General features: G+C 67.2%; 49 protein-coding genes and 1 pseudogene (1 of these 50 only partly in view). 31 read left to right on the forward strand and 19 right to left on the reverse strand.

All coding sequences use genetic code 11. The annotated features are described in order from the left end of the window. From KVT39_RS10095 to pdeR, 3 genes are all read left to right on the forward strand, one after another. Positions 1–436, forward strand: partial view of an MFS transporter gene (locus KVT39_RS10095; RefSeq protein WP_131947784.1) — the 3' end only. It extends 863 nt beyond the left edge of the window; the window shows 436 of its 1,299 coding nt (coding positions 864–1,299); the start codon falls outside the window, past its left edge; its stop codon occupies positions 434–436. A gap of 121 nt (positions 437–557) precedes the next feature. Next, positions 558–4,196, forward strand: a complete 3,639-nt coding sequence (locus KVT39_RS10100; RefSeq protein WP_217588858.1) for a hydantoinase B/oxoprolinase family protein — start codon at positions 558–560, stop codon at positions 4,194–4,196. Positions 4,197–4,882: 686 nt separating this feature from the next. Continuing rightward, the gene (pdeR, locus tag KVT39_RS10105; protein WP_034182037.1) at positions 4,883–6,886 is read left to right on the forward strand and encodes a cyclic di-GMP phosphodiesterase; all 2,004 of its coding nucleotides are present in this window, start codon (positions 4,883–4,885) and stop codon (positions 6,884–6,886) included. A 52-nt stretch (positions 6,887–6,938) separates the two neighbouring features. On the opposite strand, the gene KVT39_RS10110 is transcribed toward pdeR, so the two are convergent. Continuing rightward, positions 6,939–7,802 (reverse strand): crotonase/enoyl-CoA hydratase family protein, encoded by an 864-nt coding sequence (locus KVT39_RS10110; protein ID WP_034182038.1) that lies wholly within the window; start codon positions 7,800–7,802, stop codon positions 6,939–6,941. Between the two features lie 457 nt (positions 7,803–8,259). On the opposite strand from KVT39_RS10110, the gene KVT39_RS10115 reads away from it, so the two are divergent. Both KVT39_RS10115 and KVT39_RS38425 read left to right on the forward strand, forming a co-directional pair. Further along, positions 8,260–10,230: an APC family permease gene (locus KVT39_RS10115; protein ID WP_217588860.1), complete on the forward strand. Its 1,971-nt coding sequence runs from the start codon at positions 8,260–8,262 to the stop codon at positions 10,228–10,230. Positions 10,231–10,251: 21 nt separating this feature from the next. Continuing rightward, positions 10,252–10,377, forward strand: a complete 126-nt coding sequence (locus tag KVT39_RS38425) for a hypothetical protein (protein WP_279608083.1) — start codon at positions 10,252–10,254, stop codon at positions 10,375–10,377. A gap of 6 nt (positions 10,378–10,383) precedes the next feature. Here the strand turns inward: KVT39_RS38425 and KVT39_RS10120 are convergent, their stop codons facing one another. Continuing rightward, positions 10,384–10,542: a hypothetical protein gene (locus tag KVT39_RS10120; protein ID WP_161785064.1), complete on the reverse strand. Its 159-nt coding sequence runs from the start codon at positions 10,540–10,542 to the stop codon at positions 10,384–10,386. A gap of 253 nt (positions 10,543–10,795) precedes the next feature. Here KVT39_RS10120 and KVT39_RS10125 point away from each other — a divergent pair, with 253 nt between their 5' ends. Together KVT39_RS10125 and KVT39_RS10130 are read left to right on the forward strand one after the other, a co-directional pair. After that, positions 10,796–12,688, forward strand: a complete 1,893-nt coding sequence (locus tag KVT39_RS10125; RefSeq protein ID WP_217588996.1) for a DUF3857 domain-containing transglutaminase family protein — start codon at positions 10,796–10,798, stop codon at positions 12,686–12,688. 56 nt (positions 12,689–12,744) lie between these two features. Beyond that, on the forward strand, positions 12,745–12,912 hold the full coding sequence (locus KVT39_RS10130) for a hypothetical protein (RefSeq protein WP_217588862.1): 168 nt from the start codon (positions 12,745–12,747) through the stop codon (positions 12,910–12,912). A gap of 238 nt (positions 12,913–13,150) precedes the next feature. Here the strand turns inward: KVT39_RS10130 and KVT39_RS10135 are convergent, their stop codons facing one another. Continuing rightward, entirely contained in the window at positions 13,151–14,200 is a 1,050-nt protein-coding gene (locus KVT39_RS10135; protein WP_034182041.1) for an AraC family transcriptional regulator, read from the reverse strand. A gap of 70 nt (positions 14,201–14,270) precedes the next feature. Here KVT39_RS10135 and KVT39_RS10140 point away from each other — a divergent pair, with 70 nt between their 5' ends. Beyond that, entirely contained in the window at positions 14,271–15,473 is a 1,203-nt protein-coding gene (locus KVT39_RS10140; protein ID WP_217588864.1) for an MFS transporter, read from the forward strand. A 49-nt stretch (positions 15,474–15,522) separates the two neighbouring features. Here the strand turns inward: KVT39_RS10140 and KVT39_RS10145 are convergent, their stop codons facing one another. After that, positions 15,523–16,401 carry an aldo/keto reductase family oxidoreductase gene (locus KVT39_RS10145; RefSeq protein WP_131946330.1) on the reverse strand — a complete coding sequence of 293 codons (879 nt, stop codon included), beginning with the start codon at positions 16,399–16,401 and terminating at the stop codon, positions 15,523–15,525. 104 nt (positions 16,402–16,505) lie between these two features. On the opposite strand from KVT39_RS10145, the gene KVT39_RS10150 reads away from it, so the two are divergent. After that, a complete protein-coding gene (locus KVT39_RS10150) occupies positions 16,506–17,405 on the forward strand; it encodes a LysR family transcriptional regulator (RefSeq protein WP_217588866.1) in 900 nt (299 codons plus the stop codon). Positions 17,406–17,546: 141 nt separating this feature from the next. Here the strand turns inward: KVT39_RS10150 and KVT39_RS10155 are convergent, their stop codons facing one another. Continuing rightward, positions 17,547–18,308 carry an isocitrate lyase/phosphoenolpyruvate mutase family protein gene (locus KVT39_RS10155; protein ID WP_034182045.1) on the reverse strand — a complete coding sequence of 254 codons (762 nt, stop codon included), beginning with the start codon at positions 18,306–18,308 and terminating at the stop codon, positions 17,547–17,549. After that, complete coding sequence (locus KVT39_RS10160; RefSeq protein WP_217588869.1) at positions 18,295–19,353, reverse strand: trans-acting enoyl reductase family protein; 1,059 nt, start codon at positions 19,351–19,353, stop codon at positions 18,295–18,297. The genes KVT39_RS10155 and KVT39_RS10160 overlap by 14 nt, the downstream gene beginning before the upstream one ends. A gap of 118 nt (positions 19,354–19,471) precedes the next feature. Between KVT39_RS10160 and KVT39_RS10165 the strand changes: the two genes are divergently transcribed. After that, entirely contained in the window at positions 19,472–20,065 is a 594-nt protein-coding gene (locus KVT39_RS10165) for a TetR/AcrR family transcriptional regulator (RefSeq protein ID WP_105389734.1), read from the forward strand. Positions 20,066–20,095: 30 nt separating this feature from the next. Here the strand turns inward: KVT39_RS10165 and KVT39_RS10170 are convergent, their stop codons facing one another. Further along, complete coding sequence (locus KVT39_RS10170) at positions 20,096–20,563, reverse strand: MarR family winged helix-turn-helix transcriptional regulator (RefSeq protein ID WP_105389733.1); 468 nt, start codon at positions 20,561–20,563, stop codon at positions 20,096–20,098. An 81-nt stretch (positions 20,564–20,644) separates the two neighbouring features. Between KVT39_RS10170 and KVT39_RS10175 the strand changes: the two genes are divergently transcribed. The 5 genes from KVT39_RS10175 (at position 20,645) to KVT39_RS10195 (ending at position 29,733) form a co-directional block, all read left to right on the forward strand. After that, a complete protein-coding gene (locus tag KVT39_RS10175; protein WP_217588871.1) occupies positions 20,645–21,013 on the forward strand; it encodes a YciI family protein in 369 nt (122 codons plus the stop codon). A 96-nt stretch (positions 21,014–21,109) separates the two neighbouring features. Then, entirely contained in the window at positions 21,110–21,727 is a 618-nt protein-coding gene (locus KVT39_RS10180) for a glutathione S-transferase family protein (RefSeq protein WP_217588872.1), read from the forward strand. 136 nt (positions 21,728–21,863) lie between these two features. After that, entirely contained in the window at positions 21,864–24,677 is a 2,814-nt protein-coding gene (locus KVT39_RS10185) for a type VI secretion system Vgr family protein (RefSeq protein WP_368858910.1), read from the forward strand. 44 nt (positions 24,678–24,721) lie between these two features. After that, entirely contained in the window at positions 24,722–29,476 is a 4,755-nt protein-coding gene (locus KVT39_RS10190; RefSeq protein WP_306795571.1) for an RHS repeat-associated core domain-containing protein, read from the forward strand. Further along, positions 29,473–29,733 carry a hypothetical protein gene (locus KVT39_RS10195; RefSeq protein WP_217588874.1) on the forward strand — a complete coding sequence of 87 codons (261 nt, stop codon included), beginning with the start codon at positions 29,473–29,475 and terminating at the stop codon, positions 29,731–29,733. Before KVT39_RS10190 ends, KVT39_RS10195 begins: the two co-directional genes overlap by 4 nt. Before the next feature lie 40 nt (positions 29,734–29,773). Here the strand turns inward: KVT39_RS10195 and KVT39_RS10200 are convergent, their stop codons facing one another. Continuing rightward, on the reverse strand, positions 29,774–29,986 hold the full coding sequence (locus KVT39_RS10200) for a SymE family type I addiction module toxin (RefSeq protein ID WP_254640410.1): 213 nt from the start codon (positions 29,984–29,986) through the stop codon (positions 29,774–29,776). Positions 29,987–30,072: 86 nt separating this feature from the next. Between KVT39_RS10200 and KVT39_RS38430 the strand changes: the two genes are divergently transcribed. The 6 genes and pseudogenes from KVT39_RS38430 to KVT39_RS38440 form a co-directional block, all read left to right on the forward strand. Further along, on the forward strand, positions 30,073–31,104 hold the full coding sequence (locus tag KVT39_RS38430) for an RHS repeat-associated core domain-containing protein (RefSeq protein ID WP_306795572.1): 1,032 nt from the start codon (positions 30,073–30,075) through the stop codon (positions 31,102–31,104). Then, positions 31,073–31,573, forward strand: coding sequence for a hypothetical protein (locus tag KVT39_RS10210; RefSeq protein ID WP_217588875.1), 501 nt, complete (start codon positions 31,073–31,075; stop codon positions 31,571–31,573). The genes KVT39_RS38430 and KVT39_RS10210 overlap by 32 nt, the downstream gene beginning before the upstream one ends. Before the next feature lie 288 nt (positions 31,574–31,861). After that, the gene (locus tag KVT39_RS38435; RefSeq protein ID WP_306795577.1) at positions 31,862–32,380 is read left to right on the forward strand and encodes an RHS repeat-associated core domain-containing protein; all 519 of its coding nucleotides are present in this window, start codon (positions 31,862–31,864) and stop codon (positions 32,378–32,380) included. A gap of 136 nt (positions 32,381–32,516) precedes the next feature. Continuing rightward, a complete protein-coding gene (locus KVT39_RS10220; protein ID WP_047901670.1) occupies positions 32,517–32,840 on the forward strand; it encodes a hypothetical protein in 324 nt (107 codons plus the stop codon). Positions 32,841–33,083: 243 nt separating this feature from the next. Beyond that, positions 33,084–33,344, forward strand: coding sequence for a hypothetical protein (locus tag KVT39_RS10225; protein WP_082146161.1), 261 nt, complete (start codon positions 33,084–33,086; stop codon positions 33,342–33,344). Between the two features lie 35 nt (positions 33,345–33,379). Further along, positions 33,380–33,505, forward strand: a pseudogene (locus KVT39_RS38440) (RHS repeat-associated core domain-containing protein); the annotation flags it as partial. 89 nt (positions 33,506–33,594) lie between these two features. Here KVT39_RS38440 and KVT39_RS10235 read toward each other — a convergent pair. The 4 genes from KVT39_RS10235 to KVT39_RS10250 form a co-directional block, all read right to left on the reverse strand. Continuing rightward, positions 33,595–34,317: an HAD family hydrolase gene (locus tag KVT39_RS10235; protein ID WP_217588876.1), complete on the reverse strand. Its 723-nt coding sequence runs from the start codon at positions 34,315–34,317 to the stop codon at positions 33,595–33,597. A gap of 24 nt (positions 34,318–34,341) precedes the next feature. Then, positions 34,342–35,313 (reverse strand): ornithine cyclodeaminase family protein, encoded by a 972-nt coding sequence (locus KVT39_RS10240; RefSeq protein ID WP_217588877.1) that lies wholly within the window; start codon positions 35,311–35,313, stop codon positions 34,342–34,344. Between the two features lie 108 nt (positions 35,314–35,421). After that, a complete protein-coding gene (locus KVT39_RS10245; protein ID WP_217588878.1) occupies positions 35,422–36,552 on the reverse strand; it encodes a DSD1 family PLP-dependent enzyme in 1,131 nt (376 codons plus the stop codon). Positions 36,553–36,682: 130 nt separating this feature from the next. Next, positions 36,683–37,642 carry a LysR substrate-binding domain-containing protein gene (locus KVT39_RS10250; protein WP_111019603.1) on the reverse strand — a complete coding sequence of 320 codons (960 nt, stop codon included), beginning with the start codon at positions 37,640–37,642 and terminating at the stop codon, positions 36,683–36,685. Between the two features lie 40 nt (positions 37,643–37,682). On the opposite strand from KVT39_RS10250, the gene KVT39_RS10255 reads away from it, so the two are divergent. Next, a complete protein-coding gene (locus KVT39_RS10255) occupies positions 37,683–37,928 on the forward strand; it encodes a hypothetical protein (protein ID WP_217588879.1) in 246 nt (81 codons plus the stop codon). Positions 37,929–37,947: 19 nt separating this feature from the next. On the opposite strand, the gene KVT39_RS10260 is transcribed toward KVT39_RS10255, so the two are convergent. Continuing rightward, on the reverse strand, positions 37,948–38,862 hold the full coding sequence (locus KVT39_RS10260; RefSeq protein WP_217588881.1) for an NAD(P)/FAD-dependent oxidoreductase: 915 nt from the start codon (positions 38,860–38,862) through the stop codon (positions 37,948–37,950). Between the two features lie 141 nt (positions 38,863–39,003). On the opposite strand from KVT39_RS10260, the gene KVT39_RS10265 reads away from it, so the two are divergent. The 4 genes from KVT39_RS10265 to KVT39_RS10280 all read left to right on the forward strand — a co-directional run bounded on the left by KVT39_RS10265 (position 39,004) and on the right by KVT39_RS10280 (position 44,937). Beyond that, positions 39,004–39,444 carry an Rrf2 family transcriptional regulator gene (locus KVT39_RS10265; protein ID WP_034182055.1) on the forward strand — a complete coding sequence of 147 codons (441 nt, stop codon included), beginning with the start codon at positions 39,004–39,006 and terminating at the stop codon, positions 39,442–39,444. 260 nt (positions 39,445–39,704) lie between these two features. Further along, positions 39,705–40,292, forward strand: coding sequence for a DUF2760 domain-containing protein (locus KVT39_RS10270; RefSeq protein WP_034182056.1), 588 nt, complete (start codon positions 39,705–39,707; stop codon positions 40,290–40,292). Then, a complete protein-coding gene (locus KVT39_RS10275) occupies positions 40,289–42,130 on the forward strand; it encodes an Hsp70 family protein (RefSeq protein ID WP_217588883.1) in 1,842 nt (613 codons plus the stop codon). Before KVT39_RS10270 ends, KVT39_RS10275 begins: the two co-directional genes overlap by 4 nt. A gap of 5 nt (positions 42,131–42,135) precedes the next feature. Next, on the forward strand, positions 42,136–44,937 hold the full coding sequence (locus tag KVT39_RS10280; protein ID WP_217588886.1) for an Hsp70 family protein: 2,802 nt from the start codon (positions 42,136–42,138) through the stop codon (positions 44,935–44,937). A gap of 153 nt (positions 44,938–45,090) precedes the next feature. Here the strand turns inward: KVT39_RS10280 and ctlX are convergent, their stop codons facing one another. After that, positions 45,091–46,092, reverse strand: a complete 1,002-nt coding sequence (gene ctlX / locus KVT39_RS10285; RefSeq protein ID WP_217588888.1) for a citrulline utilization hydrolase CtlX — start codon at positions 46,090–46,092, stop codon at positions 45,091–45,093. Between the two features lie 59 nt (positions 46,093–46,151). Next, complete coding sequence (locus KVT39_RS10290; protein ID WP_217588889.1) at positions 46,152–47,231, reverse strand: ornithine cyclodeaminase; 1,080 nt, start codon at positions 47,229–47,231, stop codon at positions 46,152–46,154. A gap of 295 nt (positions 47,232–47,526) precedes the next feature. On the opposite strand from KVT39_RS10290, the gene KVT39_RS10295 reads away from it, so the two are divergent. Beyond that, positions 47,527–47,958 (forward strand): Lrp/AsnC family transcriptional regulator, encoded by a 432-nt coding sequence (locus KVT39_RS10295; RefSeq protein WP_006479718.1) that lies wholly within the window; start codon positions 47,527–47,529, stop codon positions 47,956–47,958. Between the two features lie 39 nt (positions 47,959–47,997). On the opposite strand, the gene KVT39_RS10300 is transcribed toward KVT39_RS10295, so the two are convergent. Genes KVT39_RS10300 through KVT39_RS10315 form a run of 4 tightly spaced genes read right to left on the reverse strand, consistent with a single transcriptional unit; the run spans position 47,998 to position 51,589 of the window. Continuing rightward, complete coding sequence (locus KVT39_RS10300) at positions 47,998–48,591, reverse strand: peroxidase-related enzyme (protein ID WP_217588890.1); 594 nt, start codon at positions 48,589–48,591, stop codon at positions 47,998–48,000. Continuing rightward, a complete protein-coding gene (locus KVT39_RS10305; protein WP_217588891.1) occupies positions 48,588–49,118 on the reverse strand; it encodes a CMD domain-containing protein in 531 nt (176 codons plus the stop codon). Before KVT39_RS10305 ends, KVT39_RS10300 begins: the two co-directional genes overlap by 4 nt. 45 nt (positions 49,119–49,163) lie before the next feature. Further along, positions 49,164–50,588 carry an NAD(P)-binding domain-containing protein gene (locus KVT39_RS10310; RefSeq protein ID WP_217588892.1) on the reverse strand — a complete coding sequence of 475 codons (1,425 nt, stop codon included), beginning with the start codon at positions 50,586–50,588 and terminating at the stop codon, positions 49,164–49,166. Then, a complete protein-coding gene (locus KVT39_RS10315) occupies positions 50,585–51,589 on the reverse strand; it encodes a LysR family transcriptional regulator (protein WP_217588893.1) in 1,005 nt (334 codons plus the stop codon). Before KVT39_RS10315 ends, KVT39_RS10310 begins: the two co-directional genes overlap by 4 nt. Positions 51,590–51,944: 355 nt before the next feature. On the opposite strand from KVT39_RS10315, the gene KVT39_RS10320 reads away from it, so the two are divergent. From KVT39_RS10320 to KVT39_RS10335, 4 genes are read left to right on the forward strand one after another with little or no spacing between them, the layout of a single operon-like run. Next, positions 51,945–53,138 (forward strand): ABC transporter substrate-binding protein, encoded by a 1,194-nt coding sequence (locus KVT39_RS10320; protein ID WP_034182063.1) that lies wholly within the window; start codon positions 51,945–51,947, stop codon positions 53,136–53,138. Between the two features lie 38 nt (positions 53,139–53,176). Continuing rightward, a complete protein-coding gene (locus tag KVT39_RS10325) occupies positions 53,177–54,988 on the forward strand; it encodes an ABC transporter permease (RefSeq protein ID WP_217588998.1) in 1,812 nt (603 codons plus the stop codon). Between the two features lie 11 nt (positions 54,989–54,999). After that, the gene (locus tag KVT39_RS10330) at positions 55,000–55,857 is read left to right on the forward strand and encodes an ABC transporter ATP-binding protein (RefSeq protein ID WP_105389720.1); all 858 of its coding nucleotides are present in this window, start codon (positions 55,000–55,002) and stop codon (positions 55,855–55,857) included. Continuing rightward, positions 55,854–56,618: an ABC transporter ATP-binding protein gene (locus KVT39_RS10335; protein WP_034182066.1), complete on the forward strand. Its 765-nt coding sequence runs from the start codon at positions 55,854–55,856 to the stop codon at positions 56,616–56,618. The genes KVT39_RS10330 and KVT39_RS10335 overlap by 4 nt, the downstream gene beginning before the upstream one ends. Positions 56,619–56,722 lie beyond the last annotated feature (104 nt).

The following is a 56,722-nucleotide window of genomic DNA, read 5'->3' on the forward strand; positions in this document are numbered from 1 at the left end:
GATCATCTTCGGCTCGTGGGTCGGCTACCTGACGAGCGCATACCTGACCGACCGCCTCGGCCGCAAGCCGAACTTCATCCTGTTCGCGATCGGCTCGATGGTGATCGCGTTCGCGTACACGTCGCTGAACCTGACCAACGCGTCGATGCTGTGGCTCGGCTTCCCGCTCGGCTTCTTCGCATCGGGCATCTTCTCGGGGATGGGCGCGTTCCTCACCGAACTCTTCCCGACCCGCGTGCGCGGCTCGGGCCAGGGCTTCTGCTACAACGTGGGCCGCGCGATCGGCGCACTGTTCCCGTTCCTGATCGGCGCGCTGTCGAAGCAATACGGGCTCGGCACGAGCATCGGGATCTTCGCGGTCGCCGCATACGGCGTGGTGATCGTCGCCGCGCTGACGCTGCCCGAGACGCGCGGCCGCGAACTCGACGCCGCGTAAGCGGCAGCGGCCCGCGCGGCGCTTTCTCCCTTTTTCCCCTTTTTACCGGCACCACCACGCGGCGCGCGACGCGCGCCGTGCGGCGGCGCTCGTCCCGAGATTTCACGACGCATCGACCATCATGACCGACCGACACCTTTCTCCCGTTCCCTCCGACGCCGCACGCTGGCAATTCTGGATCGACCGCGGCGGCACGTTCACCGACATCGTCGCGCGCCGGCCCGACGGCACGCTCGTCACGCACAAGCTGCTGTCGGAGAACCCCGAGCAATACCACGACGCGGCCGTGGCCGGCATCCGCCACCTGCTCGGCCTCGCCGACGGCGAGCCGATCACGCCCGAGCGCGTCGACATGGTGAAGATGGGCACGACGGTCGCGACCAACGCGCTGCTCGAACGCAAGGGCGAACGCACTGCGCTCGCGACGACGCGCGGCTTTCGCGACGTGCTGCGCATCGCGTACCAGAACCGGCCTCGGCTGTTCGACCTCGACATCGTGCTGCCCGATGCGCTGTACGAGACCGTCGTCGAGATCGACGAGCGCATCGGTGCGCATGGCGACGTCGTCGTGCCGCTCGATGCACAGGATGCCGAAGCGTCGCTGCGCCGCGTGTTCGACTCGGGCGTGCGCGCGCTCGCGATCGTGCTGATCCACGGCTACCGCTACACCGCGCATGAACGCGCGCTCGCGGAACTCGCACGTCGCATCGGCTTCACGCAGGTTTCGGTGTCGCACGAGGTGTCGCCGCTGATGAAGATGGTGTCGCGCGGCGATACGACCGTCGTCGACGCATACCTGTCGCCGATCCTGCGTCGCTACGTCGAGCAGGTCGCGCACGAGATGCCGGGCGTGAACCTGCAGTTCATGCAGAGCAGCGGCGGGCTGACGCGCGCCGATGCGTTCCAGGGCAAGGACGCGATCCTGTCGGGTCCGGCCGGCGGCATCGTCGGGATGGTGCGCGCCGCGCGCGCGGCCGGCTTCGGCCAGGTGATCGGCTTCGACATGGGCGGCACGTCGACCGACGTGTCGCATTACAACGGCGAATTCGAGCGCGTGTTCGAGACGCAGGTGGCCGGCGTGCGGATGCGTGCGCCGATGATGAGCATCCACACGGTCGCCGCGGGCGGCGGCTCGGTGCTCGGCTTCGACGGCGCGCGGCTGCGCGTCGGACCCGAATCGGCCGGCGCGAACCCGGGGCCGGCCGCGTACCGGCGCGGCGGCCCGCTGACGGTGACCGACTGCAACGTGATGCTCGGCAAGATCCAGCCCGATCATTTCCCGCGCGTGTTCGGCCCGCATGCAAACGAGCCGCTCGACCGCGACGGCGTGGCCGCGAAGTTCGCGGCGCTCGCCGATGAAATCCATGCGGCGACGGGGCGGCGCGAGACGCCGGAGGCGCTCGCCGAAGGTTTCCTGGAAATCGCGATCGGCAGCATGGCGAACGCGATCAAGAAGATCTCCGTGCAGCGCGGCCACGACGTGTCGCGCTACGTACTGACGACGTTCGGCGGCGCGGGCGGCCAGCACGCGTGCGGCGTGGCCGATGCGCTCGGGATGACGCAGGTGTTCGCGCATCCGCTCGCGGGCGTGCTGTCCGCATACGGGATGGGCTTGGCCGACCAGACCGCGATGCGCGAGCGCGCGGTCGAGGCCGTGCTGTCCGATGCGTCGCTGCCGGCCTTGAACGCGGCGCTCGACCGGCTGGCCGACGAGGCCGTCGGCGCGCTGCTCGAACAGGGCGTGCCGCCGGAGCGGATCGCGACCGAGCGGCGCGTGCACCTGCGCTACCAGGGCACCGATTCGGCGCTCGACGTGCCGGCCGGCAGCGTCGACGCGATGCAGCAGGCGTTCGAGGCCGCGTACCGGCAGCGCTACGCGTTCCTGATGCCCGGCACGCCGCTCGTCGCCGAACTGGCGTCGGTCGAGGCGATCGGCCGCTCCGACGCGCCAGTGGATATCGCGCCGCTGGCCTCGCGCGGGGAAGGCGCTGCGCCGCGTGCCGATTCCGCCGTGCGCTTTTATTCCGGCGGCCAGTGGCACGACGCGTCGCTGTACGTGCGCGACACGCTGCTGGCTGGCGACGCGATCGACGGCCCGGCGATCGTCGCGGAAAAGAACGGCACGACCGTCGTCGAGCCCGGCTGGCGCGCGCGGATGACCGCGCAGGGCAACCTCGTGCTGACGCGCACGACGCCGCTGCCGACGCGCCGCTCGCTCGGCACCGATGCCGATCCGGTGCGGCTCGAGATCTTCAACAACCTGTTCATGTCGATCGCCGAGCAGATGGGGCTGCGGCTGCAGAACACCGCGTACTCGGTGAACATCAAGGAGCGGCTCGACTTCTCGTGCGCGATCTTCGACGGCGACGGCAACCTGATCGCGAACGCGCCGCACATGCCCGTGCACCTCGGCTCGATGGGCGAGAGCATCCGCACGGTGATCGAGCGCAACCGCGGCCGCATGCGCGACGGCGACGTGTTCATGCTGAACGACCCGTATCACGGCGGCACGCACCTGCCGGACGTAACGGTCATCACGCCGGTGTTCGCGGACGGCTCGGACGCGCCGCTGTTCTACGTCGGCTCGCGCGGCCACCACGCGGACATCGGCGGCACGACGCCGGGCTCGATGCCGCCCGATTCGACGCATATCGACGAGGAAGGCGTGCTGATCGACAACTGGCAGCTCGTGTCGGCCGGCGTGCTGCGCGACGCCGACACGCGCGCGCTGCTCGCATCGGGCCGCTACCCGGCGCGCAACGTCGAGCAGAACATGGCCGACCTGCGCGCGCAGGTCGCCGCGAACCAGAAGGGCGTCGACGAGTTGCGCCGGATGGTCGCGCAGTTCGGCCGCGACGTCGTGCTCGCGTTCATGGGGCACGTGCAGGACAACGCGGAAGAGGCGGTGCGGCGCGTGATCGGCGCGCTGCAGGACGGCGCGTACCGCTATCCGCTCGACAACGGCGCGGAGATTCGCGTCGCGATCCGCGTCGACCGCGCGGCGCGGTGCGCGGAGATCGATTTCACCGGCACGTCCGCGCAGCTCGACAACAACTTCAACGCGCCGAAGGCCGTCTGCATGGCCGCCGTGCTGTACGTGTTCCGCACGCTGGTCGGCGACGACATCCCGCTGAACGCCGGCTGCCTGAAGCCGCTCACGGTGATCGTGCCCGCGCGCTCGATGCTGAACCCCGAGTATCCGGCCGCGGTCGTGTCGGGCAACGTCGAGACGTCGTCGGCGATCACCAACGCGCTGTACGGTGCGCTCGGCTGCGTCGCGTCGAGCCAGGGGACGATGAATAACTTCACATTCGGTAACGATCGCTACCAGTACTACGAGACGATCGCGGGCGGCAGCGGCGCGGGCGACGGCTTCGCGGGCGTCGGCGCGGTGCAGACGCACATGACGAACTCGCGGCTCACCGATCCGGAGGTGCTCGAATGGCGCTACCCGGTGCGGCTCGATTCGCACCGGATCCGCGCCGGCTCGGGCGGCGGCGGGCGCTGGCGCGGCGGCGACGGCGCGGTGCGGCGGATCCGCTTCCTCGAGCCGATGACCGCGTCGATCCTGTCGAACAACCGGATCCACGCGCCGTTCGGCGCGGCGGGCGGCGCGGCCGGCGCGCTCGGCCGCAACACGATCGAGCGCGCGGACGGCACGGTCGAGGCGCTCGAGCATATCGGCCGCGCGCAGATGGCGCCGGGCGACGTGTTCGTCGTCGAAACGCCGGGCGGCGGCGGGTACGGCGCCGCGGGCTGAGCCGCGACCACGCGCGGCAGCGGCGACGGCGGGCGTTCGTGCGGAACTGCGGACGCTCGCCGTGTGTCTCGCGCACCGGTTGCGACGGCGGCCGTACCGGTTCCACCCGCGTTGTCGGCCCGCTGCCGAGATCCGATAAAACACGTCGTTTCTGCAGGCGTCGCGATATTGCAACCGACTGTGGAATAAAGCGGCGCATTCACACTCGAACGGAAACAAAATTGGCCGGATTTCGCGTTGCCGGAACACGATCCGACCCTGCTGCGGTGGTTCTGAAGGTTATCCGTCCCCATATTCTGATATTTCCCGGAAACCCTTACGGATAAAGGATCTCCGCCCATCCGGCCAGCCCCGTTTCGCACTCCCTTGCCTGCTCTCGAACATGCCGCCAATCATGAAAAGTCCGGCTTGCCAATCGAGTCCCAATTCCTTGACACTCTGCTCTAAATGTGAGTGCCAATCCTCATCGTCATTTGATAAGATGGCTCTCATCATTCGTTAGGCAGAACCTGCGCGCTTTACGCGCGAACGCCGGTCGCATTAGCTGGAAACAAGTACGAGACGAGGGCCGTTGTCACGGCAATCACGGCTGCCCTGCCGGGACGCGCGCTGCGCGGCCCGGGAAGGCGGGCGGCCAGCTCGCCTCCGTCTACACTATGCGTTTTTTTCTGGATCGGGGCGTGTCCATGGATGACGAAAACGATAGCGCGGTGCTCGAGGCGCATGTCGGTACGCGCAGCCCCTGCTGGCGGCTCGGCAGCGACAGCAATGCGCTCGAACTGGCCGCCGTCCGCGGCCTGACCAACGTCGCCGTCGCGCTGACGGTCGAGCAGGCCGCGCGCATTCGCGCGCTGACGGGCGTCACGTCGCACCTCGTGCTCGACATCGCCCTGTTCGGCGAGCCGGTCAGCCTCCATCTCGTCGGCAGGAAGGTCAACACGACCGACTGGGCCGGCACGGCCTCCGCGTATTCCGATGCCGTGTCCGTCGCGGAAGATCTGTCGCACGGGCTCGCGTTCGCCGAGCAGGTCGTGTCCGAAGTGAATTCGCTGGTCGTGATCCTCGACCGCAACGGGATGGTGCAGCGTTTCAACCACCTGTGCGAGGAAGTGACGGGCAAGCGCGAGGTCGACGTGATCGGCCGCAGCGCGTTCGAACTGTTCATGAGCCCCGAGCAGGGCGCGCAGTCGCGCAGCAACATCACGGGCTTTTTCGCGAGCAACCGCTCGTTCGCGGTCGAGCGCTACATCAACACGGTCAACGGGCCGCGCCTGTTCCAGTTCCGCAACAAGTTCGTGCAGAGCGGCAGCGGCGTCGAAGAGCAGTTCCTGATCTGCTCGGGCATCGACATCACCGAGGAACGCAACGCGCAGCAGCGGCTCACCGAACTCGCGAACACCGACGTGCTGACCGGGCTGCCGAACCGCCATGCAATCAGCGAGCGCATCCATGCGGCGATCGCCGCGGAGAGCGCCGCGTCGCGCGGCCAGGTCGGCATCCTGTTCCTCGATCTCGACAACTTCAAGCGCGTCAACGATCACTACGGCCACATCACCGGCGACCGCCTGCTGCAGGACGTGTCGAAGATCATCAGCGGCTGCCTGCCGTCCGGCGCGACGCTCGCGCGGCTCGGCGGCGACGAATTCCTCGTGCTGTTCGAGCACGGCACGCGGCCGCTGCTCGAAGCGACCGCGCAGATCATCCTCGAACGGATGCGCACGCCGATCCACCTCGGGCTGATGGAGGTCTATACGAGCTGCTCGATCGGCATCGCGATGCACCCGCAGCACGGCGATTCGCTCGAGACGCTGATCCGCAGCGCGGACACCGCGATGTACGTCGCGAAGGAAGAAGGCAAGCACACGTACCGCGTGTTCTCGCTGGAGATGAACCAGAAGGTCGCGAAGTACATGTGGCTCGACACGAACCTGCGCAAGGCGCTCGAGGAAGAGCAGTTCGTGCTGCACTACCAGCCGGTCGTCGATATCGCGACCGGCGACGTGCGCGGCGTCGAGGCGCTGATCCGCTGGCAGTCGCCCGATCGCGGGCTCGTCGCGCCGATCGAGTTCATCCGCTTCGCGGAGGAGTCGGGGCTGATCGCGCCGCTCGGGCGCTGGGTGATGCGCACCGCGGCCGCGCAGGCCGCCGCGTGGAAGGCGAAGGGGCTCGGCATCCGGATCGCGGTGAACGTGTCCGCGCGGCAGTTGCAGGACACGAACATCGTGCATCAGTTCGCATCGATTCTCGACGGCGCGGGGCTCAAGCCCGGCCTGCTCGACATCGAACTGACCGAGAGCTGCTTCATCGAGGACGAGGATTCCGCCAACGGGCTGATGCGGCAGTTCCGCCAGATCGGCGCGGAGATCCATCTCGACGATTTCGGCACCGGCTATTCGTCGCTGTCGCAGTTGTCGCGCCTGCCGCTCGACGCGATCAAGCTCGACCGCACCTTCATCACGGGCATCGACCGCAATCCGCGCTCGCAGGCGCTGGTGCGCTCGGTCGTGTCGCTCGCGAGGGCGCTGAACTTCGCGGTGATCGCCGAAGGCGTCGAGACGCACGCGGAAGCCGATTTCCTCAAGCAGCTCGACGTCGATCACGCGCAGGGCTACTACTACGCACGGCCGATGCCGGCGCAGGCCTTCGAGGCGTGGCTCGCCGAGACGAGAAAGCTCAGGCTGATCGCCTGAGCTTCGTTCCGGGGAGCGGGGCGCCGCCGGCAACCGGCGGCGCCCCGCCGCATTACACCGTGCGCAGCTTCGACACGCGCCGGTTCTGCAGCATCACCAGGCGTTCCATGTACGCGAGGTCCTTCGGCTCGATCGTGAACGCCGCATGCACCCACGCTTCCGTGATGTCCATCAGCTCCGAGCGCGACAACTGGAACACGCGCTCGCGTGCGCGCAGCATCGCGCGCACGCCGTTCAGCTTCGGCTTCGTCACGTCGATGAAGGTGCGTGTCGCGAGATACGCGTCACCGGCGTCGAACGTCTCGTCGACCAGCCCGCGATCCTCGTACCACTCGGCCGCATGCGTTTCGCCGGTCGAGATCAGCGATTCCGCGATTCCGCGGTCCGCCTTGCGCGTAACGAGCGAATAGCCGCCCATGCCCGGGAACAGGTTGAACGCGATCTCGGGGAACCCGAGCTTCACGCCCTTCTGCGCGAGCACGTAGTGATGCGCGAGCGCCGCTTCGAAGCCGCCGCCGAGCGCGCTGCCCTCGACCATCGCGATCGAGATCGACCCGGTGCCGAAGCCCGTGTAGATCTCGTACACGCCGTCGATGCACGAGCGCGCATAGGCCATCAGCTGGTCGCGCCGGCCGCTGCGGATCGCGTCGACGAAGAAACTCAGGTCGCCGCCGACGTTGAACAGCTCGGGGACGAGCGAGCCCGTCACCCAGAAGTCGAACGGCAGGCCCGAGTCGCGTGCGACGCGCGCGAGATGGATGATTTCGGTGACGAGTTGCTGGTTGAAGCACGGCCGCGGCTCCGATCGCAGCATCATCCACATGACGTTGCGTCCTTCTTCGTAAAAGGCAGTCAGTTGCGTGAGTTCGCCGGCTTCATAAAACGGGCGGCACGCCGGATGGGATTGGAGTTGCATGGTATGTCCTCGTGAGTTGTGGTTTTCGAAGACCATCGCGCCCGGTGCCATGCGGGAATCGGGTTGCCCGCCTGGCGCCGGGCGCGAGGCATCGCCATTGTTGCGCGCGCACAAATGCCGAATTGCGGGGAACAACGCACGACCGGGACGCGGGCGCGGATGCAGCGCGTGGCGACGGGCGAGGAGAGGGGGAGCGGGTGCGGAAACCTGCGCGCCGGGCGTGGCCGATGCGGGCGGGAAGGTGGGTCGCGACGCGGCCGGAGCAAGGTCGCCGCGTCGCGCAATCGCGCGCAGGCGGCCGCTCCTGCGCACGGGCGCCGGCGTCGGTCGCTTACGCGTTGAAAGCGGCGCCGGGCCGGCGGGCGGCCCCTATGGAATATGCGGACTGGCGCCGCGAGCGCGCGTCGATTAGCTTTAGGGGATCGCGCCGCCGTGCCGGGCGTGCCGGGAGGGGACCATGACCGCATTCCGGAAGGTGTGGCAGTTGCTGGTCGGAAAACCGCTGGACCCGCTCGATCCGCGCACGCGCCATGCGATCGCCGTGACGCCGTTGCTGGCCTGGGTCGGGCTCGGCGCCGACGGGTTGTCGTCGTCGTGCTACGGCCCGGAAGAGGCGTTCCTCGCGCTGGCGCACCATACGCCGCTCGCGCTGTTTCTCGCGCTCGCGACCGCGGCCACGGTCTTCATCATCGCGCTCGGCTACAACCAGGTGATCGAGCTGTTCCCGACGGGCGGCGGCGGCTACCGCGTCGCGACCGCGCTGCTCGGCGCGAAGCCGGGGCTCGTGTCGGGCGCGGCGCTGCTGGTCGACTACGTGCTGACCGTCGCGACCTCGCTCGCGAGCGGCGTCGACGCGTTCTTCAGCCTGCTGCCGGTCAGCGCGCAGGCGTTCAAGCTCACGACCGAGATCGTGCTGATCCTGCTGATGACCGGGCTCAACTTCCGCGGGATGCGCGAATCGATCATGGTGCTGCTGCCGATCTTCATCGGCTTCGTCGTGCTGCGCTTCGGGCTGATCGTGTATGGCGTCGCCGTACACGGCAGCAACCTCGCGATGATCGTGCCCGACGCCGTGCACGAGGCGCACGGGATGTCGCAGTCGCTCGGCGTGTTCGTGATGCTCGCGTTGCTGATGCGCGCGTTCTCGCTCGGCGGCGGCACCTATACGGGCCTCGAGGCGGTGTCGAACAACGTGAACATGCTCGCCGATCCGCGCGTGCCGAACGGCAAGGTGACGATGTGGTACATGTCGACGTCGCTCGCGTTCACGGCCGGCGGCATCATCCTGCTGTACATGCTGTGGCACGCGCATCCCGTCGAAGGCGAGACGCTCAACGCGGTGGTGTTCGGCAGCGTGATCGACCATCTCGGGCTCGGCTCGGCGTTCGCGCGGCATGCGCTGCTCGCGGCCGTGCTCGCGTTCGAGGCCGGGCTGCTGATGGTCGGCGCGCAGACGGGGTTTCTCGACGGCCCGGCGGTGCTGTCGAACATGGCGTCGGATTCGTGGGTGCCGCGCCATTTCCGCGACCTGTCGACACGCCTCGTGCGGCAGAACGGCATCATCGTCGTCGGCCTGTCGAGCCTGCTGATCCTGCTGTGGACGCACGGTAGCGTCGACGTGCTCGTCGTGCTGTACAGCATCAACGTGTTCCTCACGTTCAGCATGTCGCTGCTCGGGCTGTGCACGTACTGGTGGCGCCATCGCAGCGAGCGCGGCTGGTTCAAGCACTTCTTCCTGTCGGCGCTCGGGCTGAGCGTGACGGCGACCGTGCTCGTCATCACGCTGGTCGAGAAGTTCACGGCAGGCGGCTGGCTCACGGTGCTCGTGACGAGCGCGGTGATCGCGCTGTGCTTCATGATCAACCGCCACTACGCGTACACACGCGCGCAGCTCGCGAAAGAGGACGCGCTGTTCTCGGGGAAGCCGCCCGAAGTCGACGAGGCTACCGCACCGGGCAAGCCCGATCCGCTGGCACCGACGGCCGTGCTGCTGGTCGGCAAGCATCGCGGCGCGAGCATGCACGCGCTGCTGTGGGTCAACCGGCTGTTTCCCGGGCACTTCCGCAACGTGATCTTCCTCGCGGTCGGCGAGGTCGATGCGAAGGCGTACGACGGGCACGAACATCTCGAACGGCTGCGTCACTCGATCACCGAAGCGCTCGACTACTATGTCGCGCACTGCCGCCGCAACGGCATCGCGGCCGACTACCGGATCGCGTTCGGCACGAATCCCGTCGTGGAATTCATGAACCTCGCGTCGTCGACGCTCGACGCGTATCCGAACGCCGTGTGCTTCGCGAGCAAGCTGATTTTCCGGCGCGTGAATTTCCTGACCGCGTGGCTGCACAACCAGACGCCCGTCGAACTGCAGGCGCGCCTGCATGTCGAGGGCAAGCAGATGGTGCTGCTGCCGATGAACGTCGGCTAGCGGTGGCGTTGCAACGGTACCGTGCCGGGCGCCGTCACGCCGACGCGTTACGACCTGAAGGGGCAATTGCGCGGGCAGCATGCGCAGGCCGGCGCGTACACGCTCGCGTGGACGCGGCGCGGCAAGCGCGTGGGCGACTGCCGGTAGCAGCCGTCACGGCTGATGGTGCCGGTGCGGGCGGTTGGGCCGCCGCAGCGGCGGATGATGGAATTTGGCCCTCAGCCGGTCGCGCCCCGGGCGCTTGACGAAGAACAGCACGACGAGCGCGACAAACGCCAGCAGCACGACGACTTCCACGATTCCGTTTTCCATGGTGCCTCCCGGTCGCGGGCGGACGATCCTTCGCCGGCGTCAGGCGTTCGAGCGTATGCCGGCGGCCGCACGCGACGATGCTTCCATGTTTCATTGTAGGCCGGCGTGCACCGGCTTGACGCTTGCGTATGCGTCGCCCACACTGGCCGACACGGGAGCCGCGCGGTTGACCCTGTCCGCTGCGCGGCCGCGCTTTCCGTGAACCGCGACGAGGTGCGATGTGGTGCGCTTTTCTGTCGGCCTGGCCGGCTGGATGCTGGCATGCGCTGCCGCGTTCGGCGCATCGAGCGCCGTCGGTGCGGCGCCGGGAACGGGCATGGGCCCGGCGGCGGACGGCGCGAACGGTGTCGCCGACGAAGCACCCGTCACGCTGGTCAGCGATGTCCACGAATTCGTGATCCGGCACGACGGTTCGCTCGACGAGCACGACGATTCGACGCTGCGTGCGAACAACGCGAACGGCATCGACGCGGTTGCGCAGCGCTACGTATGGTTCGACAAGAATCTCGAGCAGGTCGACCTGCTCGCGGCCGAGACGATCGACCGCGACGGCGTCGCGCATCCGGTCGGCGCGGACGGCATCCGCGACGTGCAGGAGCCGCGCTCGGCCGGCGCGCCGACGTTCCAGGACGGGCTGTTGCGCACTGTCGTGTTTCCCGGCGTCGAAGCCGGGTCGAGCACGCGCGTGGCGTTCCGCAAGACGCGCACGAAGCCCGTCAATCGCGGCTACTTCGGCTACACCGTCGAGCCGTCGCGCGAGCCCGTCGACAATCAGCGGCTGATCTTCGACGTGCCGGCCGACATGCCGCTGTATGCGGACGCGCGCGGCTACGTCGCGCTGCCGCCGGTCACGGCGAACGGCCGCACGCGCTACGAATTCGACTACCGGCACGGCCCGTACGACCGCATCGAGAACGGCGCGGTCGGCTACCCGACCTACGGCGACCGGCTCGTCGTGTCGACGCTGCCCGACTACGCGGCGTTCGCCGCGCGCTACCGCAACGCGGCCGTCGACCCGAGCGTGGACGATCCGGCCGTCGTGCAACTGGCGCGCGCGCTCACCGCGGGTGCTGCCGCGCCGCGCGACAAGGCGCGCATCCTGTACGACTGGGTGCAGGCGAACGTGCGCTACGTCGGGCTGTTTCTGGGCGAAACGGCCGCCGCGCCGCATCGCGCGACCGACATCCTGCGCAACCGCTACGGCGACTGCAAGGACCATGTCGCGCTGTTCGGCGCGCTGCTCGCGGCGGTCGGCATCCGCAGCGAACCGGTGCTGATCAATCTCGGTTCGGTGTACACGCTGCCGTCCGTGCCCGGTTACGGCGGCGGCGCGATCAATCATGCGATCACGTGGCTGCCCGATCTCGCGCTTTACGCCGATACGACGACGGCCGGCATCGCATTCGGCTACCTGCCGCCGATCGTGATGGATCGCCCCGCGCTGCTGGTCGATACGGGCGTGCTGTCGCGCACGCCGGCCACGCAGCCGCGCCGCCGCATCGCGCGGCTCGCGATCGATGCCGCGCAGCCCGGCGCCGCCCGGTTTCATGCGTACATCGAGGACGACGGCTGGACGGCCGAACTCGAACGCAACCTGTTTCGCCGCGCGACGCACGACCGCATCGAGCAGCTCGCGACCGAACGCCTGCGGCAAAGCGGCTTGCGCGGCCGCGCGCAACTGTCGACCAGCGACCGGCGCGTGACCGACGGGCCGTTCGACGTGACGGTGTCGGGCACGCTCGATCATTTCGTGTGGCCCGACGGCACGACTGCGTTGCCCGCGCTGTCGAGCCTCACGGGCGGCATCGCGACGCAGGTCGAGAACTGGCTGGCCGAGCCCGTGCGCACGCAGCCGTGGGGCTGCATCGGCGGCGCGTTCGACGAGACCGGCCAGATCGCGCTGCCGGCCGACGTCGTCGTGACCGACCTGCCGGCCGATGCGGCCGTGCACGACCGCTTCGTCGACTTCACGTCGCATTACGTGTTCGACGCGGCCGCGCGCGTGGTGCAGGTCACGCGGCGGATGAAGGCGGAGTTCGGCCGGCAGGTGTGCACGCCCGACGAATTCACGGCGCTGCGCGCGTCGCTCGAACGCATCGAGCGCGACACGCAGGCGCAGATCGTCGTGCGCGCGAAAGGGCGTTGAACGGGCAGGGGCAATGAGCGTGTCGCCGTCGTCGGCCGACGCGCAGGAGCGACATCATGACGGAACGGGACTACGAGATCGCCGATCTCTCGAAGGATTTGCTGGGCCGGATCGTGCAGGGCACCATCTCGAACGGTGCGGCCGTGGATGCGGAGCACTGCGCGGCGCTCGCCGTGCAGTGCGCGACGGCGCTGGTCGACAAGCTCGAAGCGCTCAGCGGCTGAACGCGGAAAGGCATCACGCGCGGCGGCGGTGGCGTGAGCGAAGCCGGCGACCGTGTGACGTCGGAGTGGCGCGTAGCGGCTTCCGGTCAGCGTCGCACGTCAAGCGTCAGGCATTACGCTTCGACGCGCACCCTCGCGCGCGGCGGTGGTGGCGTGAGCGACGCCGGTGAGTGTGCGACTTCGACGTGAAGCGGCGCGTAGCGGCTTCCGGTCAGCGTCGCACGTCAAGCGTCAGGCATTACGCTTCGACACGCACGTCGCCGTCCGCACGCACCGCGCCCGGCGGCTTTCCGACCACGCGCTTGAACGCGCGGCTGAACGCCGCCAGCGAACCGTAGCCGAGCCGGTACGCGACGGCTTCGATCGCCTCGTGGTCGCGCGCGATCCACTGCGCGGCGAGCCGCATCCGCAGCTCGGTCAGGTAGCGCACGGGCGTCATCCCGGTCGCCGCGAGAAAGCGTTCGGCGAACACCGAGCGCGACACGCCCGCTTCGGCGGCCAGCTCCGCGACGCTCCAGTTGCGGCCCGGGTCGCGATGCAGCGCGACGATCGCGCGGCCGAGCTTCGGCTCGCGCAGCGCCTGCACCCAGCCCGCCGCGTCGCCGCATCCGCACTCGACCCAGCCGCGCACGATGAATGCCGCGACCACGTCCGCGAGCCGCGCGAGGATGCCCGCGAAGCCCGCGCGCGCCGAGCAGGACTCGCGCTCCATCGCGTCGAGCATCGGGCGGATTTCCGGGTAGCGCGCGAGCAGCGTGCCGACGTGCATGAACTCGGGCATCGTGCCGACCAGCGGCTGCATGCCGCCGAGATCGAGCTCCATGCATGCGCTGAAGATCAGCGCATCGCCGGCGCCCGGCTCCGTCGTCGCGCAGGCCGCGGGCGACGTGCCGGCCGACGCCACCGATGCGACCGTATCGCAGATCTTCGCGACTTCGAAGCCGTTGATCTCGCGGCACGGCGCATCCGGATCGGACACCAGCGCATGCATGCGCCCGTGCGGCAGCAGGATCGCGTCGCCGGCCTCGAGCCGCATCGTTGCGCCGGACGCATCGCGCAGCAGCACGGGCCCGCGTCCGACGAAATGGAATTGCGCGCGGCCCGGCGCCTGGCCGAAATTCAGCCCGAACGGCCGCGCGACCTGGATGCGGCGGTACTGCACGCCGCTCAGGCGCATCCCCAGCAGCAGCTCGCTGACGAGGTCGTGCACGTCGGGGACGGGGGGAAGCAGCGGCTCGGACATGGCGAGATTCGGACGATCGATCAACAAGAACGGATTGTATGTCATAGACCGTCCTGCTGCCGGTCCTTACGATACGCCGTCATCAGTACTTTCCCTAGACGAAAACGGAACGCACATGAATCCCGGAATTTCCCCGGCCGCCTCGACGGCGGCCACCCGCGAACCGGCCTGGGGCGCGGTATTCGCGATGACGCTCGGCGTCTTCGGGCTCGTCACGGCCGAATTTCTTCCCGCCAGCCTGCTCACGCCGATGGCCGACAGCCTCGGCGTGACCGAAGGCGTGGCCGGGCAGGCCGTGACGGCCACCGCGACGGTCGCGCTCGTCACGAGCCTGCTGATCTCCGCGCTGACGCGCACGATCGACCGGCGGCGCGTGCTGCTCGCGTTCTCGGTGCTGCTCGTCGCATCGAATCTGGCGGTCGCGTTCGCGCCCAACCTGACGACGCTGCTGATCGGCCGCGTCGTGCTCGGCGTCGCGCTCGGCGGCTTCTGGACGATGGCGACGGCCACCGCGATGCGGCTCGTGCCGACGGCGATGGTGCCGCGCGCGCTGTCGATCATCTTCAGCGGCGTGGCGGTCGCGACGATCGCGTCCGCACCGATGGGCAGCTACTTCGGTCACCTGATCGGCTGGCGCAACGTGTTCCTGATCGCGGCCGGGCTCGGCGGCGTCGCGTTCGTGTCGCAGGTGATGACGCTGCCGTCGATGCCGCCGAGCGGCACGACGCGGCTGCGCACGCTGATCGACGTGCTGCGCCGGCCGACCGTCGGGCTCGGGATGTTCGCGACGATCCTCGTGTTCACCGGGCATTTCGCGTTCTTCACGTATCTGCGGCCGTTCCTCGAGCAGGTTGCGGGCGTCGGCGTGAACGGGCTGTCGGCGATCCTGCTCGGCTACGGCATTGCGAACTTCGTCGGCACGTCGCTCGCGGGCCGCGTGCTCGAACACCGGCTGCGGCCGATGCTGATCGGGATGCCCGCGCTGATGGTCGTGCTCGGCATCGCGCTCGTCGCGCTCGGCCGCGCGCCGATGCTCGACGCGGTGCTCGTCGCGTTGTGGGGGATGGCGTTCGGCGGTGTGCCCGTCGCGTGGTCGACGTGGGTCACGCGCACCGTGCCCGACGAGGCCGAGAGCGCGGGCGGGCTGATCGTCGCGGCGATCCAGCTCGCGATCGCGACCGGTGCAGCGGCTGGCGGCGTCGTGTTCGACGCGAACGGTGCGGCCGGCGTGTTCGTCGCCGCGGCGGCCGTGCTGGCCGTCGCGGTCGCGACGATCGTGACCGGCGTGCCGAAGCGGGTGGGCGTGGTGGTGTCCTGACCGGCCGGGCGGCCCGCGCTTCGCGGGCCCGCCGGCGGTCGCCTGTCCGTCATGCGGCTCCGGCGTCCGCAATGCGGTCGAGTTCCGCGAGCGCGTCGTCCGGCAGATCGAGATCGGCCGCCGCGAGATTCTCGCGCAGATGCGCGACCGACGAGGTGCCGGGAATCAGCAGAATGTTCGGCGCGCGGCGCAGCAGCCACGCCAGCGCGACCTGCATCGGCGTCGCGCCGACCCTGGCCGCCACGCCGGACAGCGTCGACGACTGCAGCGGCGAGAAGCCGCCGAGCGGAAAGTACGGCACGTATGCGATGCCGTCGCGGGCAAGCGCGTCGATCAGCGCATCGTCGCCGCGATGCGCGATGTTGTAGTGGTTCTGCACGCAGACGATGTCGCAGATCCGCCGGCCTTGCGCGACCTGCGCGGGCGTGACGTTGCTCAGGCCGATATGGCGGACGAGCCCGCGCCGCTGCAGTTCGGCGAGCGCGCTCAGCGGCGCCTCGATCGATCCTTCGGCCGGCCCGTGCGTGTCGAACATGATGCGCAGGTTGACGACGTCGAGCACATCGAGGCCGAGGTTGCGCAGGTTGTCGTGCACGGCCCGTTCGAGTTCGTCGGGTGCGAACGCGGGCAGCCACGCTGCGTCGTCGCCGCGTCGCGCGCCGATCTTGGTGACGATCGCGAGATTGTCCGGATACGGATGCAATGCATCGCGGATCAGCCGGTTGGTGACGTGCGGGCCGTAGAAGTCGCTGGTGTCGATATGGTCGACGCCGGACGCGACGGCCTCGCGCAACACGTTCAATGCCGCGTCGCGGTCCTTCGGCGGGCCGAATACGCCGGGCCCCGCGAGCTGCATCGCGCCGTAGCCGATCCGCTTGACGTTGCGATCGCCGAGCCTGAAGGCGGTGGTATGCCGAATGTCGGACATGACTGTGCTCCTGTGGATCTGTCGATGAATGCGCCCAGCATAGGCATTGGCCGCCTGCGCGATAAGCCGTCATAATCCGCACGGGTTGTACGAAAAGGCGAACAATGCAAACCGATCTGGGCGATCTGAATGCGTTCATGGCCGTGGCGCGCGCCGGCGGATTCCGCGACGCCGCACGCATGAAGGGCCTCAGCGCGTCGGGGCTGAGCGAGGCCGTGCGCCGGCTGGAGGCGCAGCTTGGCGTGCGGCTGCTGCATCGCACGACGCGCAGCGTCGTGCCCACCGAAGCGGGCGAGCGCCTGCTCGCGCGTCTCGGGCCCGCGTTGACCGAAGTGGCGGCGGCGCTCGACGGTATCGGCGAATTCCGCGACAGACCGGCCGGCACGCTGAAGCTCAACGTGCCGCTTAGCGCGGCCCGGCTCGTGTTGCCCGCGATCGTGCCGCGCTTTCTCGATGCGTACCCCGAAATACGGCTGGAGGTGATCGCCGACGAAAATTTCGTCGACGTGCTGGCGGCCGGCTGCGACGCGGGCATCCGCTACGACGAACGGCTCGAACAGGACATGATCGCGGTGCCGATCGGCCCGCGCATTCAGCGGTTCGCGACCGCGGCCGCCCCCGGCTATCTCGACAGTCACGGCCGGCCGCGGCATCCGCGCGAATTGCTCGACCATCGCTGCCTGCGCGGACGCTTCGCGAGCGGCGCGATGCCGCCGTGGGAGTTCGAGCGCGACGGCGAGGTCGTGCGGGTCGAGCCGGCCCCCGGGCCGCTGCTGGTGCAGATCGGCGGTGCGACGGACCTGCTGGTCGACGCGGCGATCGCCGGCACGGGTATCGTGCATCTCTTCGAGGAGTGGCTGCGCCCGCAATTCGACAGCGGCGCACTCGAACGCGTGCTCGAACCGTGGTGGCGGCCGTTTTCAGGGCCCTTCCTCTATTACCCCGGGCGCCGGCTCGTGCCGCCGGCGCTGCGCGCGTTCATCGATTTCATCAAGGCATCCTGAGCGTTGCGGGCGGACGTGATGTCTGCCGGGCGACGAGCGCCGCCGGAATGGCAGCGCGATACCGGAAGCGAAGGGACGGTCGGGCCGTGCTCCGATTACATTCGATGTAATCGTTCGGCGCCCGGCCGTCCCGTGAATCCGCTAGCTGCCTTGCTTGACCATCGCCGCAAGCGCCTTCATCGCCTGCAGATACGGATACGGCCCGTGGCTGATACGGGCCACGCCGTATTCCGCGAGTTCGGCCAGCGTCGGCGTTTCCGCGACGCGCATCACGTTCACGGGCAGCGGCGATGCGGCCGTCAGCTTGCGAATGAGCGCGGGCGACTGAAGGCCCGGTACGAAGAGACCGTCGGCGCCGGCCGCCGCATAAGCGCGTGCGCGGGCCAGCGTTTCGTCGAGCAGGCGTTCGTCGTGCGTGTCGGCCGGCGCCTTGAAGAACACGTCGGTGCGTGCATTGATGAAGTAGTCGGCGCCCGCGCGATCGGCCGCCTGCCGTGCCGCCGCGAGACGCGCTGCCGCTGCTTCGACGTCGCGCAATTCGCCTGTGGCCGGAAAACTGTCTTCGAGATTGCAGCCCACTGCGCCGGCCTCGATGCTGAGCGCGATCGTCTCGGCGACATCCTCGGGCCGCTCGCCGTAGCCGCTTTCGAGATCGACGGTGACGGGCAGGTCCGTCGCACGCGCGATCCGCTCGAGCACTTCCATCATGAGCGCGCGCGGCATTTGCTCACCATCGCCGAAACCATTGGCCGCGGCTACCGACCAGCTTCCGGTCGCCAGCGCGACGGCACCCGCGTCGGCCGCAGTGCGCGCGCTGCCGGCGTCCCACACGTTGAACAGCGCCAGCGGCTGGCCCGCGCGGTGAAGCGACCGGAAATACGCGCCTTTCTCATTGCTGCTCATGCTTGTCTCTCCTTGTGAAAACCGGATCGGTGGTCGTGCCGAACGATACTGCCACCGTATCGAGCGCCGCGAGGAAATCGCGCGCATCGAACAATTCGCCGAGGCTGCGCACGCCGCCTGAAACCGCGGCCTTGCCCGTCATCAGGCGTACGGCCGCCTCGACGATGATCGGTGCGCTGACCGCGTAGATGTCGCGTCCCGACGCCGTGACGCGATGCGTCGTGCCGTCCTGCACGACGATCGCGTCCATCGCGAACTGCTGCGCCGAGCGGCCCAGCGCATCGGTCGGCTCGGGCGGCGGCGTGGCGGCATCGCGCACGTCGCGCAGCGCGAGCGTCGCGAGCCACGACTCGATCGTATCGATGCGCAGATGACGCGACAGTGTCATCACTTCCGAAAACGGCAGCAGCGTCACGTCGACGCTGCCGATCGGCGGCGGGAACGGCCACACGCGTTCGCGTGCCGTCGACGGCACGGGCGTCGGTTTGCCATCCTTATGAATGAGCCGCACCGCGCGATTGCGTTCGCCCGTCACGCGCGTGCCGCGCGTCGGGTGCCAGTTGTCGAGGCCGGTCGCGATATCGACGCGATCGATCGGCTTGCGTTGGTCGACGACGGCCGTGACGAGCAGGTCGGCCAGGCCGCCGTAGAACGCCGCGGCGGGAACGACGGTCACGCCCGCGGCGCGCGCACGAGCATCGGCATGTTCGGCCAGCGCCAGCACCGACGGCTGTTCGGCCGTCAGGTCGAGATAGGGGATGCCGGCCCGCAGCGCGGCATCGGCCAGCGGCAGCGCGGTATCGAGGTACGGGCCCGCGCAGTTGATCACGGCGTCCGCGCCGCGCAACGCGGCATCGAGCGCGGCCGGATCGTCGATCGCCGCGACGCGCGAAGGCGCGACGTCGCGTGTGCCGCTTTCCGCGAGCCGCGCGGCATCGCGGCCGATGCGGATCGCGCCAACGCCGCGCCGGGCCAGTTCGGCGACGACAAACCGCCCGGTGTGACCCGTGGCGCCATAGACCGCAACCGTCTTTCGATCGTCCATGATCAACTCCGCTACAGAACGGTCTGTTTTATAGTACAGACCTGTAGCGTCGTCAACCCCGCGGTGCTATGATCGGTCCACTGTTGCGGTACGGGCGGCCCTGGAAGGCCGAGTCGGGATGAAAAAGGGAATAGACACACAAGGCGGCGCGCTCGATACACGCGAGCGCATTCTGCAAACGGCCAGCGAGCTGTTCTACCGGGAAGGCACACGCGCGGTCGGCGTGGACCTGATCGTCGCGCAGGCGGGCGTCGCGAAGACGAGCCTCTATCGTCACTTCGCGACGAAGGACGACCTGATCGAGGCGTTCCTGCTGCGCGAGGACGCGGACTTCTGGGCGCATTGGGATGCGGTGGCGCAGCAGTACAAGCGCACGCCGCGCGAGGAACTGGATGCGCAGCTTCAATGGATCGGCGAGCGCATTGCGCGCCCCGGCTATCGCGGCTGCCCGCAGATCAACATCGCCGCCGAATATGCGGACGACAACCATCCGGCCCGCAAGGTCGCCGTTGCGCACAAGCAGGAACTGCGGCGCCGGCTGACCAAGCTGGCGAGCGCGATGCGAGTCGACGAACCGGAAATTTTCGCGCTGCGGCTCGCGACCGTCATCGACGGCGCGCTGAGCAGCGGGCGTGCGCTGCACGAGCGCGGCCCCGTGCATTTCCTGCAGGAATTCGCGCAACTGCTGCTGCCGAAGAGGGGCAGGAAGTAACGCGGCACGCGTCGCGATCCGTGCGCCGGTTCAGCCGCGCGCAGCCGGATCTTCCGACAGCGCGCGCAACTGGCCGCGCAACAGATCGACTTCCCCCGGCGCGAAGTGCCGTTCGATATCGGCATGCGTCTGCTGCCACAGCGGAAACGCTTCGGCCAGCAGGTCATGGCCGGCCGGCGTCAGTTCGAGCAGGCGGCTGCGCCCGTCGTCCGGATCCTGCGCGATCGTGACGAGCCCGCGCCGCTCGAGCGGCTTGAGCGCGGCGGTCAGCGTCGTGCGGTCCATCGCGAGCAGCGACGCGACCGATTTCATCGGGGCCGGCTGCGGCCGGTTCAGCGACATCAGCAGCGAAAACTGGCCGTTGGTCAGATCCAGCGGACGCAGCACATCGTCGAAGATGCGCGCAAGGTTGCGCGCCGCGCGCTGCATGTGCAGGCACAGGCAGCAATCGCGCACCATCAGCGTCGTTTCGAAAGGGAGCTTTTCTTTTCGTGCCATGTTGCAATTGTGTTGATATCAACCTATCTTGTCAAGGTCGAGGTGCGGCAGCCCGCCGCGCCCGTCACCGGAGGAGAAAGCATGAGTGCTCAACAGCAGTTGTATCTCGCCGTATTCCTCGGCAGCAAGGACAGCCCGCAGATGAAGGCGTGGGTCGCGCTTTCGGACCAGGAGCGGCGCACGAAAGAGCAGGAAGGCATCGCCGCATGGAAGGCGTGGGTCGAACGCCATCGCGACGCGGTCGTCGAGCTGGGCGGGCCGCTCGGCAAGACCAAGACCGTCGACGCCGGCGGCGTGAAGGACACGGCCAACGCGATGGGCGCGTTTTCGGTCGTGCGTGCTGCTTCGCACGACGCGGCGGCCGCGATGTTCGAAGGCCATCCGCATTTCACGATTTTCCCGGGCGAGAAGATCGACGTGATGCCGGTGCTGCCGATTCCCGGCGCGTGAGCGATGCCGGTCGCAGCGTGTCGCGTTGCGTCGATGCGTCGATGCGCCGTGGCCTGCATGCGGAGATTTCCCCGACATTCTGGATGGAGACATGCGATGAAGCTTTACGGATTTGCCGGCACCCGCTCGCAACGCGCGCTGTGGGGGCTGAAGGAACTGGATGCGGATTTCGAATTCGTGTCGGTCAACCTGCTCGCGGGCGAGCACAAGCGGCCCGAATTCCTGCGCATCAATCCGGCCGGCAAGGTGCCCGTGCTGGTGGACGGCGACCGCGTGATTCCCGAGTCGGCCGCGATCGTGCTGTATCTCGCGGACAAGTACCCGGAGAAGGCGCTGCTGCCGATCAATCCGGCGCTGCGCGCCCAGGCCTATCGGTGGGTCATGTTCGCGGTGACGGAGCTCGAGCAGCCGCTGTGGCGGATCACGCGGCACACGTTCCTCTATCCGCCGGAGAAGCGCTCGCCGGCCGACATCGAACTGGCGCGCGAGGATTTCGCGACGATGGCCGCGATCCTCGACAAGCATCTCGAAGGGCGCGAGTTCATCGTAGGCGACACGCTGACGGTGGCCGATTGCGTGACGGCCTACCTGATCGACTGGGCCAGCGAATGCAACCTGATCGAACCGTTTCCGCAACTGCGGGCGTATCTCGAACGGTTGTATGCGCGGCCGAAGGCGCCGCAGCGGATCGCGGAGGCGCGCAAGGCGGCGTGAAACGGTGGTCGGTCATGCCAAACGGCGTGATCGACCACGAACATTGTTTCAAACCGTTGCCGTTCGCTGGACTCGAATGCAGCCATCCGTTATCCCTTCAGCTTCCGAGAAAAAAGACGGTTGCCGAGGGAAAAGCGTGGCTCAAGAACGAGGAATACAAGGTGCGTTCGCGCAGTGGATCACCGGTCGTCAGTCGTATTTCCTGGAGGTGCCGGGCGCGCCTCACGCACAGGATCTGTCGATCATGTCGTTCGTGCTCGACGAGCAATTCGGCGAGCCCTACAGAATCGAACTGACGCTGACGAGCCCGGATTCGCTCGTGCGCGCCGACTATCTCAATCGCCCCGCGACCTTCACAATCGAGCCGGCGGGAATCGGCGGCGGCGCCGGCGCCGTCCGCACCTTCGCCGGCTGTATCACGGCATTCGGACAGATACGCAAGACGCGCGATTTCGTGTCGTATCGCATCGTCGTCGAACCGTTCGTCGCGCGCCTGCGTTTGACCGAGGCGTCGCGCATCTATCAGCAGCAGTCCGTGCCGGAGATCGTCGAGTCGATCCTGAGGCGGCACGAATTCCGCTCCCACCAGTTTTCGTTCAAGCTGCGGCGCGCCTATCCGCGCCTCGCATTCCGCATGCAATACCGGATGTCCGACTGGGACTACATCCGGCTGCTGATGGAGCAGGCGGGCCTGTTCTGCTTCTTCCGCGCGGGGCAGCATGGCGACGAACTGCATTTCGGCGATGACGTCGATGCCTATACGTATCGTCCGGATGTCGTTATTCCGTACCGCGAGGCGAGCGGTCTCGAAACGGGCCACGAGGCCGTGCTGTCGCTCGAGTCGCTGAGCGAAACCATTCCGCAGTCGGTCAAGGTCGCCGATTACAACCCCGAAAAGGCCTACGACCGCTTCAATGCCGAAGCGAATATCGCTCGCGACGATCCCACCACGTGGGGGCGGCGTTACGTGTTCGGTACGCATCATCTGGACGGCGACGAAGCCCGATACGAAGCGCAACTGCGTCACGAGGCCGCGGTTGCCTGGCAGGTGGTGTATTCCGGGAAGAGTTCGGTGGTGGATTTCGCGCCGGGGCTCGTCGCGAAGCTCGACGAGAGGCCGGCCGATGCGCCGCACGGGATCGTCATCGTTGCCGTGCGTCATGCAGGCGGACGCGATGCGTCGTACATCAATACGTTCAAGGCAATTCCGTGCGGCCGGCCGTTCCGCTTGAAGTTCGACGAGCGACGGTGGCCGACGATTGCGGGCACGCTGTCGGCGCGCGTCACGACGCCCGATGCATCGCCGTATGCGCATCTGACGAGCGGCGGCCACTACACGGTGCGATTCGATTTCGATTTCGACGCGTGGCCGGCCGGCGGCGAATGCGTTCCGCTTCGGCTCGCCAAGCCGTTCGCGGGCAGCAATCAGACCGGTTTTCATTTTCCGCTGCTGGCCGATACCGAGGTGGCCATTGCATTTGCCGGCGGGAATCCGAACCGGCCGTATATCGCGCATGCGCATCACGACAGTCAGGCGGTCGACCTGGTGACGAGCCGGGACGGCTTCAATACACGCAATGTGATCCGCACGCGCGCGAACAACAAGCTTCGTTTCGAGGACCGGAAGGGACGAGAAGGCATCAAGCTGTCGACGGATTACGGCGGCAAGACACAGGTCAATCTCGGGCATCTCGTCGATAACCGGAAGGACACGCGCGGCGAAGGGTTCGAGGTCCGAACCGACGAGCGTGGTGTCATGCGTGCCGGCAAGGGGCTGTTCCTGACGGCCGATGCCCAGTCGAATGCACGCGGAAAGGCCTTCGACATGACGGCGGCCCGCCAGCAGCTCGACGCGGCCCGGTCACGCATGCGCAGTCTGGCCGACGCGGTCGAGAAGGCCCGGGCGACGGTGGCCGCGTGCGACGCGCAGCAGGCATTGCTCGAAACGCGAATCAAGGATCTCGAAGCGGCGGTGCTGCTCGCCTCCGCGCCGCACGGCGTCGCGATCGCCAGTGGCGAGCACCTGCAACTGGCGGCCGGCGGACATTTCTTCACGACAACGGGCGGTAATGCGGATGCGGCGATCGGCGGCAACTACACGGTCGCTGCCGGAAACGCGGTGTCGATGTATGCGAACACGCAGGGAATGAAGCTGTACGCGGGCGCGGGCAAGGTCGACGTGCAGGCGCAAGCGGATGCGCTGGAACTCACGGCGCTGAAGGGCGTGACGATCGCGAGCACGTCGGACACCGTGACGCTGAATGCGCAGAAGGCGCTGACGCTGATGTGCGGCGGGGCCTATATCAAGCTCGAGGGCGGGCTCGTGGAGATCGGCAGCGCGGGCGAGATCCAGTTGAAGGGGCCGCTGCGCGTCGGGCCGTCCGCAACACGACGGCAGGCGCTGCCGCTGATGCCCGAACAGGAGCAAACCGGCATGCAGCTTTGGCATGCGTATCCGAACGGCGAGCCGGTCAGGAACGCGCCGTATCGCGTGACGTTTCCGGATGGGTCGTGGCGCGAGGGGCGGCTGGATACCAACGGCCGGGGCACGGTAGCGAATGCGCCGCGCGGCGGCGGCACGGTCGAGTATCGCGAGGAAGACCACGATCTTCAGGATGCCGCGCGCAGATGGGGCGACCCGAACGGAGTGCCGGAATTTTCGGCAGCGAGTGGCGATGCCGGTCAGGCGGTGCCCAGTCTTGTCGGGGCGGCGATGGCGTCGGCAATACCGGCAGCCGGAACAGTCATGCAGGCGCTGCAGTCCGCGGTTTCCGTCCAGGCGGCGGCGTCGGGCATCGCGGCAAGCGGCGCGCAAGGCAACGTCGCCGCGCTCGCTCGATCCGCACTCGACATGGCCGGCCAGCCGGTTGCGAATGCCACCGCCAATCGCGCCACAGCAGCGAAACCGGATGTTGCGCCCGGCCTCGTCAAAACCACCGTGTCGCGCTGATTCGCGCGTCGCGTCCGCTTCCCGTTCGAAACAGATAACAACTTATGACCGGAACTGCAGCCCCTTCCACTCCTCAGCGCCAGATTCCTCAGGCGCTTCAGCAGAACGCCGAAGCACGGCGTGTCATCGTCAGTCCGGTTCCCGCACCGGGAACATCGCCGAAACTGCTTGCCGCCGGCACCGAATCGGTCAAAAACCCCGGCCTCGAGATCTTCGTGCAGTGCCTGTACATGGTGCCGTTCGTCGGCAACGCGATGTCGCTGTACGACGTCGGCATCGACATTTACCGGATCTGCAGCGAGCCGGGCGGCACGAAGAAGGTGCTCAATTGGGGGATCCTCGCGATCGACGCGATCGGAGTCGTGCCGGCTGCGGGCAACGCCACGCGCCCGGCGCGCGCGGTCGTCAAGGAAGTGCTGCTCGCGTTCGCGAAGGGCGCCGGCGCGGCGGTGCTGGTCGATCTGTTCTGGGCGACGGCCGGCGGCGACGTGCTCGCGTTCATGGCCGAACTCGATACGCATCTGCGCAAGTGGAAGGACAGCATCGTTCAAGGCGTGCGCGACGCGTCGCGCACGGTGCGGCGCTTCGTGCTCAATCCTGTGTCGACTGCCGAACAGATGGGGCGGGTCAGGAAGAACACGGGCTTCCTGTCATGGGTGCCGTCGTCGGAGGAGATCGCGCTGATCGGTATCGACCAGTTGCTCAAGGTGTCGGGGCAGCGCGATGCGATCGTCGCATGGCTGGACGAGTTTGATCGCAACACGGGGCCGATGCTGGACCGCGCGTTCGGCAACGTGGAGGAAGCCGGCAGCCTGCTGTTCATGGCCGCGCAGATCACCGCGGAGATCAAGGGCCGCAAGGCGCGCAAGATGCCGTCGCATGTGGCGCAGGCCGCGCCGGGCACGATGCGCGAGCCGCACCGGAAGCCGGGCGAACACCGCGATTCGACGCAGCAAGGCGCGGCGCCGAGCCCCCTGCCGGCAAAGGACGGCTGCGGGTGTCCGAAGACGGGCAGCAGCAAGCCGGTCAACTACGCGATGGGCGATGAGCACCTCGAGCAGACGGACTTCGTGCTCGATGGCTTCGTGCCGATCGTGTGGACCCGCCGTTACCGGTCGAGCCTCGCGGCTTACGATGCGAGCCCGCTCGGGGCGCGCTGGAGCAGTGCATATCACCTGTCGTTGCAAGAGCGGGACGGCGTGCTGACGTTCTTCGATCCGGATAGCCGCGCGGTGCCGCTGCCGCCGGTCGGCATCGGGGAATCGGTCGAAGTGCAGACCGAGCAGTTCACCGTGACGCGCCCGGATGGGCGTCACGTGCAGCTGGCCTACCCCGACGGCTCGCACGAACGCTATGAACTGCACGGTACGGTGACGCGTGCCCGCTATCGGCTCATCTCCCGTACCCACCGCGACGGTCTCGGCCTGAGCTTCCTCTACAACGCAGCCGGCGAGCTCGTCACGATCGGCGACGGCGCGGGCAATGCTATCCGCATCGATTACGTCGACGGCCGCGTCTCGGCGATCTACCGCGATGGCGTGGCGGGTCTCGCCAACGAGGCCCTGGCGCGCTACACGTACGGCGTCGCAGGCGACCTGACCGGGCATACCGATATGCTCGGGTTCCGGCGCACGTATGCGTACGAGCAGCACCTGCTCACGCGCTATACGGATTTCAATGGTCATCCCGCGAACCTCGCATGGGACTGGCCGGGTCGACGCGAAGGCGTGCCGGCGCCGGCCGACGCGCGATGCGTGCGCACGTGGTACGGCAACGAAGGCCAGCCTGTCGAGGACGACACGACCTTCGAGTATCACCGCGAACACTGGTACACGAAGGTCACCGATGCGGACGGTAATGCGACGATCCACCGCTACGACTACCACAACCGGATCGTGCTGGTCGAACACGCGGACGGCTCGACCGAATCGTACGAATGGGACGAACAGAACCGTCTGGTCGGTACAAAGAACGCACTGGGCCACACGCAACGCTTTGCTTATGACGCGCACGGGCGTCTCACGGCCGAAACGGACGCGCTCGGCAACACCACGCGCACCGACTACGACGAGAACGGACTGCCCGTCGCCGTCACGACCCCGGACGGCCGCGCCACGCAAACAGCCTACGACCCGCTCGGCCGGCCGGTCTCGACGACGGACGCGGCCGGGCGCACGACCCGCTATGCATGGGGTGTCCAGGGCGAGTTGCTGTCGCTGACCGACCCAAAGGGCGGCGTGAAACGCTTCCGCCATGACCACGCCGGACGACTGACCGAGGCGACCGACTGCTCCGGCCACGCGACGAGCTACGGCTACGACGAGCGTGGCCACCTGTCGCGCGTCACCGACGCCGAGGGCCACGTCACGCTTTACCGCTGCGATGCGCGCGGCCAGATCGCCGGCATCACGCATCCGGATGGGATCGAAGAGCACTTCACGTGGGACGGCGAAGGCAACCTGCGAACCTACCGCGACGGGGCGGGCCAGGTCACCGAATACATGTTCAACGCACGTCGGCAACCGACCTGGCGCAAGGATGCGGCCGGCCGGGAACTGGCGTATGCCTACGACCGGCAGTGGCGGCTGGCGCGGCTGACCAACGAGAACGGGGACCTGACGCGGTTTGCCTACGACCGGCTGGGGCGGCTCGTCGAACAGACGGATTTCGACGGCAGCACGACCCGTTACGCGTGGGACGACGCGGGGCAACTGACCGGCTCGCAGCAAGGCGACATCGAGACGACCTACGAGCGTGACCCGCTCGGGCGGCTGACGCGGCGCGAGATGAAGGGAGAGGGTGGTCGCGGCCAGGTGACCGAGCGCTTTTACTACGACGCCCGCGGCCGGCTGACGACCGCGCACGGGCACGGCAGCCTCGTACGGCTGCACTACGACGATGCCGACAACCTGATCGCCGAGGAACAGACGATCCGCCCGGATATCCGCGGCGAGTACACGTCGGTCACCCGGCACGAATACGACGCGCTCGGCAACCGGATCCGCACGCAACTGCCGAACACGCGCACGATCGACTGGCTACGCTATGGGTCGGGTCACCTGCATGGCGTGCTGCTGGACGGCCAGCCGCTCGTGGACTTCGAGCGCGACAAGTTGCATCGCGAGACCGTGCGGCGGCATCGCCGCTTCGAACAGACGCGCGAATACGATCCGGCCGGTCGGCTCAAACGGATGATCGTGCGTCGCGATGCGAACGCGCGGCCGTCCGACTGGATCGCCGGACGCGAACTCCGGTACGACGCGGCGGGGCAGCTCACGCGCATCGAGGATCGTATGCGCGGGGCGACGGACTACACATACGATCCGACGGGGCGCTTGCTGAAGGCGGCGACGCCGGACCTGAAGGAAGTGTTCGCGTTCGATCCGGCGGGCAATCCGGTGGATCCGGAGAAGATCCCGCCGCGCCCGAGCGAGGAAACGCTCGAGGCGCTGACGGCGCGGGTGCCGCGGGTCATCGCGGAGGATCGCGCGTGGTCGGAAGCGCACCCGGGCGAGCGGATGACGCCGGCGCAGCTCGAGCGGCGCAAGCGGTTGTCGGACGAACTGGGGGCGCTGATCAACTGGACGCGGGCGCTGCCGAAGTGCGTGGGGAACGTGCTGACGGAACTGAATCGCACGCGTTACACGCATGACGCACACGGGAACCTGGTACGGAAGGTGGAGCGGGTCGGGGCGACGTGGCTGTACAAATACGACGCGGCGCACCGGCTCGAACGGGCCGATCGCTATGCGAAGCCGCCGGCGGCGGATGAGATCGATCGGGTCGAGACGAAGCAGGGTGGAGTGGTTTCCATTTCGGGGACAGTGCGGCCGGAGTTGCGCGTGAGCTTCGCGTACGACGCGTTCGGCCGTCGGACGCTGAAAGAGGTGGGGCAGCGGGACGGCAGCATCGACCGGACGGTGTTCACGTGGGACGGCGATGTGCTGCTGCTGGAGGAGCGGTTCCATATCCCGCCGCCGCAGCCGGGCGAGCGCGAGCCGGTGATGCATCGTCCGACGAATGTGGTGCGGGAGGATCCGGCGGATGCGTATTCGTTGCCGGTGGCGCAGCGGATGCATACGTTCGGGGAGTGGCCTCAGTGGCGAGGGGCGTCGATCTACCTGCATGAACCGGGGACGTTCGTGCCGCTGGCGCGGCTGGACGAGACGCTGGTGGAGGCGGCATTCATTGCGACAGGCACGGACGGGCGGTTCGTGCAGGTCCCGGCGAAGACACGGCATGCGACGCTGTTTTATCAGAACGATCATCTTGGGACACCGCAGGAACTGGTGGATGATGCGGGGAAGGTGGTGTGGCTGGGGCGGTATCGGGCGTGGGGCGGGGAGAAGAGGGTCTGGCGGGAGACGGCGGAGCGGAATGAGGCGACGAACCCGATTCGGTTTCCGGGGCAGTATTGTGATGAAGAGACGGGGCTGCACTATAACCGGTATCGGTACTATGATCCGAGCAGTGGGCGGTTCGTGTCGAAGGATCCGATTGGGCTACAAGGTGGGCTGAACGTCTACCAGTACGCACCGAATCCAGTCAGTTGGATCGATCCGTTGGGCTTAGCTCGATCTGGTCAGTGGGTTACCGTTGGGAATGGCCGAATAAGAATTGATCCACCACATGTGGAGAATACGAACCAACAAGTTCATGCTCACTGCCAATGCAAGTCCAGAAAGCAGGAGATTGTTGTGAATAAGGATGGCACGCAGAGCCACGGATCGCGCGGGGGCGTCTCTGGACTGACGCGAACAGAGAAAGATTATTTGCGTGAAAAGGGTTTCGATCTATGACTGATCTTGGTGAAGTGAAGGTTTTTGGAACATTGGAAGGCGACGATAGGTCGTTAAAGCTGGATGAGATTTCCATCCTTGCCAAGCCGGAGGTTATTAGGGCTCTTGGTGTATTCCTAATTAATGCGGCTTACGAAATGGATTCCAATGATGCTGAGCACGTGCACCTGCAAGATTCGATATCGAACTTCTCGTATGAGAATCACGTTGACGTGATTGCTATCAATCAAGACAAAGTGAAGTTGCTTGGTGGTTAGCAGCTAAATGGGCGAAGGGCCGCGTGAGCGGCCCTTGGTGTTAGCGGGGTTGTCGGCGATCCGGGGTGATCTGTTCCGCCTGTTTTACTGCGGGTGTGTCTGTTTGGGCGGCGGTAATGGTGAGCTTGCCGTGTTGGACGTGAACGCGGAGCCTCTGTCCTGCGTGGAAACCTACGTCGTGTGTCAGCCAGCGGCCTGAGATCTTGAGCCAGAGGAACAGCGGCTCGCAGCTCTCGTCATAGATGGCTCTCATTCCGTAACGGCCGATGTCGCAGCTTGCGCTGCATCGTGATGAACCGTTCCGTGACGGGTGGACGTGCTTTAAGATTGGCGTCAACCATGATCGGCCGTCGGACGCTGAAGGAAGTGGGGCAGCGGGACGGCAGCATCGACCGGACGGTGTTCACGTGGGACGGCGATGTGCTGCTGCTGGAGGAGCGGTTCCATATCCCGCCGCCGCAGCCGGGCGAGCGCGAGCCGGTGATGCATCGTCCGACGAATGTGGTGCGGGAGGATCCGGTTGATGAGTGCTCGTTGCCGGTGGCGCAGCGGATGCATACGTTCGGGGAGCGGCCTCAGTGGCGAGGGGCGTCGATTTACCTGCATGAACCGGGGACGTTCGTGCCGCTGGCGCGGCTGGACGAGACGCTGGTGGAGGCGGCATTCATTGCAACAGGCACGGACGGGCGGTTCGTGCAGGTGCCGGCGAAGACACGGCATGCGACGCTGTTTTACCAGAACGATCATCTGGGGACGCCGCAGGAACTGGTGGATGATGCGGGGAAGGTGGTGTGGCTGGGGCGGTATCGGGCGTGGGGCGGGGAGAAGAGGGTCTGGCGGGAGACGCCGGAGCGGAATGAGGCGACGAACCCGATTCGGTTTCCGGGGCAGTATTGTGATGAAGAGACGGGGCTGCATTACAACCGGTATCGGTACTATGATCCGAACAGTGGCCGGTTCATCAGTAAAGACCCGATCGGGCTGGTTGGTGGGATTGACGTCTTCCAGTACGCGCCGAACCCGGTTGGCTGGATTGATCCACTTGGCTTGCAGAAGAAGCGGCCTCGTGTGCCTCCGCACATCTCACAACAAAAACAAGCGGGACACGTCTTAGGTGAGCCACAGTATGATAATCGCGTAAAACAAGGTAAGGCGACATCATGTTTTTGTGATTGGACTGATGCAGTTCAATATACGGATGATGCTTGGAATCAAGGAATCCCTGTTCCCGGACGTCCAAATGTTCGAGATCACGATTTTAAGAATCCGGTAGGATTTGGCCCTAACGGAGGTACTCAAACTTCAGTGCGTGTTCACCAAGACAATGCAGGGAAAATTCATGGACATCCCAAAGGACCAGAAGCCCCCTAAATCCAACTTCGATTGGGAGAGGTTTTTGCGATATGTGATTGAGGCTTATGGTAGCTTTGAGCGCCCTGAGTACTTCTTTTCTCGTCGGTGGTTTGGGGAGCAGAAGTATCCAGAAATGCTGAATTTTATAAAAGAGAATTATCAATTTTCGGAAGACACGGAGCCTAATACCGATGTCAGCTATTCCTTTGTTATCAAGAAAGGGAAAGAAAAGGCTGTTATGCAAGTATCTTTCGTCGGTCCGTATTTTTATCTGTCGAAAGTTCTGCCAGACGGCAGTCCATCGTTGCCGGAAGAAGATTTGCCTTCAAGAGATTTCAGATTTTCTATGCTTAAATATATGCGTGAGGCGGGATTCATTTTTACGCCTCACGCTGCTTTGAGCAAGAAAATTCTATTTGGCGGTGAGGATGTGAGCGTATATTCAATTCTTTACTGTTACGAGTATGAACCCTCGTGGGTGGCATGAGAAGGCTCGTGTGCGGAAGGAGTGAGGCCGTTCTACGAATGGAGACGTTCGCCTTCGACCGGCCTGTTAGCACTGGCTCACGTGAACCCGTAATGGTACGTGTACGGCGTGTGACCCGATCGACACTTGCCAACCGTCGCGCGAAGTTGAATTGCCTTGATACACAAGGCTCAACGGCGTGTCGTTCACCGCGCAATACCACTATGACGGGAAATGCAATCTGCGTCGCAGCAGTAGATTGCGACGGCTGAACGGTGAGAGGTCGAGGGTAGCGGCAAGTAGACGGGGCTGCATTACAACCGGTATTGGTACTATGATCCGGGCAGTGGGCGCTTCGTGTCCAAGGACCCGATTGGGCTCGCAGGCGGGATCAACGTCTATCGATACGCGCCGAACCCGGTCGGGTGGATTGATCCGCTGGGCTTGGCTAAGACCACATGCGACTTATATGCATTTGGCAAAGCCAGTGGTCCGCGCGAACCTAGAATCCAGGGCGTTAACACAAAACCGGGACTAAACGCAGACTTGATTGCCGACGCAGCTGGAATGGTGGGGCCGACTACTGAAGGAGGCGCGTCGACATTTGGTAATGTCAATAAGGCACATATCAGTGGTACTTATCACAAGCTTCCAATTGGATCGGAACTCCCAGATGGGATAGAGGTCGTCGCGGATGGCAAGGACGTTGGCGGGGCGCATGCCGCAACTCATCATACAGTCTGTCCTTCTAAGCGAATGTCGGGACAGACATTTGTCGAGAAATTCAAAAATCTGCCTTGGATTAAGGCTGGGAAGAAGAAATTATGAAATATAAAGAAAATGAATCGTGGGAGAGGCTTAAAGAGGCTTTCAAGATATGCGTGAAATTGAGAGGTGGGTTTGTAAAAAAACATCCGCTGTTTCTTTTGTTCAGAGAGCCTTTTCCGTGCCAGAGGAAAGGGCTATGGCCATCGATGTGGTGTCGAGCTATCCTGAGTCGGAGAGAGTCGTATTTTTTAAGCAGTTGATCTCAATGTCAAGCTATGTAAATGGTTTTACGGAGGAGTGCGGAAATTTGATATTGGAGTTGCCGCGTGATTGGGTGATGAAAAATATCGAGGCGGAAATTGATGGAGTGCTGGCTAATGGTGGTTATGAAGAGTATCGCTGCTTACTAGAATTGTGTTGTGAGCTGGATCGAGATTTGATGATTAAATTTGCAAGGCGTGCTCTGGATGGTTCTGACGAAGACATCAGAGATGCGGGGGCAGATTTCTTGTCCTGCTAATCTGACCGAGGTCAAGCGGTTGTAGTAATGAAGGCTGGCGTCTCTGCGGTTCCTGTAAATGTCACGACGGTGTCTCCAGAGGAAGCTACACAACTCAAGGCAGGGCCGCAGACGGTGACGTAGTTGCATCGCCAACTTATAGAAACCAAAATCATGCGACCCTATCGGGAATAACTGCGGAACAAGCGGAAGCGCTTATGACACCGACTGTCCGCAATCCTAGCGCAGGAAAGTAGGCCGAATATGAACGATGAACAACTAGAGGAAATCGAGGCTCGCTGCAAGGCAGCTACGCTTGGGCCGTGGGTATCTTATGTTGAAGGAAGAGATCATGAAAGTGGTTCAAATTTCATCATGACCGGTCCAGAATGGGCTCGCAGTGACGATATCGAGTTAAGTGGTGCAGCCGTCGCAGATCAAGATTTTATTGCCCATGCTAGGCAAGATATACCGCTGTTGGTTTCCGAGATAAGGAGGCTTAGAGAAGTGTTGGCGCGCAAGTAGCAGTCGTTTCCTGCGTTTAAGGCACGGGGGCGGGGCTGCATCACAACCAGTATCAGTACTGCGATCCTAATAGTAGACGGTTCGTATCGATGGATTCGATTGGGTTGGCTGGTCGAGTCAACGTCCTTATATATGCGCCGGATCCAATGACCTGGATCGATCTGCTTGGTTTAACGGGCTACCGAATCGCGCGCGAACTGCTGGACGAGTCGGGCGTGGTCGAAGGCGCTGCAGCGGATCGCGCATGCGATCACGACACTTCGACAGGTCCGCCGAGCGCGCGACACAGCATCGACAGGTCGCGGAGCGTGAGGTGCGGCGACGCGGCATGCTGCGGATCGCGCTCCACTTCCGGCTGTTGGTCGCGAACCACCCATGCCGCCTGAAGCCCCGCATTCAATGCACCGACGACATCGAGGTGGAAGTCGTCCCCCACATGCAGCAATTCCGCCGGACGCACGTCGAGTGCCTCTGCCGCCGCATGGAATATTTCGGGTTCCGGCTTCGCGATCCCGAACGCACGCGCGCTGAGCGTTTCCCGAAAGAATTCGCCGCCGCCGGTCAGCCGGAGGTCCGCGTTGCCGTTGGTCACTGCGATCAACGGAAACCGCGCGCTCAGCCATGCCAGTGCCGGCAACGCGTCTTCATAGAACTCGACCCGGTTCCGGGCGGCATAGAAGACTTCGTACGCACGTTCGGTAAGCGCGACATCTTCGTTTGCGCGTTCCAGCGCAAGCCTGATCGATCCGATTCTTAACGCACGATAGTCGCTGACGAGGTCAGGACACAAACGTTCGTATTCCTCACGTAGCTCGCTCAGTGCCTGTTGCGTGGGCAGCACGCTCGCGGTATCGGGCGCGTGCTCGATCAGCCATGCGCGAAGCGCCGCTTCGGCTCGCGCGACGGACGGCCCGAAGGGCCACAGGGTGTCGTCGAGGTCGAACGAGAGGGCGGATACCTTGGCGAGGCGCATGATGATTGAAGGGGCGGAGGTCGATTACCACGGCCACGGAACGGAGATTCCGGTTCCGTTCTCGGCGGCCTGCTCATACAGGAAACGCGCGACAGTCAGATCCTGGAGCGCGAGTCCGGTCATGTCGAATACGGTGATGTCGCTCGGCGAGCGGTCGATCGACGCCGTTCCGGCGAGCAGGTCGCCGATTTCGGTGCGCGGCAGATCCGGTGCCCACTGACACTCGCCGATGCTGCGCGCCTGATCGTGATCGTCGACGAAAATACGCGCGCGTTCCAGCACGCCGGCCGGAAGTTCGCGCTTGCCCGCCGTGTCTGCGCCCACGCAGGTCAGATGGGTACCCGGCTGAACCGCATCCGCATCGAACAATGCGCCGCCGCCTGGCGTTGCCGTGATGACCACATCGCTGCTGGCCACCGCGTCGTTCCGATCGCGAGCGACGCGGATCGCGCATCGTTCGCGGAACGCCGATTCGAACACCGGGTCCGGCTCGCCGCCGACGTTCACGTACTGCACCGTGCAACGTTGCGGCAGCAGCCTGAGCGCGTATTCGAGCTGGACGCGCGCCTGCACGCCCGTGCCGAACACGCAGATCCGCGCGCTGTCGCGGCGGGCCAGCAGTTGCAGCCCGAGGCCGCCAGCGGCACCGGTCCGCGCGGTGGTGATCGCGTTGCCGTCCATGATGCAGAGCGGGCGGCCCGTGGCCGGATCGAACAGCGCGACGGTTGCCTGATGCGGCTCGCCGCCGCGGGCCCGGTTGCCGGGCCAGAATCCGGCCGCCTTGAACCCGAGCAGATCCTGGCTCGCGACGTCGCCCGACTTGATGCCGAATACGCCGCCGGTGTGCAGCTTCTCGCGGACCACCGGGAACACGCGTCCGGCCCTTTGGCTATGCAGCACGAAGGCTTCCCGCACCGCGGCCATCACTTGCTCGGCTTGAAGGGCGGGTTCGACGGCATCGCGGTCGAGAAGAAGGAGTCGGGCGTCTGTCGGCATGTCGGGTCAGGCTTTCCGCCGCAAGGCGAATCGGGAAGATTTAAAGTGTGTCTAGGTTTAGACAAATAGTCAATTCCCGGGCAGGATGGCTTTGACGCGGGACGTCGCTCACCACCCGTAGAAGCGCGGCCACGCGTGTGCGATGCCGTCTTCACCGATGGCTTGATACTCGGGATGTTGCGCGCCGGTGGCGCACGCGTGGTTCGGCAGGATGCGCAGGCGCGTTCCGATCGGAAGCCGCTGCGCGATGCCCGTGTCGGGCGAGCCCGCGCGCGACACGATGCCGTGCTCCTGGTTCGCTGCGCTCACGACGTAGTCGCCGAGCACTTCGCCGTCTTCGGTGCAGACCTGCCCGTAGCCGAAATCGCGGGCCTGGCGCTGCGTGCCGCGGTCGCGGCTCATCGCCATCCAGCCCGCGTCGACGATCGCCCAGCCTTTCTCTTCCTGATGCCCGATGACGGTGGTCAGCACCGACAGCGCGATGTCGGACAGCTCGCACACGCCGATGTTGTGCATGACGAGGTCGAACAGCACATACACGCCGGCGCGGACCTCGGTGATACCGTCGAGGTTTTCCGCCGACAGTGCAGTCGGCGTCGAACCGATACTGACCACTGGGCAGGGCAACCCGGCGCCCCTGAGGCGCTCCGCGGCCCTCACGGTGCGGCTGCGCTCCTGTTCGGCGATCGCCACCAGCGCGTCGCGCGTGTTGTAGTCGTAGCTGGAGCCGGCGTGAGCGAGCACCCCGCCAAGCTCCATCCCGCCGTCGACCAGTGCGCGGCCCACGTCGATCAGCAGGTCGTCTTCGGGCGGGACGCCCGAGCGATGGCCGTCGACGTCGACCTCGATCCAGACTTCGAAGCGCTCGCCGTGCTCGCGCCCGAATGCGGCGATTGCGTGCGCGGCCTGCAGACTGTCGGCGACGATCTTCAGGTCGCAGCCCTGCCGGCGCAGCGCAAGCGCCTGGCCCAGCTTCGCGGGCACCATGCCGACCGCATAGACGATGTCCCGGACGCCGCCCGCGAAGAACTGCTCGGCTTCCTTGAGCGTCGACACCGTGATGCCCTGCGCACCCGCTGCGATTTGCGCGTCGACGACTTGCCGGCATTTGGTGGTCTTGACGTGCGGCCGGAACCTGACGCCGAGTGCGTCCAGATGCGCCTGCATGCGATCGATGTTGCGACGCATGCGGCCGACATCGATCAATGCGGCCGGGGTGTTGAGGGTTTGAATGTCCACGATGCGTTGCCTCGGAGTGTTGCCGACGCGAACACTGTAGGGCAACCGACGGTCACGATGTTTAACGCGTGACTAATCCATCATTAAGCGACGTTTAATTGAGAATGAATCTCCCGGACCGTGGCGCGGCTCATGCCTTGCCGCGCCACGGCGGCGGATCGAGGAACTGCCGCGCGGCTTCGAGAAAAACCCGTTGCCGCGCGGATCGGCCGGTGCGCGACGGCAACAGCGCCGTGACAGGCGCGGGCGGCAGGCTCCAGTCGGGCAGCAACCGGACGAGCTTGCCGTTCGCCAGCAGCGGGGCGACGTCCCATTCCGAGCGTTCCACGATCCCGAGCCCGGCCAAGGCCCAATCGGTGATGACGGTGCCGTCATTGGAGGACAGCGCGCCCGTGACGCGGATCACGGTCGACCGTCGGGACTCATGTCGATCGTCGCCGCTCGGCGAGAAGCGCCATCGCGGAATGTCCTCGTCGTTCTCGCGCAGGCACAGGCAGTCGTATCGGGCCAGGTCGGAAGGATGATTCAGCTCCTTGATGCGACGCGCGTAGCCGGGGCTTGCACACAGGAAACGCTCGTTGGGCGCGAGCGGATAGCCGATCCACGACGAGGACTTGAGGCTGCCGACGTGCACGACCACATCGGCCGCCGACGCGCTCGTCAACGGGCTCTCCGACAGGTGGAGCGAAATTTCGAGCTTCGGATGCGCGCGTTGTACGTCGCGCACGATCCGCGCGACGTACTTACGCCCGAAACCGAACGGGGCGACGACGCGCAGCGTGCCTTGCACGTCGCCGTGGTCGCCCGAGATGCTGACCGGCAGCGCCTCCACGCGCTCGAGGATATCGACGGCTTCCTGGTACAGCCGTTGTCCTTCGTCGGTCAACGCGATCCCTTGCGACTGCCGCACGGCGAGCCGTGCGTTCAATCGCGCCTCCATTCGCTGCAGGCGAATCGTGACCGCGGGCGGCGTGAGATCGAGCAGGCGCGCCGCAGCGGCCAATGAACGCGACGCGCCGATCGCGCGAACGAGTCGAAGGTCGTCGAGATCGAGCATTTCATGTCTCTTAATGCCGGTGTTGCCGAGCATTAAACCGCACATCACGCCGCGAATCCATCGATGCGGCGAAATGCCGGCGCGGATTCGGGCAACGGGGCTCGACGCCGTGATCGCGCCGCTGATGCTCACGAACGTCTATACGATGGCCGGCTCGTCGTCGGCCGCGTTGATCGTGCTGCTTGTGCTCGCGTGCTGGGGCCGGTGGCGGATCAACGGGTGCGAGACGCAGCGGATTTCGCTGGAGGAGTGCAGCACGGAGGGTGGTGCGGAACCGGCGGCGGAACCGGCGGCGGATGCGGCGGCGCGCGTCTCGTGATCTCCGGCTGCACGCCGCGTCACGCGTGCAGCCCGAAAATCAGCGACCGATGCGCGGCGATCCCCGCTGTCACACCGGATGCCGACGCGAACGTCGCGTTGGTCATCGGCGTCGACGCGTCGCCGGCCGCGAATACCCCTGCGACGCTCGTCTGCTTCCACGTATCGACTCGGACGACCGGGCCGAGCGGCCCTTCGTCGAACGCGCAATCGAGCTGCTGAGCGAGATCGCTCGTCATTACCGTGCGCGCGCCGACGAACAGCGCATCGATCGGCACGACCTGCCCGTCGGCGAGCCGCAGCGCTTCGATGCGCGGTGCATCGCCCAGGATCTCAACGACCGGCGACCGCTCGATGCGCACGCCGCGCGCGTCGAGCAACGCGGCTTCTTCCTCATTCGCTTCGACCACGCCTTGCGTGAACCACGTCGTCGGGCCCCAGTCCGGAATCAGGATCGCCTGATGCACGGAAAGCGGATGCGTGGCGAGCACGCCGAGCCGCTGGCCACTTACCTCGTACCCATGGCAATACGGACAATGCAGCACGCTGATGCCCCAGCGTTCCGCGAGCCCCGGCAGCGCGGGCAGTTCGTCGCGGATGCCGGTCGCGAGAATCAGCCGGTCGGCGCTCGCGCGGCGGCCGTCCGACAGCGTCACGTGGAAGCGGCCGTCGGCATCGCGCTCGGCCGTGCTCACTTCGCCGTCGAACCGCTGCACGGTCGGATACGCGTCGAGTTGCGTGACGGCTTCGGCAACGATCTGCGCGGGCGGCTTGCCGTCCTGCCCGAAAAAGCCGTGCGCGTGTTCGGCAAAGCGGTTGCGCGGCCGGCCTGCGTCGATCACGAGCACGCGGCGTCGCGCCCGCGCCAGCTGCATCGCGGCCGACAGCCCCGCAAAGCTGCCGCCGACCACGATCACTTCATGATGGTTATGCATGCATCCGCTCCTGTTCCTGAACCTGCGTGAATGACGGACGTGTCCCGATCGCGGCCAACTCATGAACCACGTGAAGTTGCATGATAGGGCGATGGTATCATTCATGCAACTTCAGAAGTTTCGAGAAAGGGGGCGCCGCCCGTGAGAACCGACAGCCGTTTGTCGCGCATGCTGCATGCGCTGATCCACATGGACCAGGCCGACGGCCCGCTGACGTCGGAGGCGATCGCGACGATGCTGTGCACGAATCCGGTCGTCGTGCGGCGCCTGCTCGGCGGCCTGCGCGACTGCGGCTACGTGCAGTCGGAGAAAGGACACGGCGGCGGCTGGGTGCTGAGCGTCGCGCTCGACGACATCACGCTGCTCGACGTCTATCGCGCGGTGGGCGAGCCGCCGCTGTTCTCCGATCTGGTGCCCGAGGACGAGCCCGAATGCCTGGTCGAACAGGCCGTCAACGCGCATCTGTCGGCGACGTTGAAGGATGCCGAAGCATCGTTGCTGGCGCGCTTCGGCGAAGTCACGCTCGGCATGCTGTCGCGCGATTTCGAAGCGAAGGCTGCGCTGCGGGGCTACACGCGCTGACGCGCCGCAGCATCCCGATCGATCGCGCCTGACGTGCAATCCGGCGCGATCCGGCGCGGCCCAAACCGCCGCGCTGCGATGTTCTGTCCCCCGACTTCTGCCCGGTTCGCCCGCCACAGGGCAAAATACGGGTTTTCCGCACCCGCGAGGGCGCGTCCGAATCACGCGCCGGGTGGCGGCAGTACGCATCGCGCACGCCGCCACCGGGCGCCCAGGCAAGATTGCTCGCCCAGTCGCGAGCCCACAGGAGTCCAGACCCCATGCCCGAATCCAACCTGTCCTTCTTCGGCCGGCTGTCGCTTGCCGTCGGCACGTTCTTCTCCGTGCTCGGCAACCGCGAGTTCGCGGCCGGCGTGCTGCGCGTGCGCGATGGCGCCCCGGCACCGGTCGCGCCGGCACCTGCAGCCGCACCGGCGCCCGCGCCCGCACCTGCGCCCGTGAAGGCCCCGGCGCCCGAGCTGCGCGAAGCGAGCCCGCAGGCCGCGCTGCAACTGCTCGGCCTACTGCAGCGCGATGCGCGCTTCATCGACTTCGTCGAGGAAGACATCGCCGGCTACGCGGACGCCGACATTGGCGCGGCCGCACGCCTCGTGCACGACGGTTGCCGTGCCGCGCTGCGCGAACACTTCACGATCGTGCCGGTGCGCGACGAAGCCGAAGGCAGCCGTGTGACGCTGCCGGCCGGCTTCGACGCGACGGCCGTGCGCGTGACCGGCAACGTGGTCGGCTCGGCGCCGTTCACGGGCACGGTCAGCCATCGCGGCTGGCGCGTCGCCGACGTGCGCCTGCCGAAGCTGACGGGCAGCCACGACGCATCGGTGGTCGCACCGGCGGAGGTGGAACTGTGAGCGATCCGCGCTATTCGATCGGTATCGACCTCGGTACGACCCACTGCGCGCTGTCGTACGTCGACAGCACTGCCAGCGACGGCGAAAACATCACGCAGCAGGTGCTGCCGATCGCGCAGCTCACCGCGCCCGGCGCGCTGGAATCGCGCGACCTGTTGCCGTCGTTCCTCTATCTGCCGCATGAAAGCGAACTGACGCAGGGCGACCTGACGCTGCCGTGGACGGCCTCGCGCGGCTTCGCGGTCGGCGAGATGGCGCGCACGCGCGGCGCCGGCACGCCGATCCGCCTCGTGTCGAGCGCGAAAAGCTGGCTGTGCCACCCGGGCGTCGACCGCCGCGCGGCGATCCTGCCGAGCGATGCGCCGCCCGAAGTGTCACGCGTGTCGCCGCTGGAAAGCTCGATCCGCTACCTGACGCACCTGCGCGAAGCGTGGGACCACGCGCATCCGGATGCACCGTTCGCCGACCAGGACGTGACCGTGACGATCCCCGCATCGTTCGATCCGGCCGCGCGCGAACTGACGGCCGAGGCCGCGCGCGCCGCCGGCTACACGCGGATGACGCTGCTCGAGGAGCCGCAGGCCGCGCTGTACAGCTGGATCCAGAAGAGCGAAGGCGGCTGGCGCAAGCAGGTGCAGGTCGGCGACCTGATCCTGTGCGTCGACGTCGGCGGCGGCACGACCGACCTGTCGCTGATCGCGGTGGTCGAGCGCGACGGCAATCTCGAACTGCATCGCGTGGCGGTCGGCGAGCACATCCTGCTCGGCGGCGACAACATGGACCTCGCGCTCGCGCACGTGGTCGCGCGCAAGCTCGCGCAGCAGGGCACGCAGGCCGATCCGTGGCAGCTGCGCGCGCTCACGTACGCATGCCGCGCCGCGAAGGAAACGCTGCTGTCCGACCCGACGACCGACGCGGTGCCGCTCGTCGTGCCGAGCCGCGGCTCGAAGCTGATCGGCGGTTCGATCCGCACGGAGCTCACGCGCGCGGAACTCACGCAGACGATCCTCGAAGGCTTTTTCCCGCAGGTCGATGCGGCCGCGCGCCCGGTGAGCCGCGCGCGCGTCGGCCTGACGCAGCTCGGCCTGCCGTATGCGCAGGATGCGGGCATCACGCGCCACCTCGCGGCGTTCCTCGGCCGCCAGGTCGCGGCGCTCGACACGCTCGAAGGCGTGCAGCGCACGCTGCCGCAGGGCGCGACGTTCCTGCATCCGACGGCCGTGCTGTTCAACGGCGGCGTGTTCAAGTCGGCGCTGCTCACGCAGCGCGTGCTCGATACGCTCAATAGCTGGCTGGCCGCCGAAGGCGCGCCGCCCGCGCGCCTGCTCGAAGGCGCCGATCTCGATCTCGCGGTCGCGCGCGGCGCGGCTTACTACGGCTTCGTGAAGCGCGGCCGTGGCGTGCGCATTCGCGGCGGCACGGCGCGTGCGTACTACGTCGCGATCGAATCGGCGATGCCCGCGGTGCCGGGGCTCGAACCGCCGGTGCAGGCGCTGTGCGTCGCACCGTTCGGGATGGAGGAAGGCTCGGACGCGGCGCTGCCGCCGCAGGAGTTCGGCCTCGTCGTCGGCGAGCCGGTGCAGTTCCGCTTCTTCGGTTCGTCGGTGCGCCGCCAGGATCAGGTCGGCACGCTGCTCGACTACTGGTCGCCGGAAGAATTGCAGGAGCTCGAGGAAATCCAGGCGACGCTGCCTGCCGAAGGGCGCACGACCGGCGAGATCGTGCCGGTGAAGCTGCATGCGCGCGTGACCGAAGCAGGCACGCTCGAACTCGAGGCGATCCCGAGCGGCACGAACGAGCGCTGGAAGGTCGAGTTCGACGTGCGCGGCGCCGCCTGAGCGCGATGAAGCGCTATACGGTCGGCATCGACCTCGGCACGAGCAATACGGTCGTCGCATACGTCGAGGCCGGCTCCGACGCGATCCGCGTGTTCGACGTCGAGCAGCTCGTCGGCCCCGGCGCGGTGGCCGCGCAGCCGCTGCTGCCGTCGGTGCGCTATCACCCGGCGGCCGGTGAGCTCGCGGCGGACGCGTTGAGGTTGCCGTGGCAGGCGGCCAGCGCGCGCGATGCGGCCGCCCGTTCGGGCGGCGGCCGTGACGGCGGGTCAGCCGGTCGTGACGGCGGCGCCGGTGACGCGCTGCCGCCCGTGATCGGCCGCTATGCACGCACGCTCGGCGCGCAGGTGCCGGGCAGGCTCGTGACGAGCGCGAAGAGCTGGTTGTCGCACGCGTCGGTCGACCGGCTCGCGGCGATCCTGCCGTGGGGCGCGGCCGACGGCGTCGACAAGGTATCGCCGGTCGACGCGAGCGCGAGCTATCTCGCGCATGTGCGCGACGCATGGGATGCCCGTTTTCCCGACGCGCCGCTCGCGAAGCAGGACGTGATCCTGACGGTGCCCGCGTCGTTCGACGACGGCGCGCGCGCGTTGACGGTCGAGGCCGCGCGGCGCGCGCGGCTGCCCGCGCTGCGGCTGCTGGAAGAGCCGCAGGCCGCGTTCTACGACTGGCTGTACGGTCAGCGCGCGACGTTGCGCGACACCTTCGCCAATGCGCGGCGGGTGCTGATCTGCGACGTCGGCGGCGGCACGACCGACCTCACGCTCGTCGATGTCGCACCGGGCGACGACGGCGAGCCGACCTTTACGCGCGTCGGTGTCGGCAACCACCTGATGCTCGGCGGCGACAACATGGACCTCGCGCTCGCGCGCCTGGTCGAGACGCGGCTGACGGAGCCCGGCACGCGGCTGTCGGCCGCGAGCCTGTCGCAGCTCGTCGAGCGCTGCCGTGCGGCGAAGGAGCGGCTGCTCGGCGACGATGCACCGGCGTCCGTCACCGTGACGCTGCTCGGCGCGGGCAGCAAGCTCGTCGGCGGCGCGCGTTCGGCTGAACTGACGCGGCAGGAAGTCGAACAGATCGTCGTCGACGGTTTCTTTCCGCAGGTCGAGGCCGGCGAACTGCCGCGCCGTGCGCGAGCCGCGATCGTCGAATTCGGGCTGCCGTATGCGAGCGACCCGGCCGTCACGCGGCACGTCGCCGCGTTCCTGAACCGTCATGCGGAAGGCCCGCTGCCCGACACGCTGCTGCTCAACGGCGGCGTGTTCCGCGCGGGTGCGCTCGCCGGCCGTCTCGCGCAGACGCTCGGTGCGTGGCGCGGCGCGCCGCTCGACGTGCTGCACAACGCGCATCCGGACGTGGCCGTCGCGCGCGGCGCGGTGGCCTACGGGCTCGCGCGCGCCGGGCATGCGCCGCGCATCGGCGGCGGTTCCGCGCGCAGCTATTTCCTCGTACTCGACGATGGCGCCGGCGACGCAGCCGCGCGCGGCGTCTGCCTGCTGCCGCGTGGCGCGGAAGAGGGCCGCGAGATCCGGCTCGAGGATCGTACGTTCGCGCTGCAGCTCGGGCAGCCGGTGCGTTTCCACCTTGTGTCGACGGTGGCCGAGACCGCGTATCGCCCTGGCGATCTCGTTGAATTGAAGGACGGCGATTTCGTGCGGCTGCCGCCGATCGCGACGGTCGTCGAGCGACAGGCGGGCAGCGATGCGCGCGAAACGCCGGTGAAGCTCACCGCGTCGCTGACCGAGGTCGGCACGCTCGAAATGCATTGCATCGCGACCGACGACGCGGCACGCCGCTGGCGGCTCGAATTCCAGTTGCGCGGCGATGCGCCGGCGCACGGCGGCGACGATGCGCCCGCGCGGCATCCGCGTCTCGACCAGGCCATCGAACTGATCGAGCGCTCGTTCGGCAGCAAGGCCGCGGACGTCACGCCGAAGGACACGCGCCGGTTGCGCGCGCAGCTCGAACAGGTGCTCGGCGCGCGCGAAGAATGGGACGTCACGCTCGCGCGCGAACTGTTCGACGCGTTGCTTGCGCGGGTGCGGCGGCGCCGGCGCTCGGCCGATCACGAACGCGCGTGGCTGAACCTCGCCGGTTATTGCCTGCGTCCGGGCTTCGGCCATCCGCTCGATGCGTGGCGCATCGAGCAGCTGTGGCCGCTGTTCGACGACGGGATTCAATATGTGAACGACGGGCAGGTGTGGTCCGAGTGGTGGACGCTGTGGCGGCGCGTGGCCGGCGGCCTCGACGACGATGCGCAGACGCAGGTGCGCGACGCGATCGCGTTCCTCGAACCGTCCGACGACAAGCGGCGCAAGCTGCCGTTCGATCCGGGCAAGGTCGGCCCTGCCGACATGACGCGGCTGTCCGCGTCGCTCGAACGGCTGCCCGTCGAGCGCAAGGTCGAGCTGGCCGAACGCCTGATCGTGCAATTGCAGAAGCCGGCGGACCGTGCGCTGTGCGCGTGGGCGCTCGGGCGCATTGGGGCGCGCCGGCCGTTCTACGGCAGCGCGCACAGTGTCGTGCCTGCGGAAGTCGCGAACGGCTGGCTCGACGCGCTGTTCGCGCTCGACTGGAAGCAGGTCGAGCCGGCCGCGTTCGCGGCCGCGCAGATTGCGCGTATGACCGGCGACCGTTCGCGCGACCTGCCGGACGATACGCGCGACGCGGTGATCAAGCGTCTGTCAGCCGCGAATGCGTCGGCCGCATGGATCGACATGGTGCGCGAGGCGATTGCGTTCGACGAAGCCGACACGGTGCGCGTGTTCGGCGAGACGCTGCCGGCCGGGTTGAAGCTGCTGGCCGGATAAGTGGCGAGATGTGATCCGGTATCGTTCGGATGCCGGAGCATTCCGCGGCGCTGCCGATGCGGGCCGACGCCCGCCGATTCCATGCCCTTCGAACAAGAAAACGGCTGCCGTTGCATCGCATCGGCAGCCGTTTTCGCTTTGCCAGCCTGTCGGTCAGATCTGCGGCGTCGTCTCGCGCGGCAATGAGGCCGATTCCACGGCGATCGCATCCGGCGCCGTCGCCCGCCGCGCGAGATGAATTCCCGCGAGCATGCAGCGCACCGACCCGCCGGCCAGTTCGATCGTCGGCACGTCGAGCGGCAGCAGCCGCGCGGAGCGCTCGATCGTCGCGCGCTGGTCGGGTGTGAGGCAATCGAACGCACGCCGTGACAGCGCGAGCACGCGTCCGTTTCTTCCCGACAATTCCAGCGTATTGCCCGCGAAGTTCGCGATCTGCGACTGATCGAGCGCGATCACCGCGCGCCCCGTTTCGGTCAGGCGTTGCGCGATCTCGGCGCGGCGCCGGCGGTCGGCGATCAGGTCGAGGCCGACCATTGCGAACTCGGTTGCGACGCTCATCATCACGTTCGTGTGATAGATCGGGCGCCCGTCGGCATCGGCCGTATCGAAGCAGATCGGCTCGAAATTGAAGTGCGTGCAGAAGCGTTCGAGCGCGACCGGATCGGCGCGGCGCGAACGCGCGGCGTAAGCGATCCGCGCAACGTGGTCGAGCACCATCGCGCCCGTGCCTTCCAGGAACACGTCGTCGTATTCGAGACCCGAATAGTCGATCACGTCCTGCACGCGATACTCGGCCTTCAGCATCTCGACGATGTCCGCACGCCGCTCGCGGCGGCGGTTCGGGCTGTGCATCGGATACAGCGCGACGTGACCGCCCGGATGCGTCGAGAACCAGTTGTTCGGGAACACGGAGTCGGGCGTGTCGCGCTCGCCGTGGTCGTCGAACACGTGCACGCGCACGCCCGCGTCGGCGAGCGTCTGCGCGGCGGCCGTGACTTCGTCGAGCGCGGCGGCGGATACCGACGACGTGTCAGCTGCGCCGCCTCCGGCCGTGCGCTGGAACGCATTGTCCGCCGCGGTCTGCGGGTTCGGCAGGAAGCGGTGCGGCCGGATCATCACGACGGCGGCCGGCGCCTGGATCGATACGAGATTCATGGAAGGCAGGAGCGAAAGGCAGGGAACCGGGCGGCGCACAGGCCACCCGGCGATGACGGTCAGCGCGCGAATGCGGCGACGGCTTCGGTGACGAATGCCGCGTGACCCTGCGCGATCGCTGCCGGATCGTCGATCAGCGCGAACAGGTTCTTCGGGTCGACGGCCGGCGGAATCAGCGCGATCTCGACGCCCGCGTTGTGCTGCTGCGCGAGTGCGTACAGGTAGCGCAGCGCCGAATAATCCTCGAGCGCGAAGCCGACCGAGTCGAACACCGTGACCTCGTCCGCGCGTTCGCGGCCGGTCGTTTCGCGCTGCAGCACGCGCCACAGCTCGGTGACGGGGAAGTCGGCCGGCATCTGCTGGATCTCGCCTTCGATGCGCGACTGCGGCTCGAATTCGACGAACACGCGGCCCGCGTGCAGCACGCCCGCTTCGAGCTCGGTCTTGCCGGGGCAATCGCCACCCACGGCGTTCAGGTGCATGCCGGGCTCGACCATGTCGGCCGTGACGATCGTCGCGTACGCCTTGTCGGCGGTGACGGTCGTCACGATGTCGGCGCCGCGCACGGCATCGGCGGTCGACGCGGCGCGCACGACGCGCAGCTTCGGATACGCGGCGAGGTTCTGCACGAGCTTGTCGGTCGCGAGCGGATCGACGTCGAACACGCGGATTTCGTCGATGCCGAGCAGCGTATGGAACGCGATTGCCTGGAATTCGCTCTGCGCGCCGTTGCCGATCAGCGCCATCGTGCGCGCGTCGGGCCGTGCGAGCGCCTGCGCGGCGAGCACCGACGTGGCGGCCGTGCGCAGCGCGGTCGTCAGCGTGAGTTCGGCGAGCAGCAGCGGGTAGCCGGTATCGACTTCGGCGAGCGCGCCGAATGCCATCACCGTGTGCATTCCACGCGCCGCGTTGACGGGGTGGCCGTTCACGTACTTGAACGCGAACAGCGACGCGTTCGCGACGGGCATCAGTTCGATCACGCCGTCGCGCGAGTGGCACGCGACGCGCGGCGACTTGTCGAAATCGGCCCAGTGCAGGTAATCGGCGCGCAGCGTGTCGACGAGTTCGCGCAGGAACGTCGTGACGCCGGTCCTGGCGATCAGTCGGGCGGTGGCGGGAACGTCGAGGAAGCGAGTCATCGGTCTGTCTCCATTGTCTTTGCCGGTACGGGTGTCCTGGCATTCCGGTCGACCGGGCGGTGCTTGGGCTCGGGCGCGGGCTTGCTGAAAAGCGGCGGCACGGCTCATTCGGCCGGTCGACGGAGTCATTATTTCCGGGAGTCGAGCCAACAAAAAGACGGCAAAAGTGGCAGATTTATCGATAGACTTGGCAAATTGCCAGTCATATCCGGCAGTTTGTCAGGTCTGTGCTGGTCGGAATGCGCAGCCTCCGGCACGCTGGCGGCCGGTTCACGCTCAACAGGAAGGCCCCTTCATGATCACGCTCGACGACGTCGACCGGCAGCTCATCGCACTGCTGCGCGACAACGCGCGACTACCCGTCGTCGCGCTGGCGAAGGAATTGCGCGTCGCGCGCGCGACCGTGCAGAACCGGCTGACTCGGCTGGAGAAAAACGGCGTGATCGTCGGTTATACGGTGCGGCTCAAGCCGGCGGCCGAACGGCACCGGATCCGCGCGCTGATGTCGATCGCGGTGCAGGGCAATCGCGGCGCGGAAGTGGTGAAGGTGCTGCGCGGGCATCCGAACGTCGCATCGATCCACAGCACCAATGGGCGCTGGGATCTCGTCGCCGAATTGCATGCCGATTCGCTCGAGCATTTCGATCGCGTGCTCGGCGCGATCCGGTTGATCGACGGGATCGCGAACACCGAGACGAGTATTTTGCTGTCGACGCACAAGGCGTGACGCGGGCATGGCCCGCGTGCAGGCGTGCTCGCAAGCGCGTCAGGCGCTTGCTGCCGACTCCGGAAACACCGGCTCCCCCAGCGTCAGCATCAACCGGTTCGCCCACGCGAAGATCGCGACCGCGTGCGACAGGTCGAGAATCTCCTCATGTGTCAGCCCTTCGGCTTCAAGCGCGGCGATATCGTCCGCGTCGATCGTATCGGGCCGTTCGGTCAGCGCGATCGCATAACGCACGATCGCGCGTTCGCGTGCCGTCGTGCCGGCCGTCGCTGGATCGTCGAACACCTGCTCGATCGCATCGGTGCGTTTCGCGAGCTGTGCGAAGCGCTGCGCATGCACCGACGCGCAATACACGCAGCCGTTCACGCGCGACACGGCTGTGCTGGCGAGTTCGCGCTCCGCACGCGACAGCCCGCCGGGGCCGTACATGATCGCGTTGAACACGCCCGAGCGCTGCCGCAGGATTTCGGGCAGGTGGACGAGCAGCAGGTAGTAGTCGGATGTTTTCGCGTGCGGGTGGCTCGCTTCGAGCACCGCAAGCTGATCGGGCGTCGCGGCATAGAGCGATACCGTGTCGAGCCACGCGCGCCAGCCGAGCGTGTCGGACGTGAAGCCGTGGGTGGCCGTCGTCATGCGGCCTCCTTTGCGGCGCGTGCCTGAAGCGCTTGCGCGGCAGCCGCGACGCGCAACTGATACGCGACGAACGCAACCAGCTGCGACAGCGCGACGATCGCGGGCGTCGTGAGTCCGGCCGACTTCAGTGCATCGAGATCGGACGTGCGTGCGTCGACGGGCGCCTGTGTCAATAGCCGCGCATGAGCGAGGATCGCGCCAAGTCGCGGGGCAAGCGTGTCGAACGCATCGGCGTCGGCGCGCACGATGTCCTCGGCGGTGCCGCCCGCATCGAGCAGCCGCGTGCGATACGTCGAGGCCAGTGCTTGCGCGTTCGATTTCTGCGCGACGTATCGTGCCGCATGCAGTCTTTCGACCAACGAAAGATCGGGCAACGCCGGATCGAATAGCGCGGCTTCGCTCAGCCGCGTATGGAGCAGCACCTTGTCGCGCGCGCGGCGCAGCGCGGCCACGGCATCGCCGTCGCGCAGGCCGGCTACTGCGTCGATCGTATCCGGCGCAGTGGCCGGCGTGATGGATTCAGTCATCGTTTCAGGTTCCCTTCGTCGTTTATGTGATCGATGAACGTGCGCTCATGCGTCGTCGTCGCGCCATTCGTCGCCTTGCAGTTCGGCATTCGCATACGCGACGAGTGCGTCGTAGTGCCGGTCGCGGTCGGCGTCGAACAGCCGGCTCGCGATGCCGCGCGCGAGCCGTTGAGCACCCGCGCTGATGGCCGGGATATCGCCGGACAGCTTGCCGTGGCTCAGGCTCGCCGCATGGTTGAAGCAATGAATCCGCGTGACGGCAGGGCACGCACCGCGCTCGCGCTCCTGGAACGCAAACGCGGGGCCGAGATCGGGCGATTCGGCGAGCTCGTCGAGCCACGCACCCGGTTCGGGTCGATAGCGGTCCTTCCAGCGCCGCACGTGCTGCCCGAACGACGCGAATTCCGCGCGCGTCGTCCAGTCCGAATGAAAGCCCGTCGCGAAGATCAGGAAGTCGACGGTGTAGCGTCCGCGCGGCGTCGTCACGTCGAGGCCGTCCGCACGTTCGGCGAGCGTCTCGATCGGGCTGCCCGCGTGAAAATGCGCGTGCTCGTGGCGCGACACGCGCAGCACGCTGTCGCGCGGCGGCGGCGTCTGCGACGTCAACGCGTAGTGCATGAAGCGCCACTTCGTCTCATCGTCGAGATCGGCGTAGCCATGCACGAGGCCCGGGCTGCCGATACCGGTCAGCTTGTTGATGCGCGGAATGTCCGCGCGGCGGAAGAACAGATCGACGCGCGCGGCGCCGGCTTCGAGCGCGGTGCCCGCGTTGTCGAACGCGGATGCGCCCGCGCCGACCACGCCGACGCGCTTGCCCGCGAGCGCCGCGAAGTCGATCGGCTCGGACGAGTGGGCCCAGCGCGTGCGCGGTGCTCGTTGTACGACGGGCGGCACGTACGGGCCGCCGAGGCCGTCGCGGCCGGTCGCGAGCACGACGTGCCGCGCGAGCAGGGTCTGCGCTTCGCCGTTGCCGCGCACATCGAGCGCGAGCAGCCCGTCGTCGCGCGGGCGCAGCGCGACGAGCGTGGTGTCGTTGCGTACCTGCAGGTCGAGCACGCGCCGATACCAGCGCAGGTAATCCATCCATTGCGTGCGTGGAATCTTGTAGAGCGCATCCCACGCGTCGCGGCCGTATTGCGCCTCGAACCACGCGCGGAACGTCAGCGCGGGCAGGCCGAGCGCGGGGCCCGCGAGCTGCTTCGGCGAGCGCAGCGTGTCCATCCGCGCGAACGTGACCCACGGCCCTTCGTAGCCGGCCGGCGCGCGGTCGATCACGCACTGGTTGTCGATGCCGAGCAGGCGCAGTTCGGCGGAAGCCGCGAGCCCCGCCATGCCGCCGCCGACGATCGCGACGTCGAGCACGCGCGTGCCGTCGGCCTCGCGTGGCGGCACCCACGACGGCGCGGGCAGGTCGAGCCAGCGCAAGTCCTGCGCGAGCCGCGCTTCAAGTGCGTCGAGCGGCGTCGTCATGCGGCCTCCGGGCGGGTGCGGCGTGCACGTGTCGTGCGAGGCGGGCGTTCGCTGCGCAGCCGGTCGCCGCGCAGCAGCGCGTCGTGCGCGGCGGCGTCGTGAAAGGTCACGTCGTCGAGCAGCGCGCGCGTCGTGCGGTGCAGCGCGTCGAGCAGCGCATCGACGGCCGCGGTGCGCGCCTTGCCGGCCGGTGTCGCGACGCCGAACGCGAACGGGATGTCGACGTCGAGCGGGCGCGCGACGACGCCGTCTACCGGCAGCGCGACGCCCGTGGCCGGATCGACGATGCCGATGCCGATGCCCGCGCGCGCGGCCATCACCGCATTCAGCGACGCATTGGTTTCGATGAACACGCGCGCATCGACGCGCGCGGCCGCGAATGCCGCATCGATCCGCTGGCGCAGCCGGTGCCGGTTCGCGACCGTCACGATGCGGCGGCGCGCGAGATCGCGCAGCGCGATGCGCGGCTTCGCCGCGAGCGGATCGCCGGCGGGCAGCACGGCGACGCATGGCGTCTGCGCGATCCAGTGCACGTCGAGCCCCGCGTGCGCCATGGGCAGCGTGACGACGCCGATATCCGCCGTGCCGGCCAGCACTTCATGCACGACATGCTCGGCCGATTCGCTGCGCAACTGGTAGTGCGGCGCGTGCGCGCCGTCGGGCAGCGCGGCGAGCGCGGCCGGCACGAGCGTGGCCGCGAGCGACGGCGTCGCCGCGATGCGCACGGGTTCGGCCGTTTCGTCGCCGAGCGCGCGTGCCCGTGCCTCGATCGCGCGCAGGCCGACCAGCGAGCGCTCGACTTCCTCGTACAGCAGGAACGCGCGCCGCGTCGGCGTGACGCGCGGGCCGTGCCGGTCGAACAGCGCGTAACCGAGATCGGCTTCGAGCTCCTGGATCTGCCGCGTGACGGCCGGCTGCGAGCGGCCGAGCAGTTCGCCCGCGCCGGTCACGCTGCCGGCCGACATGACCGCGGAAAAGGCTTCGAGTTGATGCAGCTCCATGACGCGTTCCGATGATGCGATTTGCGCATTGTAGGAGTGCGAGCATGCGCAATTCATATAATGATTTTTGCTATCGACAGCGCGAAAACTGCGAAGCGCGCGATCTTCGCGATGGCCGGCGGCGCGTACGTGCGCCTCGGCTGAGAGGGGAGCCGCGCGGGAAACCGCAATCGAATCAACGCGATGCGATGCACGCAGATGCACAGCACGATGCGCCGCATGCGAATGGCCGCCCGCGCGCGTCATCCGCTTCGCGCCGCGCGCGATATCGATATGCGCAAAACTTCGTTGGATCGCCCTGAACCGGATGGTTACATGCCCTCACTCTTTTCGATTGACTGAAGGTGGGGGCGGCATGAACGTTTCGGGAAACGACGCACGCGGCGCATGGCGGCGCGTGCTGGGCACGGTGGCGGCGCTCGCTGCCGCATGGGGCTTGTCGACGGGCGGCGCGCTCGCGGCGGGCGTGTCGGGCGAGCCGGTGGTGGTCGGCGTGAGCGGGCCGTTGACGGGCCAGGACGCGCAATACGGCGAGCAATGGAAGCGCGGCTTCGATCTCGCGCTCGACGAGATCAACGGCAGCGGCGGCATTCACGGCCGGCCGCTCGCGATCGATTTCCAGGACAGCCGCAGCGACCCGCGCCAGGCGGTGGCGATCGCGCAGAAGTTCGTCGCCGATCCGCGCATCGCGATCGAGCTCGGCGATTTTTCCAGCGCGACGTCGATGGCCGCGTCGCCGATTTACCAGCGTGGGCAACTGATCCAGTTCGGCTTCACGAACTCGCATCCGGATTTCACGAAGGGCGGCGATTACCTGTGGAGCACCGCGCTGAGCCAGGCCGAGGAGCAGCCGCTGCTCGCGCGCTACGCGGTGAAGGAACTCGGCTTCAAGCGGATCGCGGTGCTGTACCTGAACACCGACTGGGGCCGCACCAGCAAGGACATCTTCGCGAAGGCAGTGGCCGGGCTCGGCGCGCAGGTCGTCGCGGCCGAGGGCTACCAGCCGGCGGAGAAGGATTTCCGCTCGACGCTCGTGCGGATCGGCGCGTCGAAGCCCGATTCGATCGTGCTGATCTCGTACTACGCGGACGGCGCGCAGATCGTGCGACAGGCACGCACGTCGGGCGTCTCGCTGCCGATCGCGGCGGTCGGCTCCGTGTATTCGCCGAAATTCCTCGAACTGGGCGGCGCGGCCGTCGAAGGCGTCTATACGGAATCGAACTTCTTCCCGGCCGAGCCGCGCCCCGAGGTGCAGGCGTTCGTGCAGCGCTATCGCGCGAAATTCCACGCCGATCCCGATTCGTTCGTTGCGCGCGCATACGACGCGCTGATCCTGTCGGCCGAGGTGCTGCGCCGCTACGGCACGACGCGCCAGGCCGCGCACGACGGTTTCGCGAAAGTGAGCGACGTGCCGAGCGTGATCTTCGGCAAGGTGCGCTTCGATCCGCAGACGCGCCGCGTCGCGGGCGCGCGTACCGTGTATCTCGTCGTGAAGCAGGGGCAGTGGGCGCTGTGGGACGGCGCGAAGCCGCAGCTCGCCGCGCGCTGATTCCGAATCAACCGCATGCAAGTGACGGACGCATCGTGATGGCTTCCTGGCTCGACTACACGCTCAACGGCCTCATCGTCGGCAATATCTACGCGCTGCTCGCGGTCGGGCTCGCGCTGATCTTCGGCGTGTCGCACCTGATCAACTTCGCGCACGGCTCGGTCTACATGGTCGGCGCATTCATCGGCTGGCTGTGCCTGACGCGCTTCGGGCTGCCGCTGCCGGTCGCGCTCGCGGCGGTCGTCATCGGTTGCGGCGCGCTCGGCATCGCGATCGAGCGGATCGGGCTGCGGCCGCTGCGCCACGCGGCGCGGATCGCGCCGCTGCTCGCGACGATCGGCATCAGCTTCATCCTCGATCAGCTCGCGCAGCTCGCATTCGGCGCGGACCCGCGCGCGGTGCCGACGCCGCTGCCCGACTGGCACCTGCGGATCGCCGGCGCGACGCTCGGCTCGCTCGACCTGCTGATCGCGGGCATCGGCATCGCGGCGGCCGCGCTGCTGTACGGCTTCCTGCGTTTCACGCGGCTCGGCTGGGCGGTGCGCGCGACCGCGCAGGATCGCGACGCGGCGCTGCAGATGGGCGTCGACGTCGATCGCGTGAACCAGACGGTGTTCGCGATCGCGTGCGCGCTCGGCGGCGTGAGCGGACTGCTGGTCGGCATGTACTACAACAGCATCGATCCGGCGATGGGCTTCCAGGCGACGCTGAAGGGCGTGGTCGCACTGCTGATCGGCGGGCTCGGCAACGTACCGGGCGCGATCGCGGGCAGCCTGCTGCTCGGTCTCGTCGAAAGCTACGGCGTCGCGCTGTTCGGCACGAGCTATCGCGACCTGTTCGCGTTCGGACTGCTGATCGTGTTCCTCGTGTGGCGGCCGAACGGCTTGTTCAGCGCGAACCGCGCGCTGCCGCCCGAACCGATGACGGGCACCTTCCTCGCGGCCGCGAAAGCCGTGCGCGTGCCGCGCCCGGTGCTCGTCGTACTGGTCGCGCTCGCGGCCGTGCTGCCGTGGCTCGGTGCGTCGCCGTACGTGCTGCAGACGCTGACCAACGCATGGCTGTACGGCCTGCTCGCGCTGAGCCTCACGCTCGTCGCGGGCACGGTCGGGCAGATCTCGCTCGGGCACGCGGCGCTGCTCGTGATCGGCGCGTATGCGTCGGCGCTGCTGTCGTCGGATCTCGGCTGGTCGCCGGCCGTGACGATCCCGTGCGCGGGCGCGATCACGGCCGTGCTCGGCACGCTGCTCGTCTATCCGGCGTTCCGGCTGCGCGGGCATTACGTGTCGATCGCGACGCTCGGCATCGGCGAAGTGGTGAGCCTCGTGATCCTGAACTGGGACGGCCTCACGCGCGGCCCGCTCGGCATCACCGGCATCGCGCCGCTGCCGTGGGCAACGACCGCGCGCGCCGCGTACTGGTTCACGTTCGCGGTGCTCGTGGTGTTCGCGCTCGTGCAGGTTCGGCTGCTGCGCTCGCATCTCGGCCGCACGCTGCGCGCGGTGCGCGAGGACGACGTTGCCGCTCGCGCGCACGGCATCGCGCCGAATCGCTACAAGGCGATCGCGTTCGCGGTCGGCGGCGTGGCGGCCGGCGTGAGCGGCGGCATCGCCGCGCATCTGTACAGCTACATCAATCACCAGACCTTCGATTCGCAGGTGTCGATCCTCGCGCTGACGATGGTGATCCTCGGCGGGCTCGGCAACGTGCTCGGCGGCATCGCCGGCGCGGTCGCGCTGATCGGGCTGCCGGAGCTGTTCCGCTGGGCGGCCGACTACCGGATGCTGATCTACGGCGTCGTGTTGCTGCTGCTCGTCCGGTTTCGGCCGCAGGGCCTGCTCGGCACGGTGTGAGGAGGAATGCGATGACCACCACCCGACCCTTGCTCGACGTGCAGGGTTTGACGCGCCGCTTCGACGGCGTGACCGCGCTCGACGGCGCAAGCCTGACGCTTGCCGACGGCGAACTGCTGAGCGTGATCGGGCCGAACGGCGCCGGCAAGTCCACGCTGTTCAACCTGATCGCGGGCGCCGACCGGCCCGATGCCGGCCGCGTGACGTTCGATGGCCGCGACATCACGGGCACGGCGCCCGAACGGCTCGCGGCGCTCGGCATTGCACGCACGTTCCAGCACGGCCGCGTGTTCGGCAACCTGAGCGTGCTCGACAACGTGCTGATCGGCGCGCATGCGCGGCTGCGCGCGGCGCGGCCCGGCTGGCCCGCGCTCGGCGCGGCGGCCGAAGTGCTGCGCGCGCTCGTGCGGCCTGCATCGGTGCGGCGCGAGGAAGCGGCGCTGCGCGACGAGGCGCGCGCGATCGTCGCCGGGTTCGGCGAACGGCTCACGCCGCGCATCGATCATCCGGCGCACAGCCTGTCGTACGCGAACCGGCGGCGCGTGGAGATCGGCCGCGCGCTCGCGCTGCATCCGCGCCTGCTGCTGCTCGACGAACCGACGGCCGGGATGAACGAGACGGAAACGGCCGAGATGCTGCAACTGATCCAGTCGCTGAAGGCGCGCGGCCTGACGATCCTGCTGATCGAGCACAAGCTCGAACTCGTGATGCGCGTGTCCGACCGCGTGATGGTGCTCGACAACGGCGTGAAGATCGCCGAAGGCGCGCCGCGCGACGTGCGGCACGATCCGCGCGTGATCGAGGCGTACCTCGGCCGGCGTCATGCGGGTGGTGCTGCCGCGGAGCGCACGACGCAGGCGGCCGCATGAACAGGCTTTCTTCCGGACCCGACACGACCATGACCGACGCACTGCTGAAACTCGAACACCTCGATACGTTCTACGGGCCGGTGCAGGTGCACTTCGACGTGAACTTCGAAGTGGGCCGCGGGCAGATCGTGAGCCTGCTCGGCGGCAACGCGAGCGGCAAGTCGACGACGATGAAGCTGATTCTCGGGCTGATGCGGCCGCGTCGCGGCGTCGTGCGTTTCGACGGCGACGACGTGACGGCGCTCGCGACGCCGCAGCGTGTGCGACGCGGGATCGCGGCCGTGCCCGAGGCGCGGCGGCTGTTCGGCGACATGAGCGTGCGCGAGAACCTGCTGATGGGCGCGTATACGCGCGGCGACCGCACGGCGGTGGCGGAAGATTACGAACGCGTGCTCGATCTGTTTCCGCGCGTGCGCGAGCGGCTCGCGCAGCGCGCAGGCACGCTGTCGGGCGGCGAGCAGCAGATGCTCGCGATGGCGCGTGCACTGATGGCGCGGCCGAAACTGATCTGCATGGACGAGCCGACGATGGGGCTGTCGCCGCTTTACGTCGACAAGGTGCTCGAACTGATCGATGCGATCAACAAGCAGGGCGTGACGGTGTTCATGGTCGAGCAGAACGCGAGCCTCGCGCTGGAGATCGCGCACTACGGGTATGTGCTGCAGACGGGGCGCGTCGTGCTCGAAGGGCCCGCGAAGGCGCTGCTCGACGATGAGCGCGTGCGCGATGCGTATCTGGGCGGGGAGGCGGTGGCGGTGTAGTTGGCGTGGCTCGTGGCGCCTCCGGTTTGCATCGCGAAAAATTGCGATGCATTCCGAAATGTCGGGCAGATTGTCGCTCAGTCGCCATCACCGCGATGGAAGCG

The sequence above is a fragment of the Burkholderia sp. GbtcB21 genome (genome assembly GCF_019091065.1).
Lineage (GTDB): Bacteria > Pseudomonadota > Gammaproteobacteria > Burkholderiales > Burkholderiaceae > Burkholderia > Burkholderia pyrrocinia_C.

Excerpts from the sequence above, each read along its gene's own strand:
- KVT39_RS10320 (WP_034182063.1), top strand. The coding sequence starts at position 51,945 with ATGAACGTTTCGGGAAACGACGCACGCGGCGCATGGCGGCGCGTGCTG.
- KVT39_RS38430 (WP_306795572.1), top strand. The coding sequence starts at position 30,073 with ATGATCGGCCGTCGGACGCTGAAGGAAGTGGGGCAGCGGGACGGCAGC.
- KVT39_RS10150 (WP_217588866.1), top strand. The coding sequence starts at position 16,506 with ATGCAAACCGATCTGGGCGATCTGAATGCGTTCATGGCCGTGGCGCGC.
- KVT39_RS10210 (WP_217588875.1), top strand. The coding sequence starts at position 31,073 with ATGGACATCCCAAAGGACCAGAAGCCCCCTAAATCCAACTTCGATTGG.
- KVT39_RS10295 (WP_006479718.1), top strand. The coding sequence starts at position 47,527 with ATGATCACGCTCGACGACGTCGACCGGCAGCTCATCGCACTGCTGCGC.
- KVT39_RS10130 (WP_217588862.1), top strand. The coding sequence starts at position 12,745 with ATGACGGAACGGGACTACGAGATCGCCGATCTCTCGAAGGATTTGCTG.
- KVT39_RS10280 (WP_217588886.1), top strand. The coding sequence starts at position 42,136 with ATGAAGCGCTATACGGTCGGCATCGACCTCGGCACGAGCAATACGGTC.
- KVT39_RS10100 (WP_217588858.1), top strand. The coding sequence starts at position 558 with ATGACCGACCGACACCTTTCTCCCGTTCCCTCCGACGCCGCACGCTGG.
- KVT39_RS10110 (WP_034182038.1), bottom strand. The coding sequence starts at position 7,802 with ATGCAACTCCAATCCCATCCGGCGTGCCGCCCGTTTTATGAAGCCGGC.
- KVT39_RS10120 (WP_161785064.1), bottom strand. The coding sequence starts at position 10,542 with ATGGAAAACGGAATCGTGGAAGTCGTCGTGCTGCTGGCGTTTGTCGCG.
- KVT39_RS10165 (WP_105389734.1), top strand. The coding sequence starts at position 19,472 with ATGAAAAAGGGAATAGACACACAAGGCGGCGCGCTCGATACACGCGAG.
- KVT39_RS10310 (WP_217588892.1), bottom strand. The coding sequence starts at position 50,588 with ATGACGACGCCGCTCGACGCACTTGAAGCGCGGCTCGCGCAGGACTTG.
- KVT39_RS10115 (WP_217588860.1), top strand. The coding sequence starts at position 8,260 with ATGACCGCATTCCGGAAGGTGTGGCAGTTGCTGGTCGGAAAACCGCTG.
- KVT39_RS10200 (WP_254640410.1), bottom strand. The coding sequence starts at position 29,986 with ATGAGAGCCATCTATGACGAGAGCTGCGAGCCGCTGTTCCTCTGGCTC.
- ctlX (WP_217588888.1), bottom strand. The coding sequence starts at position 46,092 with ATGAATCTCGTATCGATCCAGGCGCCGGCCGCCGTCGTGATGATCCGG.
- KVT39_RS10225 (WP_082146161.1), top strand. The coding sequence starts at position 33,084 with ATGAACGATGAACAACTAGAGGAAATCGAGGCTCGCTGCAAGGCAGCT.
- KVT39_RS10140 (WP_217588864.1), top strand. The coding sequence starts at position 14,271 with ATGAATCCCGGAATTTCCCCGGCCGCCTCGACGGCGGCCACCCGCGAA.
- KVT39_RS10155 (WP_034182045.1), bottom strand. The coding sequence starts at position 18,308 with ATGAGCAGCAATGAGAAAGGCGCGTATTTCCGGTCGCTTCACCGCGCG.
- KVT39_RS10235 (WP_217588876.1), bottom strand. The coding sequence starts at position 34,317 with ATGCGCCTCGCCAAGGTATCCGCCCTCTCGTTCGACCTCGACGACACC.
- KVT39_RS10330 (WP_105389720.1), top strand. The coding sequence starts at position 55,000 with ATGACCACCACCCGACCCTTGCTCGACGTGCAGGGTTTGACGCGCCGC.
- KVT39_RS10135 (WP_034182041.1), bottom strand. The coding sequence starts at position 14,200 with ATGACATACAATCCGTTCTTGTTGATCGATCGTCCGAATCTCGCCATG.
- KVT39_RS10170 (WP_105389733.1), bottom strand. The coding sequence starts at position 20,563 with ATGGCACGAAAAGAAAAGCTCCCTTTCGAAACGACGCTGATGGTGCGC.
- KVT39_RS10290 (WP_217588889.1), bottom strand. The coding sequence starts at position 47,231 with ATGACTCGCTTCCTCGACGTTCCCGCCACCGCCCGACTGATCGCCAGG.
- KVT39_RS10195 (WP_217588874.1), top strand. The coding sequence starts at position 29,473 with ATGACTGATCTTGGTGAAGTGAAGGTTTTTGGAACATTGGAAGGCGAC.
- pdeR (WP_034182037.1), top strand. The coding sequence starts at position 4,883 with ATGGATGACGAAAACGATAGCGCGGTGCTCGAGGCGCATGTCGGTACG.
- KVT39_RS10270 (WP_034182056.1), top strand. The coding sequence starts at position 39,705 with ATGCCCGAATCCAACCTGTCCTTCTTCGGCCGGCTGTCGCTTGCCGTC.
- KVT39_RS10220 (WP_047901670.1), top strand. The coding sequence starts at position 32,517 with ATGGCCATCGATGTGGTGTCGAGCTATCCTGAGTCGGAGAGAGTCGTA.
- KVT39_RS10250 (WP_111019603.1), bottom strand. The coding sequence starts at position 37,642 with ATGCTCGGCAACACCGGCATTAAGAGACATGAAATGCTCGATCTCGAC.
- KVT39_RS10300 (WP_217588890.1), bottom strand. The coding sequence starts at position 48,591 with ATGACGACGGCCACCCACGGCTTCACGTCCGACACGCTCGGCTGGCGC.
- KVT39_RS10180 (WP_217588872.1), top strand. The coding sequence starts at position 21,110 with ATGAAGCTTTACGGATTTGCCGGCACCCGCTCGCAACGCGCGCTGTGG.
- KVT39_RS10125 (WP_217588996.1), top strand. The coding sequence starts at position 10,796 with ATGCTGGCATGCGCTGCCGCGTTCGGCGCATCGAGCGCCGTCGGTGCG.
- KVT39_RS10175 (WP_217588871.1), top strand. The coding sequence starts at position 20,645 with ATGAGTGCTCAACAGCAGTTGTATCTCGCCGTATTCCTCGGCAGCAAG.
- KVT39_RS10145 (WP_131946330.1), bottom strand. The coding sequence starts at position 16,401 with ATGTCCGACATTCGGCATACCACCGCCTTCAGGCTCGGCGATCGCAAC.
- KVT39_RS10160 (WP_217588869.1), bottom strand. The coding sequence starts at position 19,353 with ATGGACGATCGAAAGACGGTTGCGGTCTATGGCGCCACGGGTCACACC.
- KVT39_RS10255 (WP_217588879.1), top strand. The coding sequence starts at position 37,683 with ATGCCGGCGCGGATTCGGGCAACGGGGCTCGACGCCGTGATCGCGCCG.
- KVT39_RS10260 (WP_217588881.1), bottom strand. The coding sequence starts at position 38,862 with ATGCATAACCATCATGAAGTGATCGTGGTCGGCGGCAGCTTTGCGGGG.
- KVT39_RS10315 (WP_217588893.1), bottom strand. The coding sequence starts at position 51,589 with ATGGAGCTGCATCAACTCGAAGCCTTTTCCGCGGTCATGTCGGCCGGC.
- KVT39_RS10305 (WP_217588891.1), bottom strand. The coding sequence starts at position 49,118 with ATGACTGAATCCATCACGCCGGCCACTGCGCCGGATACGATCGACGCA.
- KVT39_RS10240 (WP_217588877.1), bottom strand. The coding sequence starts at position 35,313 with ATGCCGACAGACGCCCGACTCCTTCTTCTCGACCGCGATGCCGTCGAA.
- KVT39_RS10335 (WP_034182066.1), top strand. The coding sequence starts at position 55,854 with ATGAACAGGCTTTCTTCCGGACCCGACACGACCATGACCGACGCACTG.
- KVT39_RS10190 (WP_306795571.1), top strand. The coding sequence starts at position 24,722 with ATGACCGGAACTGCAGCCCCTTCCACTCCTCAGCGCCAGATTCCTCAG.
- KVT39_RS10325 (WP_217588998.1), top strand. The coding sequence starts at position 53,177 with ATGGCTTCCTGGCTCGACTACACGCTCAACGGCCTCATCGTCGGCAAT.